Origin of the sequence: Paenibacillus sp. MAHUQ-63, assembly GCF_028765165.1 — a bacterium.
Lineage (GTDB): Bacteria > Bacillota > Bacilli > Paenibacillales > NBRC-103111 > Paenibacillus_E.
Map to the genome: position 1 here is coordinate 998,253 of NZ_JARADB010000003.1, position 57,671 is coordinate 1,055,923.

Below are 57,671 nucleotides of genomic sequence, written 5' to 3' on the forward strand. Positions count from 1 at the left end.
AACGTCATCTATACGTTCGAATTGTGCCAAGACAGATACATACAGAAAACGGCTGCTGCGAAGAAGATACTAGATGTTTGCTTGCTTCTTCGGAATTTGATGCCATATGTGAAGAAAAAAATGGCCGCAGCTAATTTTGCGACGCTTTGGTAATAAGCATGATCAGAAAGAAATGTACTGCTGCATACAATCGTTACAAGCAGAGTTAATGAAATTAGAATCTTAAACCATAGAGGTTCACTTTACAAAACGAAAGCAAAAAGCAGTATTTAGCCACAAATACTGCTTTTTGCTTTCCATTGATGTCGTTATTTAAGATCGAAACGATCCGCGTTCATAACCTTGACCCATGCGGCAACGAAGTCCCGCACGAACTTCTCTTTGTTATCGTCTTGAGCATAAACCTCTGCAATGGCGCGCAGAACAGAATTTGAACCAAATACGAGGTCAACTGTAGTTGCCGTACGCACGACTTGGCCTGTCTTGCGATCGCGTCCTTCATATACGCCTCCGTCCGCAGGCTTCCATTGAACGCCCATATCCAGCAAGTTAACAAAAAAGTCGTTCGTGAGGATGCCTACGCGATCCGTGAATACGCCGTGCTTGGTACCGCCGACATTTGTTCCCAATACACGCAGGCCGCCAATGAGCACGGTCATTTCCGGTGCTGTAAGGTTAAGCAGATGCGCCTTGTCTACTAGCAGCTCTGCAGCGCTTACAGCATATTGTTTCTTTTGATAGTTGCGGAAACCATCAGCGACCGGCTCCAGCACTGCGAAGCTCTCAACATCGGTTTGCTCTTGAGTTGCATCGCCGCGTCCGGCAGCAAAAGAAACCGTTACCGGGAACCCTGCATCTCGTGCCGCTTTTTCCACTGCCGCGCTGCCGCCTAATACAATCAAATCAGCCATGCTTATTTTTTTATCCAGGTCTTCTTGAATCCCCTCTAAAATGGTAAGCACTTTGGTAAGTTGTTCCGGCTGATTCACTTCCCAGTCCTTCTGCGGTGCAAGCCGGATGCGGGCACCGTTCGCGCCGCCACGCATATCAGAGCCGCGGAAAGTGCTGGCGGAAGCCCAAGCTGTCGTTACCAGCTCACTGACTGTAAGTCCGGAAGCCAGAATTTTCGATTTCAAATCTTCAATTTCCGCATCCGTTAAAGCATAATGAACGGCAGGTACGGGATCTTGCCAGATCAAGACTTCTTCAGGCACTTCCGGGCCCAGATATCTTGCACGAGGCCCCATGTCACGGTGCGTGAGCTTGAACCAGGCACGGGCAAATGCATCTGCAAACTCTTCCGGGTTCTCATAGAAACGGCGAGAAATCTTTTCGTATGTAGGATCCATTCTCAATGCCATATCCGCAGTGGTCATGATGGTCGAAACACGGACGGATGAATCTTCCGCGTCCGGTGCCAGGTGCTCCTTGGCCGGAGCTGTCGGAGCCCACTGATAGGCGCCTGCCGGGCTCTTCGTAAGCTCCCATTGGTATCCGAACAGCATCTCAAAGAAACCATTATCCCACTGGGTCGGATTCGGAGTCCAAGCACCCTCTATACCGCTGGTGATGGTATCACGACCTTTGCCGGAGCCATGCGTGCTTAACCAACCCAAGCCTTGCGCTTCAATTGCCGCACCCTCCGGCTCTGCCCCAACGAGCGCAGCATCCCCTGCACCATGTGCCTTGCCAAACGTATGTCCACCGGCCACGAGTGCGACGGTTTCCTCATCGTCCATTCCCATCCGTTTGAACGTTTCGCGGATGTCTCGCCCGCTCGCAACCGGATCCGGTTTGCCGTTCGGACCTTCCGGGTTCACATAGATAAGACCCATCTGAACGGCGGCAAGCGGATTATCAAGATCGCGGTCGCCAGAGTAACGCTTATCCCCCAGCCATTCCGTTTCAGCGCCCCAGTAGATATCTTCTTCCGGATGCCAAACATCCGCGCGTCCTCCGCCGAAACCGAATGTTTTGCCGCCCATCGATTCGATCGCGACATTACCTGTTAGAATGAACAAGTCCGCCCAAGAAATCTTGTTGCCGTATTTTTGCTTAATCGGCCACAGCAAGCGTCGGGCTTTATCCAGGTTACCGTTGTCAGGCCAACTGTTAAGTGGAGCAAACCGCTGTGTCCCGGTTCCAGCTCCGCCGCGTCCATCCCCCGTACGGTAAGTGCCCGCGGAGTGCCAAGCCATACGTATAAAGAATGGACCATAATGTCCATAGTCAGCCGGCCACCAATCTTGACTGTTTGTCATTAATTCGCGCAGATCCTGTTTAAGAGCCTGGTAATCTAACTTTTTAAATTCCTCTGCGTAATCAAAGCTTTCACCCATAGGATTCGATTTGCGGTCATGCTGATGAAGGATGTTCACGTTCAACTGATTTGGCCACCAGTCCCTATTCGACGTACCGCTAGCTTTGTGACTAGTAGCACTGCCGTGTGAGAACGGGCATTTTCCAGAGTTAGGAGTAAGCATAGAGTCCATTTCATTATCTCTCCCATCGATTTGAATTAAATTGGGTGTTTACATCATTTTATGTACGAATCGTCAAAGCTAGAAGAGCACCCGCTTTACAAGGTTTACATGACATGAATGAGTGGATTTTCTCTACTAAAATATGGCTGTAGTAAGGACATTTCTCATTTGGGTAAAACAAAAAGACCTGATATCTCAGGTCTATGAAATCTCCCAATCGGCGGCACACCGGAATCCCATATTCCCGGTTGAACTATCCGGTGTATTGGCCGATCTTGCCGCTACACGGTAGCGGTTGCAATACGATTTATGACATAGGTAGGAGCCGCCACGCATAACCTTGGCTTTCCCGGCTGGCGGACCCTTCGGGTCCACCGGATTCGCTCGCAGATGATCATCTCGGCTGAACCAATCCGAGCACCACTCCCAGACATTCCCGGAAACTTGATATAGGCCATAACCGTTGGGATGATAAGCATGCACCGGCGCCGTTCCGATGTAGCCGTCGCCCGCATTATTTTTCACAGGGAACTTCCCCTGCCAAATATTGCACATGTGCTGACCTTCCGGCTTCAGAAGATCTCCCCAGGGATATTTCTTCTGTACGAGACCGCCGCGCGCTGCAAACTCCCATTCCGCCTCCGTCAGAAGTCGCTTGCCGGCCCATCTGCAGTATGCTTCCGCATCGGTCCAAGAGATGTGTACAACCGGATGATCCATCCGCTCGTCAATCGAGGAATCCGGACCTTCCGGCTGCCTCCAAAAGGCTCCTTCCACATTCCACCACCATGGAGTTGCTTGCGCCGCCTGGGCGAATTTAGCTGCCGTTTCCGCAGAAACCAACAGATGGAAAACATAGGACCAGCCAAACTTCTCCGCATCCGTTCGATATCCCGTTGCATCAACGAATCGTTCATATTCTGCGTTGGTGACCGTATAGGGTGATACATAAAAGGGACTGACGGTTACATGGCGGATCGGCCCCTCCCCATCAGAGGGAAAGCCTTCCTGGTCATCCGTCCCCATGAGGAAGGTACCGCCTTCCAGCAGAATCATTCCTTCCTTCGGGTCGGAGGGCTGCCTTGCTATGGGAGAGGTTGGCGACGCAAGCGCAGCAGAAACCTCTAAGGAGGCTTGGCGTGAAGCTGAGCAGCATGATGGTTTATTTGCCATATAGAAAAAACCTCCAGAAAGAAAGTCATGCCATGTTTACAGTTGTTACTCCAATTCAGGAGTTGTGCCAAACCGTTTAATGATTTGGTCTGTATCTTCTTGGGAGTAACCTAAGGATGACAGGAAGCCCAGAATCGTCTTGATTGGCATGCCAAGAAAGATCGGATAAAGCGGATTATGCTCATCCACCTTCATCTGCAGCAAGATGTGCTTCACTTTATCTGCATGACGATCGTCTTTCAACCAGGTCTGCAGCGAGTGGAGCATTGTCAAGGGTTCCTTGACGTCTTCTGCAGCATACGACACTTTCACGAAGTCGAATATCACGGGAGGAGGATCCGACAAGAATCTGAAACTCGCCCGACTCTACGGCGAACTTACCCAGATGCTCGACGTAATGGGAGAAGTCGCTATCCTTCAATTCAATTTCAACGGACTTCGTTTTGCCGGGGGCAAGCTCGATCTTCGAGAATCCTTTCAGTTCTTTAACCGCTTTGGGGATGGAAGCCAAGATGTCGCTCACATACACTTGCACGACTTCTTTCCCGGTACGCTTGCCTACATTTCGTATGTCCACTGATACTGTCAGCAGATCGCCCTCTTTTATATTCTGGCTGGACAGCCGTAGAATATCGACCGTATCGCCGCAAGAGGAGTCCGTTTCGAGCAAGCCAGCTGCAACAGTCCTGTATGCGGGCCAAGCCGCTGTTCCTTAGCCGCAGGCTTATATCCTCATCGCTTAGGGAACCTTGAGAATTTCGTCAACTATCCGATAGAACAGCCAACCTATTACCAAGCCCTTCGACAAGCAGGGTATCGTGTTGCGATTATAGGCAAAAGCGATCTTCACAAAGGAGATCATTTCTATGGCATGAACGGTGACCTTCCCATCATGTATCAGCTTGGGTTTACAGATCCGCATGAAACCGAAGGGAAGATGAATGCAGCTTTTCGCAGAAACGGTTTAATGTCATTTGACATTAAACCTGATCAGGACGACCATATCGCCGGCTCATTCCAAAGCTACTTACGGGATCAGGGACGTTTATCCGATTTCGTTGAAGATTACCGCAAACGCTTCGCTGAGTGGAAATATTATCATGCTTGGCCATCCCCACTTCCAGCGGAGCATTTTCATGATAGTTACATAGGACGTAAATCTTGCGAGTTTCTGGAGCAGGTTTCCGGAGAAGCTCCTTGGCATTTATTCGTGAGCTTCGTTGGACCGCACGATCCGTGGGATGCTCCGGCCTCGTATGTGGATGCATTTCCCGACCAGACGTTTCCCCCTTCCATTGAGGACGATCATGCCAATAAGCCGGAATGGATCAAGAAGAAAGCCAAGAAGCACACAGCCGGAATGACGGAAAGCGAGCTGCATCAAGTTAAGCGGCACTATGGCGCTGCCATCAAGTTGATCGACGATTGGGTGGGGAACATCTTAGACACCTTGGAGCAAAAGGGATTGTCCGATCAAACGGTTATCATTTTTTGCGCGGACCACGGAGAGATGATGGGAGATCACGGGTTATTCCAGAAAAGCACGATGTACGAGGGTGCCTTGCGAATTCCGCTCATCATTGCGGACCCGAGGGCGACGAAAGTGGAGACAAGCAGCGCGCTGGCCGAATTGATGGATTTGCATCCAACCATTTTGGACTTCGCCGGTGTCGAGTACAAGAAGAGCAGCTTGGATGGCGTATCGTTAGTTCCGTTATTAAAAGGAGAGGCCGTTCAGCATAAACCTTTCCAATTTAGCGAGTTAACGAATACCCGCATGATTTTCGACGGAAGATATAAGTTGATTCAAAATCATAACGATATCGACGAATTGTACGATCTTCAGGAGGATCCGCATGAGCTGATGAACATCATCAGGGAGAACGCCGCTCTATCGCAGCAGCTCTTGAAGCAGATGGCGAATGTAAGGAAATAGCCGGGTGTTAAAGCTTCATGAGCTTTAAGCGGATTATTGTTGAAGACGGGGTGTGCCGAAGCGCTCCCCGTCTTTAGATGTGCCGCTTCGCTGCATCTTATTCTATACGACTTGTACTACGAAAATATTTTTTGACCACCTCGAAGGCCAGCTTCGGTCTGCGGTACCTGTCCACGATGCCTTTACTATTCTGTGTCCCTGCACGGGACAGCAGCCAGCCCGTGTCCTCCACAACACGGCAATCGCAGAACTGCCAGATGAACATGCCTGAAACATAAGGCTTCTGCATATACGCCGCCAGGTTACTTTCTATGATATCGGCATGCCGCTCTTCCGTCCCTCTGACCCTGGTGGAATCGCGAAGCCCATAGTAACCGTCGCCTCCGAATTCACTCATGATCATCGGCTTGCCAAGCCCTCCCCCAGCATCTGCCCAACTTCTTGCCTGGTCGCAGAGCACAGAGGGATCCTCGTTCGTATACCACTGAGGGTACAAGTTGTACGAAACAATATCAACCAGATCCAGGCACAGGTCCTTCTCCCGATGGTGTGTCGCATAGGTGAGAGGGCGCGAGCCGTCCATCTCCCGTATTTGTGTAAGCTGTTCTTTATAAAGCTCCCGTCCTTCAGGCGTGTGACTCGCGCATTCGTTCAGAATCCCCCAGATGATAATGCTCGGATGATTGTAATGGCTGAGCACCATCTCCTCGTTGCAGGCAAGGCACTGTTCCTGACAACCCGGGCTCAGCATATGCTCCAATTGGAAGCCGCGGGCATGATTTTCCTCCCAGACCATCATTCCCCTTTCGTCGCATAAATCCAGGAAACGCTCGTCATTCGGATAATGACTTGTACGCACCGCGTTCGACCCTGCTGCCATCATGAGTTCCATATCCTGAACAATTAATGGGTAAGGAAAAGCCGCTCCGACCATCGGATGATCCTCATGACGATTAAAGCCCTTGAGTACGATATCTTTGTCATTGAGTTGAATTTTTCCGTTCAACGCGGTTACTTTGCGGAAGCCTACCCTTTCGATTAAATCATCGGAAGGAACGATCTCTCCATCGATATATAATTCCGCATCCAGGAGATACAAGACGGGGTTCGTGTTAGACCATGGCTCCGCATTCGGACAAACGACGGTACCATGAATAGCAGCTGTTGCACCGGCTTCGATGCAGGTCTTGCCCAGGACGAATTGGATTCCTGCTAGTCCCCCGCGAATTACGGCCTCGGCATCGCGTGTCCCGCTATTCTTGACGGTGACGGTGATTGCCCCTCCCCATACGCCATCTTGAAACCGTGGTGTGAATTGGATGCGCTCTATGAACACAGGAGATACAACTTCCAGTCCAACCGGACGAATAATCCCCCCATACGTGTAGTAATCATTCGCAAAATGAAGCTTAGACTGCTCGTGAAATGAATTGTCAACGATGACGATAAGCTCATGGCGGCCTGGTTCCACATCATGAATCACATCGGTGTAAAATGGTGTATACGCATTGTAATGCGAGCCTACCTCCATACCGTTAAACAGAATCGTTGCCGTATGACTGACTCCTTTAAAATTGAACCGGATCGATGACTTCTCTGCAATGTCCACATATCTCCGGTAGATGCCTTTTCCCCGATAAGTTTGAAATGCCGGATGCATCTCCCAACATCCCGGAACGGGGAGCCGATAGCTATAGGTTTGCGGAACAGCTTCCTCCGCCAGCCATGGCTGGAAATCCCAATCCCCTTCCATTTCAATCACCTTGCGAATCTTATTGGTCTTGAATAAACGCAGCATATCTGTTCCTCCTCCAAATTTGCCTTACTCCTTAATCGCTCCGATCATGACGCCTTTTACGAAATATTTTTGCAGGAACGGATATAGAAATAAAATCGGTACGGTTGCTATGATAATAGTCGCGTATTTGATGGTCTCTCCAATTGCCATCTGATCGGAGGTTCCGACGCCGACAGACATGGCGTTCGTATCGTTACTAATTAAAATTTCCCTTAGGATCACCTGCAGCGGAAAATAGTCTCTTGTCTGCAGAAATATCGTCGCATAAAACCATGAATTCCAATGGGACACGCCGTAGAACAAAATCATAACGGCAACGACCGGCATGGACAGCGGGAGCACGATACGGAACAGAATGGTCCAGTCGCCGGCTCCGTCCATTCTCGCCGATTCCTCAAGACTTTCCGGGACAGATTGAAAGGCGGTGCGCATAATAATCAAATTAAAGGCACTAACCGCTGACGGCAGTATGATGGCCAAGCGAGTGTCCAGCAGGTCGAGATTTCTCATCAATAGATAAAGCGGAATTAATCCTCCTTCGAAAAACATGGTGAACACGATGAGAAACATAACCGGATTCTTCAGCATGACCTGTTTGCGGGATAACGCGTAAGCCCCCAATGACGTCAACAAAATATTCAGGCCTGTACCTACGATTACGTAAAAAAATGTATTGCCAAACCCGGTCAATATATTCGGATTTCGAAAAACCATCCGGTAAGCATCAAGATTCCAACCATGCGGGTACAGCAGCAAGCCGCGGTTCTGTACGACATACTGCGGGTCGCTTAAGGATGAAAAAAGCACGTAGATCAAGGGATACAAGGTCATTAAAGAAATGAGGACCATTACAACAGTATTGCTCAGATCAAAGACATGTTCCCCTAAGGAACGCTTCATAAGCATTTCGATTCCCCCTTACCACAATTTGGTATCCCCAAGCCTTTTGGCCGTCATGTTCGCTACAATTAGCAAAGTAAAGCTGATCGCTGCATTGAATAAACCTACAGCAGCGCTATAGCTGTAGTTCGCTTCCAGGATCCCTTTCCGGTACACAAAGGTTTGAATCACATCGGCCGTTTCATAGATGACCGGATTATACATGAGGATGATCTTCTCGAAACCGACCGTCATGAACTTACCGATGAATAAGATGAACATAATGGTAACCGTTGGCATGATGCCAGGAAGAGTAACATGCCATATTTGCCTCCACCTGCTGGCACCATCCATTCGCGCAGCCTCATACAGTGAGGGGTTGATGCTGCTGATGGCTGCCAGATATACGATGGAGCTCCACCCGATATTTTGCCAAATATCCGAGGAGATGTATGTCGTTCTGAACCAGCCAGGGGTACGCATAAAGGAGATGGGCTCCAATCCAATCAGCTCCAAGAGGTGGTTGATCATGCCGTCCCGTGCCAGAAAGTCGAACATCATGCCTACAATGACCACCATGGAGATAAAATGCGGCATGTACGAAATGGTTTGAACTGCTCTTCGAAACACATGGCCCTTAATTTCATTTAGCAGCAAGGCGAAGATGATACCTGCCGGGAAGAAGAAGACCAGGCTGTATAAGCTAAGCAGCAGTGTATTTTTGAGTATCCGTCCAAAATATACGCTTCCGAAGAATTCTTCGAAATGTTTGAAGCCTACCCAAGGACTCCCGATGAATCCCTTGGCCGGAATAAAATCCTTGAATGCGATCTGCAGGCCATACATAGGGCCATATTGGAAAATAAGATAATACGCCAATACAGGCAGCAGCATGAAGTAAATCGTTCTATTCGTTCGGAGATCCTTGAGCAGCTTGATAACGAATATTTGCAAGTGACATCCTCCTTCTGGCAATCGTTATTTGAAAAAATGGGATGACAAAGAAAGCCGGAATCGATCCGTTCCGGCTCGTTGTTTCTTATCGCTTGGAATAGCGTTCGAATGCGCTCTGCTGGATTCGAATTGCCTCTTCAATGTCGAACTTCTTCAGCTTCTCTACATATTGAGGGAAATTATCAATGGGCTCTTCCCCCATAATAAACTTCACAATCATTTCATCGGAGAAGGTATTGATGTCATTCATAATGGAGGCGAGCTTCTTGCTTTCATCTGCCGTCAACGTCATTAGCGGCAGCTGCAGCTGATTCTTCGCTTTGGACCATATCTCCAGAGAGTCCAGCTGCTCCGGGTACTTCATTTGCTGGAGGAAGGACTCTACATCCTGAATGAAGGGTCCGCCATACTGAGAACGCATGAATTGCGCCTGCGCTTGCTTGAAGGTGAGCTTATTCGGGTTCGCCTTAATCGTATCCGTGAACACCGGCTTCCCGTTGACCACCTCATAGCTTTGCCCTTTAATCCCGAAGTTGAAGAGCATATTCCCGTCTTGTCCATAGGCATAATCCAGCCACTTGACGATCTTCTCCGGTTCCTTCGCTGCTGTTGTTATAGCAACCGAGTGTTCGCCAGGGTACGTCGGACTAATCATGCCCGCAGCCGGCGTATCTCCCTGTTTGAGGGTAGGATGCGGCAGCGCCGCCATTTTGAACCCGGGAACGGTATCTTTCATCAAGTCTGTAAATTTACCGATTGTACCGCTGGAATAGCCGTATAGGATACCCAATTGGTTGTTGGATGTTTTGGCATCCTTGAGCTTGCCGTCGACAGCGGCGAAATCTTTATCAATGAGTCCGTCCTTATACCACCTGCGCATGGTTGTCAGGAAATCCTTGAATTCAGGCTGCATTTCGCCATAATAAATCTTTCCATCCTTCTGATAAAACTTATCTAGAATCCCCCAAGCCCCGATCACAGCGTTCAGCAGCTCATTCCGTACCGTCGATACCTCCAGCAGGAAAGGGATTTCGTCCTTCTTGCCGTTCCCGTTCGGGTCTTTGTCGCGGAAGGCGATCATCACCTTTTCCCACTCGTCAATCGTTGTTGGCATTCCTAGCCCTACTTTATCCAGCCAATCCTTGCGGATGACAGGACCGTAATAAACCTTAATCTTGTCATCTCCGCGAATGAACGGGAAGGCATAAATATCGCCTTTATCGGTTTTAATCATGCTGGCGACATCCGGATGCTCCGACAAGTATTTCTTGAAGTTCGGTGCATGTCGGTCAATCAAATCGTTCAATCGAATAATCGTTCCATCATCAATTGCACTTTGCGGACCGCGAGCCACATTGAACCAGTTCGTTTGAATGACGTCCGTCAAATTCCTGGATGCCACCATGAGATTAAATTGCTCCTGAATTTGCGTACCGCCTCCAGTCGGATGTTTGAAATCGACCTTAGTGCCGGTGATTTTCTCCATCTCCTTATATGCCGCATTCTCGTTGAAATTCTTCAATGAGATCGCGGAATCTCCATCCAGCTCCACCCAGTAGCTGAATGCTTTCGGGTACTCGGATGAGGCGGAGGATGTATTGGGTTTCGGAGAAGCCCCTCCTTCTGTCGACGGGTTCGACGTACAACCTGCCACGATTGCTGCCGTCAAGATCGTTGTTAGTGCAATCCTTGTCGCTTTCTTGCCATCTGCTTTGTTCACCTGCTAAGCCCTCCTTGATTGTCTACGTTAGGAGCCTGCCGATCTGAAGGATGTTCTGGCCCTTGCTGCTACAATAACCGAACCGGCTTGACGGTTAAAGAATATGGATTTTATATAAGTTATCTCTCCTTAACATCTCGACTTATCCATTCTCAATATGGCTTAACTCATCTTCGCATTTTCCAATTGCTCACGGTATTTCCCTGGCGTAATGCCCTCGACTTTCTTAAATACCTTGGTCAAAACAATGTTGCTGGCATACCCGACTTGTAAGGCAACCTCTTGTACCGTTAAGCCCTCAGCCAACAGCCGCTTGGCATGTTCAACACGCATTTGAGTGATGGTATCGGTGATGTTCTCACCGCAATGTTTCTTATAGAAGGAGGAAATGTAGATAGGGCTAAGGTGCAGATAATCCGCGATCATAGCCAAGCCCAGATTGTTGTTGCCATACTCTTCTTCAATAAAAGCAATGATTTTACGGTATAAAAGCTCACCATGATCGCTTCTATCCTCTTTAACCAGCCCGCATACTTCCAAGTAAGTGGACTTTATCTTCTCAAATGCTTGATCCATCGTGCCGGACTCTGCCCACACTTGATTCGGATCCATGTGCCAATGGGAGATTTGACTGTAGTCAATACGCAGGGCTTCCATAAGCTTGAACAGAATGCTTTGCAAATCAAGGAAAAACCACCGCCCCATCTCCGGTGACAATTGGTTATGGTTAACATTCAATTCATACAGACTGTTCAGCAGCCTCTCTGTATTCTGATGGTCACCATGTTTGGTGTAATTGGTTAATTGAACCTCCAGATCCTTGGGGAAACGATAGAATATCGAATCCTTAGTTTTGACTTCATCATAATAGAGGATATCTTGTGACCCCCTAATTATCTTATAACTCAGGGCTAACATGGCCTCGTCGTAGCACTTCGTCACCGAGCCGATCCCCTCGTGTCTCCCGCTAATGCCCAAAGAGATCCGGACTTTAAAACGTTCCCGCATCACATTCAACAGTCGTGACCCGAACTCATCGATACGCTGCCGGGTTTCAGCTGATTCATGATTGAAATTGAACAACACGACGATTCGATTCTTCTCCTCCTCGAATTCATAGCCGTTACCGTCTAAGAGTTCGTTACTTAAATTAATCACAATAAAACGAAGCAAAATCCACTCCCGCTCCGTATCTTCCTTCATGAATCGGGCGCTGTCCTCAATATCGATAATCATCGTAGCAAACCATTCATATTGAAATTGCAGATTCAGCAAATCCAAATCATGAACCGTAATCGTTGAGGTATCGACCTGTCCACGAATCAGTCTGGATAAGAAATGTGAGCGGATCATCGGCAGCTGATGGGCCAGCTTATCCTCCAGCTCATTCTCTTTGCCGAATAAAGACTCTACAGTTTCACGTATGAGCTTGAGCTCATTATCCGGTTCAACCGATGGCTCTGTACGGCCTCGAGATATCATGGTGACCAACTCTCGGATGGGGGAGTAATGTCTTCGTGTTAAATAAACACAAAGAAATATGCCCAGCAGGAGACAGATCGCTACCGCAACAAGACTCCAGGCTTTGACTTGATCGACTTGCTTCAACACGAGGCTTTTGGGGAAGGCCGACAGGTAGATCCAATCATTCTCAGAGGATGTTGTATACGATATATACATCTCTTCCTTGTTTACGGTAGTAAGAAGCTCTCCCTTCTCGCCAGTAATCATCTCCTTGAATTGATCGTAGGGCACCTTGCCGTCAGAGGGCCCAATCAGCAGCTCTTTCTCCTTATTCAGTACATAGACCGCGCCTTGATGCAGTCCCTCCACCTCCTTCAGGAGATTCCTTATCTCATCTTCGTTAATTAGAATAACCAGGCTGCCTGCGCGCCGGTTATATTCTCCGAATGGAAGCGATTGGACAAACGTAATCATGTTTTCCGACTTCAGATTGCTCGTAGATAGGACAGTATGCATGTACGTTTTGTTGTGGTTGCCCAAAAGAATCTTACTGCGGTAGTCGTCAAAGGTCATATCATTGTATTTGTATATGTTATCGAACAATGTGAAGGCATCCGTCTTCATTGAAGCCGTTAGAACCGTATCCGTATTGCCGAAATACACGTACATGTCTTCGATAAATGTGTTATAGGCTTTATAACGAGTCAGTTCTTTCATAAATTCAATGAAGGCATAAACATCGCTGGATGAAGATTCCTCTCCCTGCTGCATCAACAGCTGCTGCTTCGGGTGAAAAGCGATCTGCCTCATTAGAAAGTCCACTTCCTGTGTTTTGCTGTTCACCACATACTTCAATTGTTCCAGCATGACAGAGTTGGCTCTGTAGGCATTGCGCACCATGATATCTTCTATTTTCAAATAAACCACACTGCCGATCATAACCGGAATCATAAAAACGAAGATAAATGAAAGGAGGAGGGTAACAAACACGCTCTTTCTCTTCATCCATTTGCCAAATAAACCTTGATCTTTACTCATTCAAGATCTCCCTCTCAAAGGTCGTTGCTTAGAAAGCTCGAATGTCATTATACCACAGCCCTAATTGCTTCCCATTAACCGTTTTCAAGATCGATTAACCGGATTCAAGATTCACTTTAACCCTACATCAAAAAACCGGAACCCCATCGGAGTCCCGGCCCTCATCTAGCGCTGTATCAAACCTGCAAAGCTTTGCGCAGTAACCCGTTCAATGTCGCCACATCCATGCAGAGCCCCGGACCTGTCGGCGCATAGATGACGCCGTTCTTGGACTCCTTCGGCGGAGAGAACAGAAACCCGGTCGTCTTGACGCCTGACTTGTCTTCCTGGAACTTGGCAGGTTCGCGGATAAGAGAGAGGCCCGTTTTACGCAGGCATCCACCGTCGATGCAATGAAACTGCAATGAGGGTCTTTTTCATATCCGGTCAACAAATACACTTCAATTTTGCTTGCTTTAATATAAATTTTTGATATAGCAAAATGTATCTATCCAAAAGCTGACTTACCGAAACTACTTTCTCATGTGTAAGACTCCCGTTTATTAAAACTTGATTTATCATTTCAGTTCTTAAGGTTTCAATTTTTTCTTGAAGAATAGATTCCATAATATCATTCTCCGTTCTATATCTTATTTCGAAAGTTAATTAAGTAACTACTTGTAATAAGATATTAGCCTAAGTCCATTAGGAAAATATTAGGAATCTATTGAAGAAGTATTTATCTCCGGACGATTCTGACCGATCGTGCCGATCGAGATCGGATCCTGGGGATCCATTTTCTTTTGTAACTTGCAGTATTCTGAAAAATATTGTTCTCACAAATAAAAAGAAACGGGCTAACACAATGCGTGATAGCCCGTTTCTTAATCGATAGATTTCACAATTCGAATCACGCTACCGCCATCCACCCTCGATTTCGATACTGTCGACTAGGTGACTAAATAGCTTGATCCGGCAATGCCGGCATCACCATCGTCATCTTCGTTCCTCGTTCAAACTTGCTTTCAATTCTAAGACCGTACTGCTCGCCATAAACCATTTGAATTCTGCGGTGGACGTTCAAAACACCGATTCCGCCTTTTTTCCCCGCCTCATCCGCTTCGCCGTCCGCCAGCCTGTTGGCGTTCAGTTTCTCTTGCAGCTGCGCTAGCTGCACCTCTGACATGCCCGCTCCGTTATCCTCAACGGAAATCCAGAAAATCCCTTCGCTGACACCTCCGTCAATCCGCACAAAATGGTAATCCTCCAAGCCGTCCGGGAATGCATGCTGGAAAACGTTCTCAACGAGCGGCTGCAGCGTCAGGCGAACCATAACATGCAGCAGATATTCCGGGCGGATAGCGACATCGATTTCGAAATCCCGGCCGATGCGATGCTTCAACACGACCAAATAATACAGGACATGCTTTAACTCGTTGGCCACAGTAATTTCTTCGAGATTTGTCTGGACGGAATATCGCAGCATATAAGCAAGCGCCTTTACAATTTCAGAGATTTCCTCGGAGTCTTGAATGGTGGCGTAACATACGATTGTCTCCAACGTGTTGTACATAAAATGCGGATTGATTTGCAGCTGCAGCGATTGAAACTCGGCTTTTTGGCGCTCCATCTTGATTTCAGTATTGCTCAGCTCCACTTGGACGACGCGGTCCACAGCATCAGAGAGCCTCTTCACCATCTGGTTGTATCGGACCATGAGCTCAACAATCTCATCCCGATGAGGCGGGAGAGGTATGGTAGCCCAATTCCCTTTCTCCGTCTCACGCATGCCTGTTTTCAGGGTTTGAATCGGCTTGGCAATAGATTTACCGAACCTGTAAGCCAGCAGGATCGCCAAGACCAATGTAAAAAGACCAACGACCAGCGTGGTCGAACGAATGTTCGAAAGCGGCTTGCGCAGCTCGCGTACCGGCATGGAAACGACAAGCTGCCAATCGGAATAATCCGATTGGCGGGCCACATATCTTCGTTCATCTCCCTCGCTGTTATCCGTAAAGGAACTTGAGCCGGCTTGGTTGAGCTTCTGGAAGAACGCCTGCGGCACATCCGAGCCGACTTTACGCCCGTCAGGGTGATAAATGAAGCGTCCTTTATCATCAATGATAAACAGATACCCGTACTTTCCTAGATCAATGCCTTTCCACAGCGCGGACAGATCCGCTGAACGCATCTCAATCGCGAGCAAGCCGGATAGCTCCGGGGAAGTATAGCCGCGAATACGTCGGACCAGCGTCAGCATTTGATTATCCTGACCTTCAATAATCGTGTGGTTGAGAATGCTTAACTTCCCATCCGCAGTCGTGTTCGCAAGGAAATATTCCCGTTGTCTTTGAACATCCTCGGCACCGAAGGACATCTCAGTGACATTGTTATAATAGTAAACGGCATTCTTCTTATCGCTAATTAAGTAGACGGCTGCCAATTTGGGATTCCGTATGAATAACGGGTCGACACTAAATTCCCGGATCGTTTTCCGATAGGTGTAATAATCGTACTCTTCTCTTGTGGCGGGCAGGTCAATGAACTCCATGATCTGCCTGTTCGTCAGCAGCGAAACGATGGAACGTTCATAGTCATTCAAATATAGATCCGTATGATGAACCGCGTTTCCGACAATCTGATTCATCTGGTTCTCGACCATGTCTTCCAGCTCACCCGACGTAATAATGTACGAAAAAAAACCGACGCAGCTCAGTGAAACGATAATCACGATTAGGAAATATACGAATATTTTCTTCGTAAAGCCTCTGATTTTCATTTAATACCCAATCTGGCGCGGTACTCGGACGGGGAGACGCCGACTATTTTCTTGAACGTTTTCGTGAAATGCGGATAGTCGTCATACCCGACCTCGGCGGCAACGTCAACAATTCGCACATGCGGAATCTCCAGCATTTCTTTCGCTTTTCCCATCCGCTTGTTAATCCGGTATTGAACAAAGGTCTCTTGGGTAATTTTTTTGAAAAGCGAGCTGAAATACGTCGGCGTCAGTCCCACCATAGCCGCCACTTCGTCCAGCGAGATATCCTCGGACAGCCTGCTGTCGATATACGCTTTAGCCTCCTCCATCGGATCCTTGAAATTGCCGCTCCGGACGGCATGAAGCTCGTTAATCATGTGCAGAAGACTTTTCTCGAACGCATCCAGCGCTTCTTTCACCGTACCTGCCTGCTGATGAGCGGAGAAGCCGGCTGGTGAGTAATTACGGGAATGGAAGCGTTTCACAAGCATCGCATGACAATCGTTGAACAGCTCTTTGAGCTGAGCTAACGACAATTTCGCAGACAAGCAGTATTCGCGCCAACGCACGATCAGGCCGGCGATCTCCTCCGTTTGCAGAGCCCAGATCTGCTCCTCCATCTGATCGATCCACTCGATGTACCGCGAGGGCGGCATATAGCTGCTGGCAGGCTTCTTGATCAACTGGTCCAGCATGTCGTGCAGATCGGATTTCGTAGCCGGTTTCAGCAGATAATGTCTGACACCGTAATTCATACTCTTCTGCGCATATTCAAAATCATTGTAGCCGGATATAACCACCGTCTTGATATGAGGAAAGTCCTCATGAATAATTCGGCATAACTCGAGTCCATCCATTTTGGGCATCCGAACATCGGTCAGCACGAGGTCCGGCTCCGATACCCGAATAAGCTCCAAAGCCGCTTCGCCGTTCTCAGCCGTCTGAACTTTGGTGAAGGCGGGGGTGTACAGCTCCGCCATCTTCACCATGCCTCTGCGAATAACCGGTTCATCGTCTACGATCAGTACATGCATGTCCAGACCCCCTTATGCTGCTAAGTGCTCTAGTCCAATTATGATAACTCAGTGCATCAGGTTCATCAACCAATAAATCCGCATGGTTTCCTTAGTCTTCCAAACGAGTTTGCGCGAATCTCCATCCGATAGCCGGCAACGAAGCCGGCAACGCCCCGTTCCCCTCGATTGTACCGGCATAATGGCCTTCTTCATCATGCGTAACCGACGCTTGCCACCAGGTGCAGATCCCCTTCTCATAATCAAAGGTGTCGCCATCATCCTCGTAGAGCAGTCCCGTACCCGGCTCGTCTCCGAAATGCACGAATTCGATCTCGCCGAAAGCCCCTGAAGCCGGAACGTGCGGCAGAGGAGCCATCGTAGGAATAACGGAGCCGCTTCTCACAAAAATAGGCATGGTTTCCAAGCCGGCCCGAACGCGGATGACGCTGCCACCGGTGTACCGCTCCCCGGTCTCCAGTCCGTACCAGATGCCGGCTGGCAGCAGCACTTCGCGCTCCGTCTCGCCTTCCACCAGCGGAGCCGCCAGCAGCAGGTCGCCGATCATGTACTGATCGTCCCATTCCTTCACGACCTTCTTCCCGTAGGCTGCATCCGTAGTGTTCAGCTGCTGAGTCTCGTCGTTGGCGCCGCTTGCCTCAGCCGCAGCAATTTCCGCCGGCGACATGACGAAAGGCATCGCCCGGAACGGCGGAATCCCCTTCTCTCGGTAGACGGCGAACGCCGTGTACAAATAAGGCAGCAGCCTCATCCGCAGCTTGATGTAATGCCGGACAATCGCTTCCACTTCGGGGAACGACCACGGCTTAGTACCGTCTCCCCAGGCATTCAGCATGGCCAGCGGGGAGAAGCATACCGTCTGCATGCGCCTTACCCAATCTTCAGCATTCCTCGCCCGGCGAACCTCCGGCGTCCACAGCAAGCCGCTGAAAGAAGAGCTGCACAGAGCGCGGATGAATTGCTTGTGATCATACAAATCGGAGTACAGCACATACGGCATTGTAGATGCCGCTGCATTCGAAGCCCGAACCAGCCCGTACGTCCGGCGGTTTCGGCTGCGGAAGAGATCCGCCGTCATTTTCTGAAACATCAAGCCATACATCTGCCTCATCTGCTCCCCGTCCATGCCGGAGGGGAATTGGGCGTGTGCCGGGAACATCCAGGAATTATTGGTTAATTCACTGCCGTCGCATTCATCCAGCTTATATCCGGACACACCGATATTCACATGCTGATCGCCGTGCTGGTTCTTGTATAAGTCCGCTGCCTCCGGCAGCGAATAATCCGGGGCAAGCCCTCCCCATACCGTATGGCTGCCGGAGAGCGGCTGCAGCGCCGCATACAACTCGCTCTCCGGCGAGACGTACGGATGCTCCCAGAGATTGACGCGGAAGCCTTGATCCCCCAGCTGTTTCACAAAGCCCGCAGGGTCGGGAAACCGCGCCTTCTCCCATTCGTAGCTGACCGGATAGCTGCGGCTGTGCCACCCCGGTTCCAGTCCGATCACATCGCAGGGGATATCGTGAAGCCGGAACCGAGCGGCCTCTTCCAGCACTAACTTATCGGTGTACAGCGTCGGGACGCGATGCCAGAAGCCAAGCCCCCACTTAGGCGGCAGGACACCGCCACCGCATAACAAATTATATCTGGCCACCACATCGGCCAGCGTCGGACCTCCGATCACATAGACAGCTGCGCCTTCAGCCGGCAGGCGGATTTCCACCCGGGAGGCAACCGGCGTCGCCTTCCAGCCGCGATCCGTATTCCGGTCGCGAATGTGTTCGTGATGCGTATCCTTCTGCTTCAAGGTGGAGCCGCAATACATCGTCACGATGCGGGACGTATCCACCCAGACACCATACCCCTGATCGCTTACATAGAAGGGAACGGGCGCATGCGTTTCGCCGGTATCCTGTTTCGGATCGCTGTTGACACGCAAATACCGCGTTCTGCCCCGCTGGTTCATCCGCAGAAGCTGAAGGCCCGTGCCATAGAGCTTCTCCGTAGGGTTCAGCGGGAAGGAAAGGATGATACTTCCGTTTGCTTCCTCCAGATGGACACAGTCCCAGCCGAAAGGCGGTTGAACCTGAGGCATTAGCTGCAAAGCTTCGTTGTTAGGCGAGACGCCCATCCAAGATAGGGGAGTGATCCCCTGAGGCTGTTGTATCGTCAAGCGCCAAACACCCGGCGCATTCTGTTCCCAATTTGCACTTGTCATGCTTCAATCTCCATTTCGCTATAGTGTCGGAACCTGAATCATTTGAGCTTGACCGGATTCGCTTGCCAGCTTGGCATAATGCACAAGGGCCTGCGTCTTCAAATAATCTCTGCCGCTTGTTTCGGCTTCGCGTCCCTCCTGAAGAGAACGCAGAAACTCCGCCAAAGTATCCGTTTCATCCACACCGCTATAATCGTTGACTAGCTTCGTCTCTCCGTTCCGAATGACACGGATTTCCTTATCCACAACCTCAATGGCCCCTTCAGTACCCTCAATTCTCCAGTTGCCGCTCCATGGCGTTTCCGTTCCTCTTGATGAAATCGATGCTTGATAGGACGCTGTGATGCCGTTCTCCATTTCAAGGAACGCATAAGCATTAATTACTGCCCCTTCTTCGAGCCAAGCGTTGTTCGGATTGTATAACTTGGCCTGAACGGATACGCCTTCATATCCGCTGAAATAACGCAATAAATCAAAATGATGAACACCGATGTCGTCTAAAATGCTAACCGTATACTTCCGGCTTACGTGATGGTATCTGTAAAACTGCACGTCCATGGAAGACAAGGTGCCGATAACCCCTTCGTCCAGAAGCTGCTTCACTTTACGGATATACGGCATTCTCCGGTAGTTCTCGGCAATCATGAAAGGGATCTTCTCCCGCTGTGCCCTCGCTACGACCTCTACCGATTCCCGATAGTCGAAGGAAATCGGCTTCTCGCACAAGACCGCCAGTTGATGGTCAAATGCCGCTTGATTCACCGCCGTGTGCATCATCGGAGAGGTCACATTGACCAGGAAATCCGCAGGTACCTGCTCCAAGGCCTCCTTCAGCGATGTATAGAAGGGATACGGATCATCCTGCATTTTCTCCTTCATGGCCGGGTCCACCTCCACAACGGCCGCTAACAACCCTTGAGCACGAAGCCTTTTATACCAGCTATACCCTGCGGAACCCAACCCAACCAATATGGCTTTCACGTGCAAACTACCTCCTTGTAAATCTTGTATATTTATCAAAAGAAGAGAGTATCCAGCAGCAGATTGATCTGCAAAAAGGGTACTCTCCCAATAAAATGACCTTCTTATTTGATATCGATCATGATGGCGCCCTGCTTTTTGTTCCAACGATCGGTTGCTTCTTTAATAATTTCGTTGCCGCCTTTGGCTTTATATTCTTCGATGACTTTCGGCCAATCGGAAATCGGCTCTTTGCCATAGATCATTTTGATCATGTGATCGATGATGATTTTCGGACCTACGTCGGGCTGCGGTGCCGCTAGATCCGGGAATTTAGAGAACGTGCTCAGATCCGGATAGAACCCGATTCCTGGCAGCCCTTCCTTCGTCAGCACCGTATCAAATGCTTTCAACGTAGCTTTGCCGTCTTCATTGAGCATTAATCTCGGTTTGTTGTAAGTGGAATCATGCACAGCCCATAAGGTTCCGCTGCGGAAGCCTTCCTCATCCGTCTCTTCCTTCGTCGTCGGGAACTTATAGTTAATATTACCGGAGCTGTCTTTCGTGTACGTGTCTCCTTCGATACCGAAGGTGAAGAAGTTTTCGGCCTCCGGCGAAATCATCCACTCGAACATTTTCACGATGCCGGCTGCCGTTTCCTGCTTCACATTCTTGTTAATGAAGAACGTCCGGATCACCGGTGCGTAATAGAAGTATCCGCCTTTGCCCTCAGGTCCCTTCGGCGAGTCGATAATATCGACCTTCGAGCCGGGAACGGCTTGCTGAATCTTCGTGCGGTAGCCCGGCAGCCCCGAAGCGTTCTGCGACCAAATGCCCGCCTTGCCTGATTCAATACTTTTGGTGAAATCGGTGGAAGAGACCGTCGCGAACTCTTTCGGAATCAGACCCTCGTCGTACATCGTTTTGAACGTTGTGAGTGCTTTCTGTACATTTTCCACATCGAAAAATTTCGGAACAACCTGGCCGTTCACCAGCTCAAACTGGTCCTTATACGGCAACACATCGTATGCCCCGAGAACAACGTCAGCGTACTTGAAGTTTTCACGCATTTGATACGGACTCTCGACGCCCAGCTTCTTGAACGCCCGCAGCACATTCAGGAATTCATCCACCGTTTTCGGAGGCTGAAGGCCGGCTTTCTCCAGAAGGTCGGTGCGTATGTACGTAGAGCGGCGCGATGGATTGCTCAAATATTCCGGAATACCATATATTTTTCCGTTATATGAAACGCTGTCCCAAGCTGCTTTCGGAACGCTCTTAAGCAAATTTGGGGCATACTGCTTCAGCAGATCATCGAGCGGCATGAAAACACCGTTCTCGACGGAACCGGACATCGATTTGCTGCCAGGACCGCCAATGCTGCCGACCACATCCGGAATATCGTTGCTTGCGAACATGACGCCGAACTTGGCATCCTCCATCACCTTGACATCCAAATCCGTGTTGGTCAATTCCTCAAGCTTCAGCACCCATTTGTCCTTGTTCAAATCCGGCACACGGGTATGATAGCCTGTACTTACCGTCGTCGGGAACAGGATTGAGAACTTGACCGGTTCTTTCTTGGCGCCGGCGGACGGCTGCGAGGAAGCTTGTTCCGCTACCTTTCCTTCGGACGAACAGGCGGTGAGTGCGGAGGCCGCCATGATGACAGCCAGAGTGAGAGAGATCGTTTTTTTCATATAACCCCTTCTTTCCACATTGATTGCAAGCGATTTCATCCTTATCATAGCGACTGTCATATTTTTTCTGAATGTATAAATTTAAGGAGGTATGTCATTTTATACGATTGGTACACCGATAGGTTAAGACTTGACAGATCCGACCATCATACCTTGAATAAAATGCTTCTGCAAGAACGGATATACGAGCAGGATCGGTACCGTAGCAACAACAATGACCGCCATTTTAATTCCTTCCGGTGACAGGAAGAGCATCAGCTCCGACGATACGTCCGATTGGCCAAACTGATCGGTAAATACAATTTCCCGCAGACGAACCTGGAGCGGAATCCAATTCCGGTTGTCAATATAGAAGACGGCTTCCGCATAGCGATTCCAATGTCCGACTGCGTACATAATGCCCATGGTGGCAAGTGCCGGTTTGGAAAGCGGAAGGACAATATTCCACAAGATGCGAAACTCACCGCAGCCATCCATTCTGGCTGAATCCAGCAGCTCAATAGGCAGGTTCAGGAAAAACGACCGCATGACGAATAAATTAAACGCGCTGATGGCCATTGGGAGCATTAAGGCCCACAGCGTATTAAGAAGTCCAAGCTGTTTCACTAGCAAATAGTTCGGAATCAACGGTGCACTGAAAATGAGCGTGAATAGCACCATGATCAGAATCGTTTTACGGAACAAATATTCAGGTCTGGATAACGGATAAGCCAGCGTCGTCGTCATAAATAAATTGATGAGCGTACCGAAAACGGTAAGGACGATGCTGTTCCGGAACCCCAGCCAAATCGTCGGATCCTGCAGGATCAGCTTATAGCTGCCAAGTGTGAAGCCAACCGGCCACAACGATACTTGCCCTGCGTTAATGGCGACGTTGTTGCTCAAGGATTGAGCTATGATATGGATGAGCGGTAGTACCATACTTAAACCGAGTGCTGCGAGCAGTATAATATTGAAAATATTAAATATTTTATGGCCTCTAGTCATGATCATCGCGAGCTGCCTCCTTTCTTTCAGGCTACTAATACAAGCCTTCACCGGTCATCTTTTTACTGAACGTGTTGCTAATCATGATTAAAGCTAAACCTACCACCGATTTGAACAACCCAATAGCGGTCGTATAGCTGTACTGTCGATCGACGAGTCCCGCGCGGTAGACGAACGTATCGATAATTTCCCCATTCTCGTTGTTAAGCGGGTTCAGGAAGACGAAGACGCGTTCGAAGCCAAAGTCGAGAAAGTTTCCGATGTGAAGCAAGAACAGAATCACAATCGTAGGCAGAATCGTTGGTATGGTGATGGCAAACACCTGCCGAATTCGGCTGGCCCCATCGATTTGGGCGGCTTCGTACAGATCGGGGTTAATGCCTGCAATAGCAGCCAAGTAAATGATCGTGCCCCAACCGCTGTCCTTCCAAATGCCGGAGGAGATCAGAATCGTACGAATGTACTCGTTCTCTCCCAGGAAGTAAATCGGGTCAATTCCGAATAATCCGAGGAGATGATTGACGATCCCGGTAGACGGCGACAACACGCCGACGACAACCCCGCCAACGATAACCCATGATAGAAAGTGCGGCATATAGACGACGGTTTGCACAATTCTTTTGTAGGTCAGCATCCGCAGCTCGTTAATGAGCAGGGCCAAAATAATGGGCACCGGAAAGGCAAAGACCAAATCATAGATGCCGATCAAGATCGTATTTTTTAAAATCTGCAAAAACTCCGTGTACTGGAACATGCGATGGAAATTTTCGAGACCGACCCAAGGGCTTCCCTTGATCCCTCTGAAAATGTTGTAGTTTTGAAAAGCAATAACGGATCCGAATAACGGGATATATTTAAAAAGCAAGAAATATATAATTCCCGGCAACGAAATCACGTAAATCGGCCAATGCTTTCGCATAAAAGCCCATTTCTGACTCTGCGATGAGAATTCGTAAACCGTTCGATCGGATGGCTGAATTTTACTTGCCATGTTCTCCTCCCCTTCATGCCTGCAGCAGTTTGTGTACTTCTCTATCTTACAAGAGTTATAAGCACTCAGGGATGGTGTAACTTATCGAGATATGTGTTTTTTTACGATCGACAGCCATGGAGAGAGCCTCTGTCAGGACTCTACACCATAGCGCTTCGCTGCACTTCGATACAACCAATCTTCAGCAATACGCAGTGCCAGGGCATGATCAATCCAGCCTGCTTCAATTTGATTCCACAGAAATTCGCTAACGAGCCGTTTTATGACGGTAATTTTGCCATAGCTCCACTCGATGCAGCGGGCATCGGAAACGATAAGCGAGCTTTTCATCGCAGGAAGCGCCTCCAAACGATACTGCATGCTGTCACGGTAGGTGCTCGCGCGGAAGTTGAACCACCAATGCCCTCCGACGTGCACATTCGGGAAATTCCATGCCGCCTGCACGATATCCAGATTGTTCATTTCGGAAGCTACAACGAGTTCGAACGGACAGCCATAGGCTTCGAACAAGGCGGACAACTTTAGGATGCGTGCGGGATCGTTAGCAGGAACAGCGGTTCCGCACCAGGAGCGTTCCACGCCGAGAAACAGCTGCACAAGCAGCCCCCTCTTCTCGGCTGCCGCTCCTACTTCGTGAAGCATCATCATCAGGATGTCATCTTTGGTGCTGCCCTGGCCGATGACGACCTTGCGGTGGGCGCTGGCCTCGTATCTCGGCAGAGTCGTCATGATGCCTTGAATGCCATCCGCTTGATAGCTGTCGAACAGGTGCGCCAGGTTCCGGCATGTTTGTGCAAAAGCAGAGGCCGGGTCAGGCGAGGATTCGATCTCCTTGACCCATGCACCCAGCTTGCCGTCGATACGCGGGATGAGAATGGCATTCCGTTTCATGCCTTGAAACTCCGCATGCTCAGCAATGTTCACGACAAACTGCTGCGCTTGCATCCGGTCGGCTACTTCCTGTGCCCAGCCGGCATTAAGGTTGGACTGCCTTACGGCAGCATCCGCCTCCCGCACCGAGTCCTCGTCGCTGATCGTGATACCATAAAGATCACTGAAAATATGGGTAAACGCCATGTTCATGAGCGTATTCCGCGTTCCATGGTAAGCCTCGAGGAACGCCGCAATGCGTTCATCCTCCGGGAGTTCCATGGGGGCTGCCGAATAGCCTGCCGCCTGCATCTCACGGTGCAGCCAGAAATAATGGGCGACCTCCCAGAAATCCCTGGCAGCCAGACGGTCACCTACAAGGTGGGTGTGCGTATCCAGTACGGACATTTGCATAATCCGCTTGGCAAACGTTTCCTTGCTAGCTTGCAGCTCCATACCTTCAAGCCTCCTTACCGGCGAGAATTTGATCGATGAGCGCCAGCTCTTCTTCCGAGAAATAGGTTTGCTGCAATGCGGCCACATTGTCATCCAATTGCTTCACTTTACTTGCCCCGATCAATGCTGAGGTAACTTGCCCGTTGCGCAGCACCCATGCCAGAGCCATCTGAGCCAGACTTTGACCGCGTTCCTGCGCCAGAACATGTAATCTTCTTGACTTGGCGATCTTCTCCTCAGTAATATCTTCCGGTTTAAGAAAAACGCTGCCTCCGGCAGCGCGCGAATCAGCCGGAATATGTTCCAAATAACGGTCTGTAAGCAGCCCCCTGGCTAACGGGCTATACGCGATCGACCCGATGCCTTCACGGGCCAGGAGCTCTTGCAGTCCCTGCTCCAAGCGTCTCTCGAACATGGAATAATGCACTTGGTGGATGACAAAGGGGGTCCCCAAGCTTTTCAATATGCGAGTGGCTTGCTCCGTTTGCTCCACGTTATAATTCGAAACGCCGACATATAGCGCTTTCCCCTGCCGGACAGCTTGATCCAAAGCACCCATCGTTTCTTCAAGCGGCGTTTCGGCATCGAAGCGATGGGAGTAGAAAATATCCACGTAATCCAACCCCATCCGTCTCAAGCTTTGGTCGAGACTGGCTAGCATGCTTTTCCGGGAACCCCGTTCACCGTAGGGTCCTTCCCACATCCGGTACCCCGCTTTGGAGGCGATGATCAACTCGTCGCGGTACGGATGCAAATCCTTGCTCATAATTTGCCCGAACGTTTCTTCTGCAGAGCCTGCAGGAGGTCCGTAGTTGTTCGCCAAATCGTAATGCGTAATCCCCAAATCAAACGCATGGCGCGCCAGAGCTCTGCTGTTCTCGAAGGTATCTCTGCCTCCGAAATTGTGCCATAATCCTAGCGAGATCGGGGGAAGCTTAAGCCCGCTTTGCCCCGTTCGGGAGTAAGACATCTTCGAATACCGATGTTCATTTGCCATATAATTCATGCTTACAGCCTCCTAATGAAGTAAGAAATATGAGCTATAAAAGGTAAAGGGTGGCCATGCCTGAGGCGGGAACGTCAAGCTTATGCAGTCCTGCTGCCAGTTGAACGGACGAATCTTCCACAATATCTCCCGTGCATGTTTGGACGATCACTCTGCATGCCGCGGTCGGCTTGCCGGATACGTCTAAAATCATTCCATTTTGCCTTCTTCCGTTGACCACGATCCACTTCCGCACGGAGCCGGTCGTTGGAAGAGGAACCACGCTGTCATAATACGTGACGACAATCCCCTGATCTCCTTTCACAGACCGGACAAGCGGGTACAAAAGCTCAGGGTTCATCGGTTCCATTGAGCCGTCCAGCAGCAATGCGCGATGCTCCTTCCAGAAAACAAGGTAGTGGGCAAGCATCGCCAAATGATCGTCCGGCAGCTTATCCAGCAGGACCGACACTTGCGGAACGGAGAACAAACAGTTGATGAGCTGCAGCGCCGCACTTTCCACCGGTTCTTCCGGATGCCACATGATCATATCGGCATGAGCGGCCGTATCCCCGCAAATGAGCCGGATATCGATCGTCCGCACCCGGTTCTGGGTGCTATCGTTCGGGCAATCCGACGCCCGGAACATATTTCCGTACTTCCGCATGGCCGGGCCGACATACATTTGGCGGAATTCAATCATGATGTCCGGGTTGAGTTCCCGCAGCCTGCCGATGGAGTCCGTCAGGAGACGGTCGACCGCCGCCGGGATCGATTCATAATCTTTGCCTTCTGCTTGTGAGGGGAGCTGCTGCTCCGGCGAATAGAATGTATCGATGAAATCAAGCTTAAAGCCGTCCAAGCCCCATGCGGTCACGGCCTCTTCATATTTCTGAATGATGTATTCTCTGACATCCGGGAATCTCGGATCGAGCACGGCAGCGCCGTGATTGTCGTTATACCGCAGGATCTTATCTTTGAAACGGTCCCACGCCTTACTGTATTTACCGATGAAGGGCACGGAATACCACAAAATAAATTTCATACCCAAGGTGTGAACAGCATCCACATGCCGTTTCATATCGGGGAATTTCCCGTCATAAGCTTCCCAATCGCCGCAGTAGGCATATCCCCTGCGATGATCTTCCGTCTGCCACCCGTCGTCGACGATAACGGCCTCCATCCCAAGCTTTTTCGCGAGGAGGCACTGCTGCTCAATGTGCTCATCCGTCACGCGCTGGTGCATGCTGTACCACGTGGAATACATCGGTTCTTTGGCAGAGTGAGGGACGAACGCCGGTGTATATTCCGGCATCCGGCTCCACCATTCCCCTACACCGCGCAAGCTTTCATAATAGGGAACATCTCTGGTATCCACGAGAAGCTTGGCTTCATAGGTCTGAAAAGGCGCCGTCTCTTCAACAAACAATTGAACCTTGCAGTGGAATTCAGCCGTCTCTTCGCTGATCGCTCCCGCATAGTGAACGGTATTGAGCGCATCGGAATAGGCAAAAGTGAGCCGGTTGCTGCCCTGGCTGTTGAATAACGCGTGAACCGGCGCGGATGCCGCCGCATTCGAACGGAAACCGCGCATCCAGTCGGCTTTGAAGCTTTTGTTCCGGTCATGTGCCGGATGCCAGCTGCCTTGAATGTCACAGGCGGGATGCGACCAGCGCAGTGTCAGCGAAGAAGGCGTTAGCGCTTCATCCGCTTCCAAGCGAAGCAGGATCAGATCGCGGCCGTCCCCGAGCTTATCTGCGGAAAGTGAAACTCGGAAGCCCTGCTCCTCTACGGTCAAGTGAAACGTGTGCGTCTCCGTAGCTATGACCTTGTTCATACAGTATCCCCCTGCTGCTGTTGGTTTTTATGACGCAGAGGACCTGCATGGCACCATACCGTTACAATGGGATCTTCTTCACTTGAGTTCATATGATGGTCCTCTCCCGGCTCAACGATCACAATGTCCCCTGTAGCGATTGGGATATGCTCCCCGTTAATCTCCATCGTCCCGGTTCCCTGCATAATGATGAAGGCTTCGCAATCCCCGTGAATATGGTAGTCTCTGCCGTCCGGCCCGTCATTCGTATGGCTCCGTTCTCCTTGCTTGGCGAAGGCAAGACCGCCGGAAGACAAATATTGCCCAGGCAATACATCCTTTAAAATATGACCGCTAGTGACATTGCTCAACTCGCTCAAACGCAGCTTCCTCATGCTCATTCCTCCATTTGTATTCGATATAGTCGGCTCCGGAAATCACCTTTCCAAACCGGTAACTGCAGTCCGATATGCATAAGCTCGTCGCCGCCGAAGCAGAACGCTGCTTCATCCGGCGCATCCGCATCGTATACACGATAATCGGCGGCTGCCTCCAGCCCCTTCAATCTCAGCTTCTTCAGAGGTGCATTAGGTTCCCCCAGCACTTGGAAATAGGCAACCAGCGCCTGCTTCTTATCCTCCGAAACGAACATCCAGGCTGCCTTTGTATCTTGGAACGGACTCATCAGGCGGTAAAAGTCTCCGAACTGAATGAGCGGGCGCAGCTGTTTGTACAGAGCAACCTGGCGTTTGACAGCCTCTTTCTCTGCCTCTGTCAAAACGGTCAAATCCAGCTCATAGCCCAAATTGCCCGACATGGCCACATGTCCCCGTATATCTATAGGGGTCGTACGGTGCACTTGATGATTAGGGACAGCGGAGACATGGGCACCCATGGTGCTGATCGGATAGACCATGCTTGTTCCGTATTGAATCTTTAATCGTTCCACAGCATCTGTATTGTCGCTGGTCCACGTTTGGGGCATGTAGTACAGCATGCCCGGATCGAACCTTCCGCCGCCGCCGGAGCAGCTCTCGAACAGCACGCCCGGGAATGCGGAGGTGATCCGCTCCATGACTTCATACACACCCAGCATATAGCGGTGTGCCGTCTCACGCTGCCGCTCCGGAGGAATATGCGCCGAGCCGATTTCCGTCAGATTGCGGTTCATGTCCCATTTGACATAAGCGATCGGACAGCCTGCCAATAGATCTGTCATGACCTTGACGATGTACGCCCTCACATCTTGCCGGGAATAATCGAGCACCAACTGATGTCTCGCTTCCGTTCTGCGGCGTCCCGCCACATGGAGACACCAGTCGGGATGGGCGCGGTACAATTCGCTGTCCGGGGATATCATCTCCGGCTCGAACCACAGCCCGAAGGCCAGCGCTTGCCGATTCACCCGGGCGGCCAAATCAGGCATGCCTGCAGGCAGTTTGCCGCGGTCGACGAACCAGTCGCCCAGCGAGCTGCGGTCATTGTCTCGCTTGCCGAACCAGCCGTCGTCGAGCACAAGGAGCTCTATCCCCAGCTCCTTCCCTACCTTGGCCAGCGCCTCTATTGTATCCGCGTCGAAGTTGAAATAAGTGGCTTCCCAGTTGTTAATGAGAATCGGGCGGTCACGATCGCGGTATATGCCACGGCAAAGCCTCGTGCGATACAGCTTGTGATAGGTGCGCGACATGCCGCCGAGACCTTCTGACGAATAGACGAGAACAGCCTCCGGCGTTTGGAATGGCTGCCCCGCCTCCAGCAGCCAGGTGAAATCAAACGGGTTGATCCCCATCACGACACGGGTCGTTCCGTAAGGATCGACCTCCGCATGGGCGGCGAAGCTGCCGCTGTATACAAGGCTGAAGCCATAAGCCTCACCCGTGTCTTCGTCCGCCTGCTTCGATAGCAGCGCCATGAACGGGTTGAGCGAATGACTGCTGCTCCCCCTGCGGCTCTCAATGACCGAACCGCCGGCTGTAATCGGGCGTCTAACGATATGGCGCTCGCGGGCCCAAGTACCGGATAAGTGAAGCATATCGAAGTCCGCATGCGGGAAATCAATCCCGAAGCTGAACGCACGGAGCAGCTTCAAGGGCCGCTCACTTGTGTTGATGAAACGAACGGACCGGGAAATCGCATCGAAATCACGGAAAACCGTATAAGTAAGTACGGCCGTTAGCCCGATTGCCGCATCGGTCAGCAAGATATCAAGGCTTTCCGCTTCGTCGGCATGCTCCGTGTATGTCGCAGGCAAGCCTTCCAGCTGCGGTTTGCCGTCGTAAATCCGGTGGGACTCATAGACCAGTTCGCTGACCGTTGAACCGTCTTCCAGCTGAACCTGATAGGCGGGAACGCGGAAATCGCTTCCGCCGTACGCAGGAAATTCTTGCGGCAGCGTATCGAGCGACAGCGTCAGATCGTCAGGATCAGTGGACGGCGAGAACGAGCACCGGCGTCTCATCGCAAGATGAGCACCAAGGCGGCTTCCCCGTACCCGACTTCCCCAATGGACATGAGCGAGGTATTTGGATTTAACGAGCTGCATGATATAGCTGCTTGACTTCCCCTGTAAATGGAAGATTTGTGAATCCGGATCATAAACAATTCCCATTGCCGCACCTCTTTGTCGTTAGGGTCTATACTTTGCCTCCGTCAGATGTTCCATCCCGGCAAATAGTCTTTCGTGTTATGCAGCATGAGGTCGAACAGTTCCTCAGCCTGCCGCACATCGATAGTCATAAGCGGATCGTTCACAAACGCATGGAACGCTAACGCTTTGTCTTTTTGAAGTGCCGCTTGCAGAATGAGCTCCTGATTCACCGTATGCCCCAGCACCAGATTGTTCACTGCCGCCGGAAGCGCACCCGCATGAACCGGGCGCAAGCTGTTCGCAGAGAACACGGCGTTCGTCTCCACGACCGCTCCTATCGGAATATTTTGCATTTGCCCCTGATTCGGAACATTGACGTTCGTAATGAATGTCTGCAACCCGATCAGCCCTTTGAGCTGCCGGACCTCTTCCTCTCCCGACGGCTTCAATTGCAGCTTCTCTGCCCCGCTTAGAAGCTTACCGTAGTAAAGCTCTGTTGCCTTATGCTTCTCTACGCGGCTGTGAACCGTCGTAAGTCCGAACTTCCAGGTTCGGACTGTCTCCGGATCCTTCAAATACCAGGGCGGCATGAATTCGGCCAGATGCCGGTCACCCGCTGCCGCAATAACGCCAAAGCGCCGGAACAAGTCGAATTTCACCCGGTTGGCACCTGTATACGGATTCGACATCCAAGCGTCTTTGTTATGCTCAAAGCCCGATTCGTAATACTTGTCTGCGAATTGCCGGTACATCGGCATCAAGTCCAAATTTTGATATGTCGCTTGATTGATCCATGTAAAATGATTAATGCCAAGCACATTAACCTTCACATCATCCCGGTGCACGCCTTCGATCCCTTCCATATCGCGCAGCATGCGAATCAGCAAGCCCTGCGTGCCGAAGATTTCATGGCAGCAGCCCAACGCTTTGATCTTCGGGAACACTTCATAGAGGGTCCTGGTACAGAGCGTCATCGGATTCGTGTAATTGAACACCCAGGCATCCGGAGAATAACGTTCAATGGCCTGGGCAATTTCCACATACATCGGGATCGTACGCAGCGCTCTAACTAGACCTCCGGGTCCGGTTGTATCGCCAACAGCTTGATAGATGCCGTATCTCTCTGGCTCATGAACATCCGATGCCATTTCCCGGAACGTTCCAGGAAGAATCGAAATAAATACAAAATCGCAACCGGTAAGCGACTCTCTGAGCGTCGGGTACGCTTGATATGTCCATTTGGATTTCGCTTCCGCATAGTCCGAAACCGAGTTACCCAGCTTTTCATTATTTCGAGCTTTGTCATAATCGAGGTCATACAACCTGACCGTACCAGACAGCTGATCGTCCAGAGCCAGATCGGCAATCAGATTTTTCGCCCAGTACATGGAGCCTCCGCCGATATAAGCGATTTGGATCCCGCTAACTTTCCCGTTACTAAATTTCATTCCTGCTCCTCCTCCCCGTCATGCACACGCTACAAGTATAGAAAACTAACGCCATTTGTGGGATGGCAAAACTTTAGAGGGGTTGTGATTTTTTACACTTTTATGGAATCCAAAAACCGCCCTCCGGAAACCCGGGGGCGGTCGTTGGTCAATCAGTTGATAAATTGCAGCGACTGCAGCGCACGTCTCAACATCACAGCAGCTTGTGCGCGAGTAGCAGGCTCAAGCGCCGCGAATTCCGTGTCTGGCATGCCTTGGATAAGGCCGGCTTTCAGGGCTTGAGAAACGGCATCCTTCGACCATTCTCCTATTACCGTATGATCAGCAAATCTACTCAATGCCGAGCGGTCTGCCTGAATGTCCTTACCTCCGGCTTTCATCGCACGCATCATCATCGTAATCATTTGTTCGCGCGTAATAAGTGCGTTGGGTTGGAAGGTACCGTCTTCATAGCCATTAATCAATCCAGCTTTATACGCTGCGCCTACGGCTCCAGCGAACCAATCGGCGGCTGGGACATCCTGGAACGTGTTATCCTTTGTTTCCGCCAAGCCAAGCGAACGAACCAGCATAGCCGCAAACTCAGCACGCGTTACGTTAGCTTCCGGAACAAATTGACGATCGGTCATACCGTTAAGTATCCATTTATTCGCAAGCAGCTCGATATCCGCTTGGGCCCAATGCCCTTGCAGATCGCTGAACGACTTCTCCGATTGGATGACGGTATATACGCTGTTGTGCGGCGAACGAATCGTTATTTCGGTGGAACCGTCCTTTGTCATTATGACAGCCGGTACAAAATGCAGCTGGTTGTGCGAATCTACCCATACGGCGGTTAGATAGGCAGGATTAATAGCTGCTTGGTCCAACATCATGGTGCGGTCAACATAAACGCCGCCGAAATCCAGCATTTCTGAACCGTTAACGGTGATTGTAAATTCGATCGGATCCGCAATCACCTGCTTCGCATTCTGGCTCTTCACCGCTCCGTTCACATCGGCTGCAGCCTTGCCGGTTACTTTCTTTATCGAGACGTTTACGACGGAGTCCTTCTGAATATCCGCGAACAGAGTAACAGGAAGCTCGTAGCGGATCCCGTTCATTTGAATAATCAAATGGCTTTGTTTATCGATCGCTTGGAGAAGGGCATTGCCTGACAATTCCACATGAACGGCCGGGTCGGTACCCTTCACCTCGATAAGAACAGCGGGATTAGCTAATGCTTTCTCCAGTTTTTGCGGATCCACGACGACTTTGATGACCGTACTTCCATCGGCTGCTGTCTCTTTCGTTACTATGGCGTCCTTAGCAAGATCGATACGGCCCGGATTCGTATTGGTGCTATTCGACGGTGCAGGTGCCGTTGCCGATCCCGGTGAAGCCGGGGTATCCTTGGAATCGCCCGATCCAGGATTGACTGCCGAAAGCACCGGGAAAGCTGGAGCCGATATCATAAATTTGCGGGAATACGGGTCCGTCCCCTTGGATCTCACCGAGATAGAGGTTGCGCCGGATAATTCAGCCGGTAAGACAAAGCCAGTCGAGCCTGCCGGCAATTCAGCCACGATTGCTTGGCCGTTATACACCGTGTAGCCTTCGCTCTGGTCGTTGGCATCCCACTTTAGAACGGCGGACGAACCGTCGCCTGCTATTTTCAGATTCTGCGGAGGCATCGGCGCGTTGAACACTTGAACCTGGGTTAGCCGTGGAGGTCCTGTTAGATCCGTGCCTGTATGGCCGCCCGATGCGTTCTCTACCGTAATCTTGATATATCGGGAATGATAGGTTCTTCCAAGATTAATCGGATAGGATGCATCCGTCGTCTCATTTCCGCCATCCAGATTGCCTGTTGCATAGGTATAGCCTTCTGTAGTCCGGAGATCTGTTTGTTTGAACGTCATGGCATCCAATTCGGCAGCCGAGTTATGGTCGCTGAAATCATCGGATACAGAGACGATGGCGCCTTTCAGCCTGGTGGATTTGGCGAACAGTCTGATTTGGCTGAAATCCATGGCTTGGCCGAGATCAAGCACAAAGCTGCCCTTTCTAGCTCCGTCCGTACCGAGCCAAACGTAATTTCCAAGTTGATCCAGGCTGGTAATGTTCGTAACATCCCTTACAATCGGGTCTTCCAGGACACCGTTGGTCAGTTTATTTGCATTGCCGTAGACATTGGCATGAACGGATGCAAGCTGAAGCGCGTTGGCACCTTCCGTCGAACCTACGTTGTACGCTTTTTTATTCCGCGCGAGGTTGGCGGACGATACACCCGATGCCAGCTTGGATATCGTGATATCGGCAAGCTGAAGCTCGGCGTCATAGGCAGAGTTGGTCGTTCCGTTAGAACTGCGGTAAATCCCCCACTTCGGACGCAAATATTGATCGAAGGCGGCTGGATATTCAGTCTCGAAATTGACATTCGAACTGCCGACCTTGACAGTTCTTTCCGGTCTTCTCCATAGGTCTTTGACACCATCGCCTTCCCCTTGTTTCGGAAACACTTGATACACGTCCGGACTGTCGAAGGTATAGACCTTCCCGGTAACCGTATCCGTAATTTTAATCGTCAACCATCCGGAATCGGAAATCAATGCGTTAAGCTCGACCTTAATCCAGTGGCTGCCGATTTCTTTTAACGGAATTCTCAACAGCGTCTTATCGCCATCATACCGGTTATGATTTATGATAAGCTCTCTAGTGTCTTTGCCTGTAATCGACATGGCCAGAATATAAGCCCCGTTCTCACCGGCACTGTTACCGCCCGCCAATGTATCGGCAGCTTGGGCATTCGTAGCTTTGAGTTGGAAAATATGTCTGAAGTTAGGCTGGTTCCACTGGTTTCCATCAGGAATATTCCACAGCCATTGATAAGCAACGATGTCGCCCTCATAGGCCGTAAAATCCTTGGTCGAATCTTCGCTTGGACGAATTTCGATTCTTTGTCTGTCGTTGATGGCCGCGCCTCCGACCACATAGCCCTTTTCCCAGTCAAAGACACCTTTGTGAGCGTATTCGCCGTCACGCACTTTATCCTCGAATTCATTATTCAAGCCTCTGCCTTGGGCCATGACCTTGAACACATTTCTCTGCAGGGTGCTGTCCCAAACGTTCTGAATATGATCATCCGCCAGTGTCGCCTCAGGACGATCGCCATAATATGCGTGATAAGCATCTCGAATCCTCTTGGTCACGCCTTCCACCGGTTCGTCGGTGCCCATGGCTCCGCCTAGAACATTATAAGGCGAAACTCCGCCAATGGCGTTCATCTTGATGGTCTTGCTGTTCTCTCCGTGCCCGCGTGCCGTCACATCCAGTGCAAAGACAGACGGGGAGCCGTTATTGAAATGAATTATCAGCTCATTCGTACCCAGCGGCAGCTTGGCAAGGAATGAAGGCTCGAGACTAACTGTATTGCCTGTTAGCCTGTAATCCGTATTTAAAATAAGCTTTTTGCCTTGGCTATCGGTTATTTCCTTAACCGTCTGCCCGCCGGCTAGGCTTACCGTAGTGCTAATTGGCTCGGTTTGATCCCATGTGCTATAGACAGCTTTGGACGGTGTAAGCGTCGTTGCGTTCGAAATTGGATCTTTTCCATAAATAGCCAATCCGGACAGCCCCATGGCCGAAAGATTCTCGTCGGCTCGGCGGTCACGGGGACCGACCAATACCGTGTTGATCATCACATACCGGGCTGTGAACGGGTATAAGAATGATTTGGTATCGAACCCCCACTGCCGACCGTTGTAAGTTACATTGGACCACATGCCTTCGGTTTCTGTTCCTCCTGCCAACCTCCAGCCGTTGCCTTCCCAGTCGTAATGGTTGGCCGTATCCGAAGCTGTTGGCGCGCTAGCCCAAGACTGAGGATCATTGGAGTAATAGACTTCGAATCTGGTCGCATTCTTTTGAATATTGGCTATGGCATTAGGAATCTCCAGATACAGCTTATCCACCGTCTTGGGAGTCCCCAAGTCAAGGCTTAACGCCAAGGAAGAAGGCGCATAGTTCTCCTTGTACACGTTGGAACTGGAATTCCGCCAATAACCGGCTCCACCCGATTTCAAAGCGTCTGTACCCGGATGCTCCGGATGCTCCGAGCTTACCTTAAGGTTCACGCCTGCTTGCGGTGTAAAGCGTGATGGATCCAATAGATTTATCGGACCAGGCGCCGTAGGAATAGTAACCGGCGTCCCGATAATGTTAAACACATTGCTTTTAATGCCGCCGGCATTATTATCTAGCGTAAGATCGGCAACAAGCAGCACGTATTGGGCATCCACCGATTCGTTCAGCGTAAGATCGGCCTTTTCGTTATTGCTCAAATCCGTCGCTTTCCCGGCACCGGGAATCATCGTCCAAGCGGACCCGTGCTCGGTTAACAGCGGCTTCCTGGTAGCTGACGAGGTGGCCGACAACGTGGTGCCTTCCATCAGCTCGTCATATGCCGCAGCATCATTGGTATAATATAGCTGGTAATTCTTTAGGAACTTGCTGTTGCTGGTCCATTCGAGCTGAATTTGGCTAATCTTGATTTTCTTTTCCAGTTTGACGGCAGCCCAGTACTGGTACCCTTCCGTCTTTGCCAATGAGCTATGCGCCTGCCAAGACGTATCCGGCTGACCATCGATAAAATTATTCTTTGAGCCTCCGCTTTGGGAAACTACCTTGATTTCCGCGCCGGGAGCTACCGCCCAGTTTTTGATTCCGGAAATATTGACATCGACATATGGCCGAATGTTTGCGGTATTCATGATGCCTGTACCGTTAAATTCTCCATAGATTCTGTAGTTCCCCGTTCCCTCTGAACTATAGCCCTCAGGACTCCATATAACATTCACCTTTTCGATTTTGCCCGTGCTCAGCGTCACATCCAGCTGTGCAGGCAAATCCAAGTTGTCGAACACGGTGCCCGGCACCCCGGAAACAACGTTAGGCCTTGCCCATGCTACGATATCCTTAGGCTGGCTGTTCGGGTTCCAGCCGTCAGGGAACACATACGTCGATGCATCCCTTTTAATTAAGTAAATATCGGACAAATACATCGTGGCGGCCTGAAATTCATCGGCATAAACCGATTCGTTCACCGTGTTGTACATACCGCGGTATAGCCCCCATTTGGAACGGTTCTGCTGGCCTGCTACGGCAGGCAAATCGGCGCGTTCCTTTTTACCCGTAACCGGGTTCAGAACCTCGGGGCGTCTCAACGTTTCAGCCGTCATGCCCCCGCTCGAAAGCACGGCATTCGTCGCCACATCGACAAGCTTGCCATATACATAGCCTTTATCGGCGCTTAGAATCGTAACCTCCATATCCAGCCAGCGGTCCACGACCTGTTCCAGCGGGATTGTGAACAGCGGCTTGATCCGGTCTGCCGCTTCCCCGTCGGGATTGTTTCTAAATTCCAAGTATCCTTTGCCATCAACCGAAACCACAGTAAGGGTCGTCACCGGCTGCCCGGCCTCATTCCCTTCAATAGCCTTCAATTGGAAGATGTGGAAGAACCGACGCGGCGCGATAAAGTCACCAGCTTCCTTCTGCGCGGCATCCATCTGATACTTGATCGTTTCCGAAGGGAGCATCAGCTTCCAATGATGGGTCATGATGTCCCCCCCCACACTGTTGGCGTCGATATTCGATGAGCTGGTGTTGCTCTTAATTTCGAGCCGCTGACGGTCGCTGTTTACCGCACCGCGGTCACCGTCGTCCCGGCTCACCCCTTCCGGAGTTTTGAAAGGCGCAAATTCATGGAAGCGTAATATATCCGAGCCAAGCTTATCCAGACCGGCGGTATTTTCAATTCCGTACTTCGTTAGCGCATTCATATCCGTTTTGCCGATTGGCTGCAGGTACATATTATCCCCCAGCCAGGAGTCAGGAACCGTCTGTGCCGCCGGATAGTCGCCTGAGCGGTCGTAAACCGATTCGAACCAATCTTTCCCGCTGTAAGATGAGGCTTTTCCAGGGCCCTCAATAGAACCTGTCGTACTGCCGAATCCGATTTTGGAAGCACCCAGCACGTCCCATGCATGCTCGCCTGCTTTGATATTCAGCGGAGAATATTTGTCATTAGGTCCCATAGCGTTTGCAATTGACGTCGGCAGCTCCATATCTACAGTAACCGTAATGGTATACTTCCGGCTGCTGCTGCTGTCATTTATATCGGTTAGCACCAAATAGTACAACGATGTTCCATTCGGCGAGAATTGATCCAGTTTGGCATCACCTGGATTGATATTGCTTACGGCAAAAGGAATGACTGTCGTTTCATCACTTCTGTAAACAGCGGCCGTAACGCCCGGATTTGTTGTTACGTTTAGCATTTGATAAGAAGCACCATAGGGCAATGAGATCCCAATGGCTGCATTCGGTACGTCAACTATCGCATTTACCGGCTTATTTACGTTCACTTCGAATAAACCTAACTCGTCTCCCGGCATGGCGTAAGCTTTGGTTACAGTGAGACCGAGAGGATTCAATAGCGTAAGCATAATAGCAATTGCAAGTATAGAGCTAACAACTTTCTTCAGAACCTGCTGTGTGAGCATCCTAGAGAGAGCCTCCTTGTAATAGCTTCTAAAACCTAATTCCAGCGGATTGTACGAATAAGCGGCATCTCCCCTTCATGAGCGTTATCTATCCCTCGGGATACCTCCACTCTATTCCTGATATTGGAAACGCACCATGGAGTTTATTACGGTGGTATGTGTTTTTTTCGGTTTGTTCAAGCTGCAGTCCCTTGCCCACAGCCTGCTGCATAAGCAAGCTCGGCTCCTCCTAGAGAGCCAAGCCTCTACCGAGAGTCCCGCCCATAGCGGGAATTTCTCCTGTTACATGCAGCCTGGCGGATCCTCGAATGCTGAATAACAGGAATTCCTCCCGTTATTCAGCGCGTACTCTCAGCCTTTACGCGAAATAGGGATGAATTAACGGGAGGAGTTCCCTTTATTCGTACGACTGGGCTAATTTTCTCGCGAATAACGGGAGAAATTCCAGTTACGCTTTGCGGCTGACCAAGCAAGCTCGGCTCCCTCAACGAGAGAGCCACGCCACGCCGCAGATCAAGAAAAAACCGCCAGGGAATATCGCCCTGACGGTCCGATCTTATGCTTCTTCTCAAAATGTTCTTTAATCATCCGTACGGCCTCGTCCATGAACTCTTTCAACATTTTTCTATGAAATAAAAGAACATTCCACAGCCCTTCATCGATCGTAAATACCACATGTCGATGATTCACCTGGAATACATCCTCTGTTAGTAATCGGCTCCATTCTTCTTAAAAAAGGAGCTAAGCGCAAACAAGCCGCTTAGCTCCTTATTCATTCAATTCCCGTCTTCCTTAGCCGACCCTGCGCGCCTTCAGCGCTTGAAGCTGCGCCTCGGTCATCCCGATGGTGCACAAATAGTGCTCGGTGTTCGTGGATTCTTCCGCGAGGTGCTTCTTCTGATCGGATCATTCCCGGAATCATTTATGTCAATGATGGAAAAAATACTGCCTTCAATGTCGTTCAGAAAAAATCAATTTAAATGATCCGCCCTTCAATCATCGTCCATTGAACCTCATACTTCTCGTTCAATAGAACCAAATTAGCGAAATATCCCGGCTTGATTGATCCAATTTGGCATAAGCCTAGAATTTCAGCTGGTGAGGCAGCAGCCATTTGCACAGCATCAACAAGCGGAATACCTGTCTGAACGGTATGGTGTAATGCTTCATTCATCGTCACCGTGCTTGAGGCCAACGTTCCGTCTTTCAGGCGAGCGACGCCTTCCGATACCATGACCTCATGACCGCCAAAACGGTATGTCCCATCCCCGAGTCCCATCGCTTGAAGTGCATCGGTGATCAATACCATCCCCGACGGTCCCTTGATACGATGCATAAGCCGGATAATCGCGGGATGCAGGTGCACCCTATCTACGATGGCTTGAAGACTGACATGCTGCTCTTCGAAGGCAGCCACGATCAATCCCGGATCGCGGTGATGAATCGGGCGCATTCCGTTGAAACAATGCGTCACATGACTGGCTCCCGCAGCAAAGGCCGACTTGGCCTCTTCATAGGTAGCGTCGGAATGAGCCAAGGCAATAACGATTCCTTGATCCTTCAGAAAGGAGATAAGCTCCATGCCGCCCGGCAGCTCGGGTGCGAGCGTAACCATTTTAATAAGACCGTCCGCTTCATCCAAGATTTTGCGCATTTCCTCTAGATCCGGATGTCGGAGATACTTCTCATTCTGCATGCCTTTCCGTTTCGGATTCAGGTAGGGTCCCTCCAAATGAATACCAGCGATTTTGGCTCCGGCTTCATGCCCTATTACCTTCTTCACGCTGCGAATCATCGCATACAAATCCTCTAATGTTGATGTTACAGACGTTACTAAGAATGACGTGCATCCCGTTGAAGCGCAAGCGCGTGAAACCGCTTGAATACTCTCCTCCGTTCCATCCATCATGTCAAATCCGTTAGCTCCATGAATATGCACGTCTATCATTCCGGGGATTAACAGGTGTCCTTTTCCATCCAACTGCTCATAATCCGACTTAAAGGGGTCTTCCGGATAATCACTTGCTTCCTTTATCATTTGGATGTACCCATCTTGGATCCAAACTTCAGCCTCGCGTACAATCCGATTCTCCGCAACTAGCTGAACATTGCTAATGATTACGTTTTTCATTCTGGTCCTCCCTTGGAATTCCAACTAGATTATTTTCTTGCACACTCTAAGAGGTTAGACTATGGCAGCCGGGAATTAGTTGGGTCTATCGGTGCTCAGATTGAAGACTACTTACTCTGTGAGCTGATAGCGATAGAGCACAAACGAGAAGGGCGCCGAAAGAACGAAAGGATATTTACCGCTCGCGTCCGCCTGTACCTGCACAATTTCTTCACTTTGGTTCGCCATGACGACATCCTTCTCCTCCATGCGAATGATCTCCTTAAGGCTAAGCGTGGCACTACGCTCTACGCCCCAAAGCTCCATCGCATCCTGCGAGGCCTGATGTTTCTCCCGAATGATAAGCAAATATCCGCTATACGGATCTGTTATACTTTGAAGCCCCGTCCAGGAAGTCCCCGACGGCTCCTCGCCTAGGGGTAGAACATGCCCTCCCAATATGGCGGGATGATGAGGCTTGACGGCTTCAATCACTTTGGCTAACGAAGCCGACTGCAAGGCATCCAACCCTGATGTCTCCATCCAGGCCAAAGCATTGGTAAAGGCGGCAACCATAAAAGCATATGCCTGTCCGCTATGATAAGGAGCTAAGGGATCCTCCATATACTTATCTCTATTCCGCGAGACATTCAAGTACTCCATTTGCAATCTGTCTGCAGAGATGTACGGCATTAGCAACCACAAATTGCGCAGCGTCCAATGCGGATAATAATTGCCCCAATCCGTATAACGATTTTCCAGGAATATCGTTCCATAATGGGTTTGTCCGAAATACCCCAACCGTTGTTGCGCCGTCGCATCAATATTAAGTACCACCTCGCCTCCCGTGGCTTTTACGACCTGACGCATCATATTCAGCAGTCTCGTTTCTCCAAGCTTGGATCGAATGTCTATGCCATCTAATTTAAAGGCCGCGATCCCATACTTGTCATGCAGCTGGAGCAAAGTGGCAACGTCCTTCTCCCAATTGACGTAATGATCGGAAGAGTCCGGTGAAAACCATAATCCGAGCTTAACCCCCCGTTCATCAGCCGCTGCCACAATCGGTGACAATCCATTAGGAAAACGTTCAGGATGGACTTGCCAGAATTCCCCATCGCCACTGTAATAATCGCTCCAAAGCCCGCCTCCAGACACGGCATTCACGGAATTGCAGGTGATCCCTTTTTGCCAGCCGTCATCGATTTGCATCATGGTAAGACCGAGATTAGAAGCTGCCTGCAGTTCTTTCAATAGGAAGCCTTCATGCAATGCGCTGTCTTTGGAACGGTCGCCCCATGTATTGCTCATCAGAAAGCTGTCTCTCTCCGGCCTATACTGTCGAAGATTTCTGTGGTAATCATTCAAGAGCCGTAGGCTGTTATAACCATTGCCATCATAAACCCCGACCATGGTTCCGTAACTCGTTACAGGTTCCCCTGACGCCACATCCTCCTGCGTGATGCCTGAGCCTTGGACGGAAAGGCTTTTACCGTGAAAATAAAAATCCATACACGCCGGCTGTAAATCCCCTAACGGAGTAGGACCTTCCTTCATCATCAGTAATCCGCCGTCGTGAAGCGTCGATTGGAGCCTAAGCAGGTTGCCGCGTAAACCGAGCTGTTCATTCACATACATCAAGCCATTATCTTTGCTAATCAGATTATTATGGGTATCGGTTTGATCACGGAAGCTTACCGTTTCCCACCGACAATGCAAATGCTGAAGGGGCAGCAAGTCGCAATAGTCTCCCCCGGCTCTCCCACGGTCTTGATTATTGTCATCTAATTGAAGCTCATCTCCTGCAGCATCCTCATTCGGCTTGCGATCCGGCTGTATCCAGGCTATGAATGAAGGAGCGGCTTCAATCTCGCGAACGGATGCCCGATAACCGGATCGTACCGTAAATTCGTGACGAATAAAAGAGGCCCCCGGGTATATTTTAATCGTTAGACGGACAACCAAACCTCCGTCGCCATGATCCAAGTTCATGTCCACATCCGCCCGCAAATACGGCTTGGAGATGCCATGATCATCGTCTTCATAAGCATTAACCCGAGCGTCCGTTACTTTTGCAGCAGATGATAGCCATGGGAATTGAAACATCGGTTTTCTGCCGGCAGGAGACAACCATTCGATTTGATTCTTTTTATCATAGATAGACCTGCTTAGCAGTCCTCCATCTTCAAAAGCCCATACGCGTTCAATAGCTGCGTTACCGGCTTTTACTTGCGACCCCTCGATTACGACGTAGCCATCCTTCAACCACTTCGATTTCAACATAGAGAAACACACCCCAATGTGGTAAAATATTTTCCAATAAATCGAGTATATCTCCTTTACAAGGAACGAAAAATAGGAACATTTTGAAAAGGAGTGGTAAAAAATTGTGGATAGATCATTTGGGTTTCGATATACGTCCACCGAAGATAACAACCTATTTAAACTCGTGTCCATCGGTCATGAAATCACACACGATGAGAATTATCAGTGGGATGGAATGAAACGCGAAGGAGCCGGCTTCATTTTTCAATATACGCTTAAAGGTGCTGGTATGCTGCGAATCGGCGAGGAACAAATGGAGGTAGGCAGGCATCAGGCTCTATGGGTCCAAATCCCCAGTGACCACGCCTACTGGTTTAACCCGGCGGCAGCGGAGCAATGGGAATTTATATGGATTCGTTTCGAGGGCATCAAGGGGGAGAACCTGCGTCAAGAGGTGATGGGGCTGGACAGCAGCATCCTCGCTATCCATCCGGAAGCTGCGCCGATTACATTGCTCTGGCAATTATACGAGGATGTAAACCGTAAACAAATAGGTGACCGGTTCGATCTTTCACTGCGCATCTATGAATGGCTGCTGTCTCTTCAGCGATTTCTTCACAGCAGAGAGGCCGTTGCCTTTCAGGACATACCGGCTGCTTACCGTACGGTTGCAGGACATATCGATCATCATTACGGTTCGGACCTTTCCTTAGATCAATTGGCTGAGGTTGCCGGACTCAACAAATACTATTTATGCAAAATGTTTCCCCTGTATTATCATGTCAGTACCATGGATTATCTGCGTAATCGACGAATAGAAAAAGCCGCCGAGCTGCTGCAAAATCCCCATCTTACGATTAAGGAAATCGCGTCTCGTTGCGGCTTTCACGATGCCGGCTATTTCGGCAAGGTGTTTCACAAAATGATGGGCATGTCTCCCCGCACGTACAGGGAAACAGCGAGTAAGCATGAAGATTATATAAGGCTGCTTGAATAGCTATAAGCCGTCTTATCAACATCAAAGGGCTGTACCTCTTGTAGGCACATACAGCCCCGACATATCGGCACCCTCCAACTCAAGCAATTTCACCTTTTTATGAACACCCCCGGCGTACCCCGTCAAGCTGCCGTTTGAACCTACAACCCGATGGCAGGGAATGAGGATTGAAATTGGGTTATGCCCAACAGCTCCTCCAACCGCTTGGCTTGACATGCTTTCCTTGTTCATCCTTTCCGCCATTTTTTTTGCAATGTCGCCGTAGGTGATCACCTCGCCGTATGGGATTTCACATAGAATGCTCCATACCTCTTGACGGAACCCGCTGCCAATGGGACGGAGCGGCAATGCTGAAATGTCGGGCTTCTCGCCCGCAAAGTATTGGTTCAGCCATTTTTTTACGGTATCGAATATCGGCAGGTCACCACACACGATCGCCCCTTCAGGTATAGTTGCCCCGTGATACTTTTGCCCCTCAATCCATGTCCCAACAAGGCCGCTTCCATCCGATGCGAGTGTAATGATTCCTAGTGGTGACGGGTAGGTTGTCTGATAATACATCTTCCTGCCTCCTTATTGCGCGTTCCAAAGGTTGATAGTGGCATAACTGCGCCACGGCCGCCATGCTTCCGCCATTTTCAGTAATTCCTCTGAGGTGTAGGGACCCGCATCTGTCTCAAGGAATGCGTCCGGCCATTCCATTGCACGCATAGCGATGTACTGCGCTGTCCAGCTTCCGATTCCGCGAATCGCCATCAGCTTCGTCATCTCTTCCTCCGGCTGGGCTGGGAGGTCAAAATCAATTTCCCCCTGTACGAATGCTCGTGCCAGTTCATAAATCGTGTTTGACCGTACAGCGGTAACACCTAATACGCCGAAGCGATCTTCAATCGCTCCTTCTAAAGACAATAGATCTTCGGGTAAAGGAAAAATGTGGGTCAATTCCTCAATCGAGGTTTGGATCGGCATGCCGTAAGTTTGGACAATTCTGGATGCCAATGTGCTTGCCGCTTTCACGGTAATTTGCTGTCCCAGCACCGCCTGCACTGCCATTTCAAACGCATTGAAGCACCCCGGCACGCGGGCTCCCAGAACACAAAGACCGGGTTGTATATCGTTCATTACCCGAAGTGTTTCGTGCACCGCACCCGGGTCGCAATACAAGTCAAACAGATGTCGGATCCGTGCAAGTACTTGCGGCAGTACAGGCAGTAAAGTATCGCTTACGGTTACGCTCAATGCATGCCTTTTAGGATCATGCCCCACCCGCACCCAACCATAGATAGGCTTTCCATCAGCGTTTACCATATGAACGGTACGCATGTATTCGCCGTTTTTTACTGCTTCAATTCCAGCTATTGTGCGTCCGGCCAGAAGATGCAGCATTTCGTCCCAAAGATAAGGCGGACGGTAGCTTAATGATAAAGTTATGTTGTCTTTATGCTTTTTTTCTTCTGCATTCCGTTTTCGTAAGGCCGTGGGCGAAAGCTTATACTGTTTTTTAAAAAGGCCGTTGAAACGGCGCAAGCTGCCAAAGCCCGCCGCCATCGCAACTTCCAGTACCGACAAATCTGTGTCTGTGAGCAGGTTTTTGGCAAGGAGCAATCTGCAGGTTTGCAAATACTGAATCGGCGACACGTGATACTCTGCTGCAAAAACGCGCCGCAAATGTCGGTCCGTACAACCAAGTCGCCCGGCTAATTCCGCTAAACTTTGCCCGCTGCCGCTGCTTTCTTCCAACATTCTTGCTGCCCGATAAACTAAATTAGCGGTAGCGTCGGTGATTGAAGTGCCGGGAGCAAGCTCCGGCCTGCATAATAGGCATGGGCGGTATCCCGCCTGCTCCGCTGCCGCTGCAGTTCCATAAAACGTGCAGTTTTCCGGCTTCGGTTGCTTGGCCTTGCATACAGGGCGGCAATAAATTCCCGTTGACGATACGCCTACAAAAAAACGTCCGTCGAAACGTGCGTCTTTTGCCTTGAACGCTGCATACAGAGCATCTTTGTTATCCGTCATCTAATCACCCCTTTCCTGACCTGGTTTTATTATACCATGCTGCGCGAAAAGGTCTGGCCATTTTCGGACATGGTTTTTGAAAGCGACACTTAGAGTCCTAGGAATAAAATGGATAATATAGGGGATTATAACACGAATAATATCCAATTGAGGACGATTCCCCGATGACACAGCCCTTGTCCGATTCAATTACAGAAAACTTGAGCTATATTCTCGAGTCAACAGGAAATAGCGATGATATTGTCTCCAGAACATTTCGTGCAGGCCCTGACGGACAAATCCAGGTATGCCTTCTTTATACGGATGGCTTAACGGATAAGAATTCGGTTCAAGAATTCGTCATTACGCCTCTAATGAATCATATTGGCCCACGGGAAGTGGACCTGCTTTGCTATTCGGATGACACTTTATTCTCTGGACTCAAGGAACAGGTCCTCACGGTGGGAGCGATTAAGGATGTTCAGGATCATGAAGCGTTAATCCATTTTCTCCTGTCCGGCCAGGTCATCTTGCTTATTGAAGGCATATCCCAGGCCTTATCGATCAACATGAGCCAGTGGGAGGATCGAGGCGTCAGTGAGTCAAGCGCACAATCCGTCGTACGCGGGCCGAAAGAAGCCTTCACGGAGAATCTGCGGACCAATACCTCTTTACTTCGCCGAAAGATCAAAGACCGGAACCTCTGGCTGGAAAGCATATCGCTCGGTCAATATACCAAAACAAACGTTGCGATCATGTATATTCATGGTTTAGCTAATGACAAAATTGTGGAAGAGGTTCGCTCCCGTCTCGGAAGGATTCAGATAGACGGCATTCTTGAGAGCAGTTATATCGAGGAAATGATCGAAGATAAGAAGTGGACGCCATTTCCGACTGTATTCAATTCGGAGCGGCCGGATGTGATCGCTGCAGGACTTCTGGAAGGACGCGTCGCGATCTTGGTGGACGGCACTCCTTTCGTTCTTCTGGTCCCCGCATTATTCGTCCAATTCTATCAAGCAGCGGAGGATCATTATCAGCGGGCAGATATCAGCACCTTAATCCGTTTCATTCGAATCTTCGCTCTTTTTATTGCTCTTAGTGCTCCTTCACTCTATATCGCCATCACAACATTTCATCAGGAAATGCTGCCAACCAGGCTGCTTATGAGCTTGGCAGCACAGCGGGAGGGGGTCCCATTCCCCGCTTTTATTGAAGCCTTAATGATGGAAATAACATTTGAGATATTGCGGGAAGCCGGTATCCGCATGCCCAAAACCGTTGGACAAGCGATCTCCATCGTAGGTTCCCTGGTTATCGGGCAAGCGGCAGTGGAAGCAGGAATTGTTTCAGCAGCTATGGTCATCGTTGTTGCAATTACGGCAATTTCCAGCTTCGTCCTTCCTTCTTATAACATATCCATTACGATACGTATGCTGCGGTTTATCCTGATGGGTTTAGCCGCATCCTTCGGCCTGTACGGCGTTACGATCGGTACCTTAACCTTGCTTTTGCATATGTGCAGCTTGCGTTCCTTTGGTGTTCCCTATATGAGTCCATTTGCTCCGTTCATTCCAAGTGATCAGGATGACGCTCTCTTCAGGCTGCCTCGTTGGATGCAGCGCAAGCGACCGCGTTTAATCAACCAAACAAATACGATCCGGGAAGAACCGGCTCCTCATCCGAAATCCAGAGGTTCCGTCTGACGTTAAGGAGGAAATCGTATGCTCAAACGTAAGCTGTTATTTATTTCGCTGACTGCATGCTTCGCGGTGATGCTCTCAGGCTGCTGGAATCGCAGAGAAATGAATGAACTTGCTATCAATATGGGGCTGGGGATCGATAAACTCGGTGACGGTTACCGTATTACCGCTCAAGTTGTCGTGCCCCGAGAAGTTGCCTCCAAACAGGGAAGCGGCGGCCAGGCTCCCGTGACCGTATATCAGTCCTCAGGCAAAACCACTTATGAAGCTTTAAGAAGAATTACCGAAGAAAGTCCCCGGAGGCTCTACTTATCCCATCTCCGTGTTCTCATTCTGGGAGAAAACTTGGCGAAAGAAGGTTTTGCTCCGGTTCTGGACTTTCTATCTAGGAATCATGAGATGAGGACGGATTTTTTCATCGTTGTCGCCATGGGTTCGCCGGCTGAAGACATCTTGAAGGTGCTGACACCTATCGAAGAAGTCCCGTCCAATAAGTTGTTCACTTCGTTAACTGAATCCGGAAAAGTATGGGCCCCTACAACGACTATTACACTTGATAAAGTCCTTAACGATCTGGTCCGAGAGGGGAGAAATCCCGTGCTTACCACAGTCAGAATGGTCGGAACCATGACGAAAACCGTTAAAAACATCGCTATTACAGAACCTAATGCAAGAATCAGGTATGCCGGTTTGGCTGTTTTCAAGAAGGATAAATTGATCGGATGGTTAGATGAAACAGACAGCAAGGGATATTCCTACATAACCGATAAGGTGGACTCGACCGTTGGTCCGATTACCTGTCCCGAAGGAGGTGTAATGAATTTGGAGACCATTCGATCCAAAACCAAAATGACAGGCAGGGTTGTGGAAGGTCATCCGGAAATTACAATCGAGATCCACAGTGAAGGAAATATCGGTGAGGTACAATGTGCAGCTGATCTTAAGAAGCCAGAAACAATTGATCAATTAGAGAAAATAGCCAATGAACGAATACAGAAAATCGTGAAACATACCCTTGCCGTGGCTCAGACAACCTACAAATCCGATATTTTCGGGTTCGGGGATACAATAAGACGATCAAACCCTAAAGATTGGGATCTGGTCAAGAAAAATTGGGAAGATGAATTCCCGAAAACGGCTGTACAGGTGAAATCGGACTTCCAAATTCGCAGAGTGGGAACCGTGACGAACTCCATCTTTCAGCAAATGAAGGAGTGAGCCAATTTGTGGATCATAGTAGCTGGGATATGCACCGCATCGTTAGCCTGCCTGGTTGTTGAAGCACCGGCATTGAGAAGAACGCAGCAGAAGAAAGACCTTATTGTCTTCTATCTGATGCTGCTTGCCGGCACCGCTTTAAGCATCATTGAGTTTGCAACGAATTTCAAGCTGCCGAACCCTTCTCGATTGATTATCATCGTTTACAAACCTGTTTATGAAGTGGTTAAAACCTTGCTCGAACAATAACAAAGGAGAAAGGAGCGGAACGTTTGGATAAGGTGAAAATCAATGGTGCGGAACTCGTTGCGCTGATGCTGTTATTCGAAATGGGCAGTGCCGTTGTCGTGGGATTGGGCATGCAAGCCAAACAAGACGCATGGCTGGCTATTCTCATCGGGATGTTGGCAGGCCTAATCCTGTTTCTCATATACGAGCACTTATTCCGGGTTCATGCTCATCACTCTCTGGTCGGTTATTTACAGATCCTTTTAGGCAAAAAAATAGGAACAGCGGTCGCTTGCTTGTATTTGGGTTATTTTCTCTACATTGCTTCACGAGTATTGAGGGATTTCGGTGATTTGCTGCTAAGCTCCATTCTACCTCTGACGCCAATGCCTATCGCCCTTTTGACGATGGTCATCCCTGTCGTGTACGCTTGCTTACTCGGGATCGAAACAATCGGGAGGGTTGGAGAACTGCTCCTTACATTTATTTCCATGTTGGGCTTGCTGGCGGCTGTTCTTCTTGCCGCATCGGACGTCATTCATTGGGAGAATCTGAAGCCCTCTTTGGAGAACGGCTGGAAACCAGTGCTTGCAACGGCGTTCCCACTTACCTTGACTTTTCCTTTCGGGGAAACCATCGTCTTTTCGATGCTCCTTCCTCACTTGAACAATACTTTATTGGCTCGAAAGATCGGACTTGTTTCCATTGTGATAAGCGGTCTGATTCTGAGCTTCATCATTGCAGTCAATATCAGTGTTTTATCGGTATTCGGTGCGGAGAACTCTACGTTTCCCTTGCTGAAAACATTAGGCAAGATTAGATTAGGAGGATTTATCGAAAGACTGGAAGTGATAGCAATCATCACGTTGATCATAGGGGTATTTTTTAAAATTACAACCTTCCTGTATGCCTGTTTCGCAGGGTTGATTGAGCTATTCCAACTCGAAAGAAGAAAAGAGCTCGCATGGTCCCTGGGGCTGCAAATGTTTATTTGCTCCATCACAATGGCGGACAACTTCGTCGAGCATATCGAAATAGGATTAAAAACCGTTCCGACCTATCTCCATCTCCCTTTCCAGGTCGGTCTCCCCTTATTCCTCCTCGCACTCACGTGGATTCGCAATAAATATAGAACGATTGGCAGGTGATGATGATGCAGGACCAAGTAAAAATCAATAATCGGCAGCTGGCCGTTCTCGTAACGCTCTATACGATTGGCGATTCCATTCTGGTTCTGCCGTCGATCCCAGCTATGATCGCCAAAGAAGATGCGTGGATTTCCGGTTTGGCGGGCTTACTGATTGGCCTGCTCTTCGCAATGATGTTTGCCTGGTTAGGCAAGCAGAATCCTGGATTAAACGTGTATCAATACAGTTCTAAGCTGCTTGGCAAATGGGGTGGGATGTGCATCGCTCTGCTGCTTACCTACTATTTCTTTATAATGGTTTCTGCTCAGATAAGGGAGATGGGCGATTTTATGACGGTACAAATCATGCCCGAAACCCCCATTCACTCGATAATCCTTTTATTTCTTGGAGTCGTTATCTTAGGAGCTCGTCTTGGGATCGAGACTATCGCTCGTTTGGGGGAACTTCTTTTTCCCTATTTCCTTCTTATGTATTGTGTTCTGGCTCTCTGTTTAATGCCGGCCATCGACTGGGAAAATCTCTACCCTGTCTTGCATACGAAATGGAAAACGATCGTCTACGGCTCGATTACGACCACTACGTTTCCATTCGTTGAACTCGTCAGTTTCCTAGTTATCCTGCCTTCTGTTAATAATGTCAAGCGGATTCAGAAAAGTATGTTGGTGGGGACGCTTATCGGAGGGATTACACTAGAAATTATGATCGTGCTGACGATTGCCGTGCTCGGAGCCCCCGTTACGGCTAACCAGATTTACCCTGCATATTCGCTGGCGAAAAAAATCAGCATCGGCAATTTTTTGGAACGGATCGAGGCCATGCTTGCGATTATGTGGATTGTTACAACCTATTTCAAGACGGTTCTTAATTATTATGCCCTGATGTATGGGATTGCCAATTTGACAAAACTGAGCGACCCGAAAGTGGCAAGCCTGCCGATCGGCATGATCCTAGTCGTCTCATCCCTTGTCTCTTTCCCAGATATTACCTACTTCAGCGACTTGGTGACCAATTACTGGCCATACCTCGATTTCACCATTTGTTTGGCGCTTCCATTGTTATTGATCGGTTTCCATTACAAAGTAAAAAAGTCCTGATTAGATCGTTCTCAACAGGCCTATAGAGGGACTCCATCCACCCTTGTATATCGAAAAAAATCAAAGTCAGCATGCCCGCCAACATATCTGGAAGCGTAATTAAACAACCCCATCCGGTATCCCATAAAATGGTCCAGCGTATACTTCATTTTAAGCGGGCTTCCGATTTGTTTCCATGCTTCACCGTTTGCTGAATAGTAAAAGCTGGCCGTATCCATGCTATTTTCAAAAGCGAAGTGAATTTTCAAATAAATAAGGTTATCATCATAGGGAAGCCGCTCGACCGTTTCTTCTAGGCCGTCGCCTTGGTTGATACACATCTCAACATAGCGGCTGCCGTTCGCATCTACTTGAATGCCGACGGTTCCAAAGTGGTTTTGGAGCGCAACCATCCCCGCGTGGTCTCCCGGCCTCATGTGGGTTACATCCATCACCGTCATTCCGATACACCCGGGTCCTTCCGTCCGCTGCGTCAATGTATTGCGGGCTAATAAGACACTGCGGGTTATATTCCCCGCCACTAAACGCAACCAGCCTCGCCGCGCGGTCACCGACCATAGCAGGTTATCCGGATTATGATTCCACTGCCAATTTAGCGCCAATTGATTGGACGCATAGTCGAACTCATCGCTTATGACCATAGTAGATGGGACTGAACTTGGCAATTGCGCTTCAAATGTCATTGGCGCCTTTCCATTCATCCCAATGACAGGCCAATCGTCCACCCAAGAAACCGGCATTACAACAGGAACTCTTCCTACCGCATCATGATCTTGGAATAATACGGCATACCACTCATGAGCCGGCGTGTCGACAATCCCTCCTTGTGCAATACCATGATTGCGATAGCCCATGTCGTCATCGAGAATGACTTTATGTTCATAAGGACCCAGAAGCTCTCGTGACCGATAACAAAGCTGTCTGCGTCGCCGTTTGCCGGTATTAGGCCACTCAATGAAGAACAAGTAATAATAACCGTTCAGCTTATACGCATGGCATCCCTCGCACCGCAGCCCGATCCCCTCTCGCTCCGTCTCGAAGAGCCGTTGATGGATGCCGTCAGCTTTTACCGTCCTCACATCCGACATTAACTCTGTAATACGAATACTCCCGTTGCCGTGAATGACATAAACGCGGCCTTCATCAAATAGCAGACTCGGATCATGATGGACCCCTGCGATTACAGAGCGTTCCCACTCCCCGTTCTCGATATCTGCCGTCCTGTAAATGTAAAACCGGTTCATATCATTACTCGAGAAGCACACATAGAACATGCCACTATGATGACGTAAACTTACAGCCCACGCCCCTTTGCCATAAATGCCTTTCCCGTCCAGCAAATTGTGCGCATCGTTATCCTCTAAAGTATCATAAACGTAATTGACGATTCTCCAATCCATCAAATTCTCGGACTTCATAATCGGGCATCCGGGCATCGCATGCATGCTTGTGCTCACCATATAGTAAGCGGTTCCCACTCTAATCACACATGGGTCCGGAACATCCGCCCAGATGACCGGATTCGTTATCGTCACATTCCCCATCGCCGCATTCTCTCCTTATGAGCCCAAAGCAGCCCAAGTGATTGCTCTTATTTCCTGGCAGTCTCCCGATATTCCACAGGTGTCACGCCGGTAGATTTCTTGAAAAAACGAGTAAACGAGTGCGGGGTTTCATATCCGACCTGCGCACCTACCTCCGCAATCTTCAGCTCGTCCCTCTTGAGCAGCATTTTGGCTTTCTCTATTCTAATTTCATCAATATACTCGGATAAATTGACTCCACTTTCCTGTTTAAAAAGCCGCGATAAATAGGATGGATTGAAGTGAATCACGCTGGCCAAACGGACGAGAGACAAGTCCTCGCCAAGGTGCTCCTCAATATACGAGCGTACCTTCTCTATCACCTCAGCTGCTCTGTTACGTTCTACACTCAGTCGGAGATCGAACAAGGACACCGCGGTCTGTTTTAAAAAGTCGAAACTATCTTGCCAGGACGAATGTCTATCTCTTTGCATGAGCCCGGTTGTGCCAACTCGATCATGCAGCTCCCAACGATTAACGTAGGACAAGAAGAAGAGAGCAATCGTATAATACAACTCCAAGGCAAACGGTCCCCCGTTTCCGCGTTCGTCAAAGGCCGTTTCCGTAAGTTCCTTGAACAATTGGAGAAATCCCTCTCTATTTCCATTTTCAAGATAAATCGCCAATGAATCCGCCTTATCTCTCAGCGTCCTAGAATTGGCCGATGTTTCAATCGTGTCCAAGTTGACCGTTTGTATCATCTGGGAGCCGTCCCCCGCTCGCCAATGCTGCTCACCTCTCATTCGATCGTATATCTCGGAAAGCCGCTTCCAATCACATGGATCTGAGCTGAGCGTAATGGCAAACGTGATTCCCAGAGATTCATGACAAGCACGCTGTAAAAGCTCGAACTGTCCTTCCAGAAAGGATACCGTCCGCGTATACGCCTCAATCGCTCCACCGGCATGCTTCGGTTGAACGAGCCAGACGAGGCTGCCGTAATGATCGATGATGCCAAGACTATCGGTGCGTTCAGCCAGAAATTTCTCTGCAAGGAACTTGACTGCCAGCGCCGCTTCCTGATTTTCGGCAAAGGAGTTGTGCATGTTCGTACGCTGCAAGTCACCAACCGCTACGAGGACGGGCATAACGGGGTCAAGAGCAATACCTAATTTACGGAAGTCAGTTTCCAAAGCCTCCGCTTCTCGCGTCCCCTGAAGCAAATAACGGAAATAGTTCCCTTGAGCAAGCGTCTCGAGTGTGCTAAGTTTCTCACTCGATCGCTTGATGAGATCATGAAACTTTAAACTATTCTCCAATTCATATATGGCATCGGTTACCGCTTGGATAATCACATCGTATTCTTCACTTTTCAGGAGATAGCTGACTCCGGGAGTTTGAATCGCCTGGTAGACATAATCAAAGTCATTATAGCCGGTCAAAAAGATGATTTTGCAATGCTGCCAGCTGCTTCGTATGTTTCTCATTAGCTCTAGACCGTCCATGCCGGGCATGCGGATATCGGATAACACAATGTCCACTCTCGTCGTATTCATCCAATCCAGCGCTTCTTCACCGGAATAGGCTTTATACAAATCAAGATTCAGATTCAGTTGGCTAAAGACATCGAACAGCCCGTCTGTAATAACTTCCTCATCATCAACGATCAACATTCTAATCATGAACGTCACCCCCCTTTAAGGGAATGCAGATGGTTGCTTGCAATCCCCCGAGATCGCTTCGGCTTATTCGCAGACCGTATTTCTCACCGTATGTGATCTTCACCCGGCGATGAATATTCACCAAACCTGTCGTCTCCGTTTGTTCATTATCGTTATCCAAGGTATCCGATATATGCTGCAAAGCTTCGTCCGTCAAACTTTCACCGTTATCTTCCACCACTATGCGGATTTCAGACTCTGCCACTTCGAATCGTATGACAACACATCCGCTGCGTTTCATTCTTTCCAAGCTGTGTTCAAACGCATTTTCAATGATGGGCTGCACAATTAAACGCGGCACTGACTTCTGTTCGATTTCCGGCGGGAGAGCGTCGAATTGCACACGGATACGCCGCGAGAAGCGTAATTCCTGAATCTCCGTGTACATCCTCGCATGGTGAATTTCTTGTCTCAACAATACTTCGTCAGAAGCATTCCGCGTCACGAACTGGAAATACTCGCCTAATTGCGTTGCGAACTGTCCGATTCGTTCAACGTCTCCAATCTTTGCCATCGTCCTCAGAATAAAGAAGCTGTTATATAGAAAATGTGGATTAATTTGCGACTGGAGCTGCTTCAGCTCCGCCCGTTGCGTCATAATTTTCTGCTTGTAGACTTGATCGATCAAAGAACGAAGATTGGTGACCATCTGGTTAAACCTGCCATACAAGTACCCAAGCTCATCCTTAGACTCATGGTGAATGTTAACGTCAAGATCCCCATTCTCCATACGCCGAAAGCTTTTTACAAGTGTTAACAATGGTTTGTGAATAAATTTATACGTGGAGAACGCATAAATCGCAATGATGACAAAAGCAACGAGAATAAATAACCAGGCCCATATATAAAATTTGTCCAACGGCTTCTTAATCATCTGTTCGGGAATAAGCCGGTAGATAGACATATTCAAATAACCAGAGCTTGCAATTGCGGTATAATAGCGGTTCCCCGAAATGGTGAACGTTTCCGTGCTTTGATGGGGGGCTTCTCTCATTTGCTCAATGGTTGCCGTGACATCCGGCTCTAAGTGCTTTAATGATCCGCTCGAGAGTATGACACCGGATTTGTTCGTTGTCAGCAGAGTTCCGCTGCCGGGATATGTATTGAATTGGCTTAGCGCCTCCTGTAATCTCTCTTGATCCAGTTCGATTTCAATAATAAACAGCGGTTGGTTCCCCATGGTCACACTTGGCTTTGCCGCACTTAGAAATAATCCGCCCTTCCATTCAACAATCTGGTTATTCCTGCTGCTTAATTCCGAACGTAAGCCATTATACCGTTCAGTATTAAATTCACTTGGGCCATTTGCGGAAGAAATCGTTTTGGATAACGGATAAATATGAGCACTTACATTTTTAATATATGGACTGCTATTTTGAATCGCGTAGAGCCGTTTTCGAAGCGAGTTTATTTTCTCCGTACGTTTAAAAACATCCATCGTATCCCAAGTCAACGTCAGTTCGTTGAGATCCTCATCCTCAATTACGCTATACTGCAGCAGCTTCATCCGTTCAACCTCTTTTTCAAGATCGGTTATATAGAAGGTTAGCTGGGATACCGCCGTTTTGGAGATGTCTTCGCTTGCCGTTTGCACAATCCAGTGATAAAGATAGACACCAAAGATCAGGATCGGCAGCATAATAAGCAAAAAAGTACTGAGAAGCCGAAGGAAAATCGTATTTCGTATAGAGAACGGTTGACGGTTGATCAAGGCACGAGCCCCCAACTTTTTTCTTCCATTATAGCCTGAACCCTATAAGCTTCGTAAACATTTTCGTTAGGAACAAGCCCCCCTTCAACCTTTGACACTGCCAAGTACAATCCCCTTAACAAAATACTTTTGCAGGAATGGGTACGCCAAAATAATAGGAAGGGATCCTAGGAATATCTGCGATGCTTTCAGCGTCCGATCGGAAATGAGCGCCAAATTCATCGCCTCGTCGCGAGACAGGTTCGTTAAATTTTGTTGAATCACAATCGTCTGAATATAGCTTTGCAGCGGGTAATGACTAGGGTCCCCCATAAGGAGAAGTCCGTCAAACCAACTGTTCCAATGCTCCACCATTGAGAATAAAGCTAGCGTCGCAAGAGCGGGTTTGGATATCGGCACGTAGATTTTCCACAGCGTTGTCCAGTAGCTGGCACCGTCCATGACAGCCGCCTCCTCGAGCTCCTTCGGCACCTCGCGAAAAAAGTTCAGCAATAAGACAATACTGAAAACAGGAACGGCCCCCGGCAGGACTAGCGCCCAAATCGTATCGAGAAGATGGTACTCTTTAAGTGTAGAGTACCAAGGAATCAAGCCCCCATGGAAAAGCATCGTTAAAAAGAAAACCCAAGCGTAAACCATACGCAGGCGAAACGCCTTCGTTTCTTTGGATAACGGAAAGGCAACCAGAATGGTTAAAATCAAATTCAGTGGTGTACCGATTGCAATACGCTCCAAAGACACCAGCATGGATTGCCAGAACGCTTCCCGGCTGGCTGTATACGTATAGGAGGCCAATGTAAAATCAACCGGCCACAATTTCACATAACCTGCTGCTGCAGCAGTACTTGAACTAAACGAAACGGCGACAATATGGACTAACGGCAGTACACATATTAACGATACCAGTATGAGAAAGGTCGTATTCAGAACGGAAAACCATTCGAGCCGCTTACGACTCGCAGATACCCGCATATATGCGTCGGACGCAGATCTTGTTGATGGCTGTATCATCGTTTTCCCTCCTCTTAGAAAATTCGATATTTCGCAAATCGATAAGCGACAAAATAAGAGCCCGATATCAGGATAAGCGATACCAATGATTTAAATAATCCAACAGCAGTTGCAACACCGTATTGAGCATCTAATAGACCGATCCGATACACAAAAGTATCCAGA

The 57,671-nt window shown here is 49.4% G+C and carries 42 protein-coding genes and 1 pseudogene (2 of these 43 cut by a window edge); 8 read left to right on the forward strand and 35 right to left on the reverse strand.

Annotation, left to right across the window (positions count from 1 at the left end; genetic code table 11):
• Positions 1–2: a 2-nt sliver of a CBO0543 family protein gene (locus tag PUT07_RS20415; protein ID WP_274470240.1), read on the forward strand. The gene continues 625 nt to the left of window position 1, outside the view; just 2 of its 627 coding nucleotides fall inside the window; the start codon falls outside the window, past its left edge; the stop codon is cut by the window's left edge — 2 of its three bases fall inside, at positions 1–2.
• A 306-nt stretch (positions 3–308) separates the two neighbouring features.
• Here PUT07_RS20415 and katG read toward each other — a convergent pair whose 3' ends face one another.
• The 4 genes from katG to PUT07_RS20435 all read right to left on the reverse strand — a co-directional run bounded on the left by katG (position 309) and on the right by PUT07_RS20435 (position 4,326).
• Entirely contained in the window at positions 309–2,492 is a 2,184-nt protein-coding gene (gene katG, locus PUT07_RS20420) for a catalase/peroxidase HPI (RefSeq protein WP_274470241.1), read from the reverse strand.
• Between the two features lie 192 nt (positions 2,493–2,684).
• The gene (locus PUT07_RS20425) at positions 2,685–3,656 is read right to left on the reverse strand and encodes a formylglycine-generating enzyme family protein (protein WP_274470243.1); all 972 of its coding nucleotides are present in this window, start codon (positions 3,654–3,656) and stop codon (positions 2,685–2,687) included.
• A 45-nt stretch (positions 3,657–3,701) separates the two neighbouring features.
• Entirely contained in the window at positions 3,702–3,899 is a 198-nt protein-coding gene (locus tag PUT07_RS20430) for a hypothetical protein (protein WP_274470244.1), read from the reverse strand.
• Positions 3,874–4,326: a fibronectin type III-like domain-contianing protein gene (locus PUT07_RS20435; RefSeq protein ID WP_274470245.1), complete on the reverse strand. Its 453-nt coding sequence runs from the start codon at positions 4,324–4,326 to the stop codon at positions 3,874–3,876. The genes PUT07_RS20430 and PUT07_RS20435 overlap by 26 nt, the downstream gene beginning before the upstream one ends.
• Here PUT07_RS20435 and PUT07_RS20440 point away from each other — a divergent pair.
• Complete coding sequence (locus PUT07_RS20440) at positions 4,297–5,592, forward strand: sulfatase family protein (RefSeq protein WP_274470903.1); 1,296 nt, start codon at positions 4,297–4,299, stop codon at positions 5,590–5,592. The genes PUT07_RS20435 and PUT07_RS20440 overlap by 30 nt on opposite strands.
• 97 nt (positions 5,593–5,689) lie before the next feature.
• On the opposite strand, the gene PUT07_RS20445 is transcribed toward PUT07_RS20440, so the two are convergent.
• The 24 genes and pseudogenes from PUT07_RS20445 to PUT07_RS20560 all read right to left on the reverse strand — a co-directional run bounded on the left by PUT07_RS20445 (position 5,690) and on the right by PUT07_RS20560 (position 43,175).
• Entirely contained in the window at positions 5,690–7,390 is a 1,701-nt protein-coding gene (locus PUT07_RS20445) for a glycoside hydrolase family 2 protein (RefSeq protein ID WP_274470246.1), read from the reverse strand.
• 24 nt (positions 7,391–7,414) lie between these two features.
• Positions 7,415–8,296, reverse strand: coding sequence for a carbohydrate ABC transporter permease (locus tag PUT07_RS20450; protein ID WP_274470247.1), 882 nt, complete (start codon positions 8,294–8,296; stop codon positions 7,415–7,417).
• A 12-nt stretch (positions 8,297–8,308) separates the two neighbouring features.
• Complete coding sequence (locus tag PUT07_RS20455) at positions 8,309–9,163, reverse strand: ABC transporter permease (protein WP_379240379.1); 855 nt, start codon at positions 9,161–9,163, stop codon at positions 8,309–8,311.
• A 145-nt stretch (positions 9,164–9,308) separates the two neighbouring features.
• Positions 9,309–10,943 (reverse strand): extracellular solute-binding protein, encoded by a 1,635-nt coding sequence (locus tag PUT07_RS20460; RefSeq protein ID WP_274470250.1) that lies wholly within the window; start codon positions 10,941–10,943, stop codon positions 9,309–9,311.
• Positions 10,944–11,105: 162 nt separating this feature from the next.
• Positions 11,106–13,445, reverse strand: coding sequence for a helix-turn-helix domain-containing protein (locus PUT07_RS20465; protein ID WP_274470251.1), 2,340 nt, complete (start codon positions 13,443–13,445; stop codon positions 11,106–11,108).
• A 176-nt stretch (positions 13,446–13,621) separates the two neighbouring features.
• Positions 13,622–13,849 (reverse strand): hypothetical protein, encoded by a 228-nt coding sequence (locus PUT07_RS20470; protein ID WP_274470252.1) that lies wholly within the window; start codon positions 13,847–13,849, stop codon positions 13,622–13,624.
• A 22-nt stretch (positions 13,850–13,871) separates the two neighbouring features.
• Positions 13,872–14,051: an aspartyl-phosphate phosphatase Spo0E family protein gene (locus PUT07_RS20475; RefSeq protein WP_274470253.1), complete on the reverse strand. Its 180-nt coding sequence runs from the start codon at positions 14,049–14,051 to the stop codon at positions 13,872–13,874.
• A 331-nt stretch (positions 14,052–14,382) separates the two neighbouring features.
• Positions 14,383–16,203, reverse strand: coding sequence for a cache domain-containing sensor histidine kinase (locus PUT07_RS20480; RefSeq protein ID WP_274470254.1), 1,821 nt, complete (start codon positions 16,201–16,203; stop codon positions 14,383–14,385).
• Complete coding sequence (locus tag PUT07_RS20485; RefSeq protein WP_274470255.1) at positions 16,200–17,219, reverse strand: response regulator; 1,020 nt, start codon at positions 17,217–17,219, stop codon at positions 16,200–16,202. The genes PUT07_RS20480 and PUT07_RS20485 overlap by 4 nt, the downstream gene beginning before the upstream one ends.
• A 91-nt stretch (positions 17,220–17,310) precedes the next feature.
• Entirely contained in the window at positions 17,311–19,437 is a 2,127-nt protein-coding gene (locus PUT07_RS20490) for a TIM-barrel domain-containing protein (RefSeq protein WP_274470257.1), read from the reverse strand.
• An 18-nt stretch (positions 19,438–19,455) separates the two neighbouring features.
• A complete protein-coding gene (locus tag PUT07_RS20495) occupies positions 19,456–20,418 on the reverse strand; it encodes a Gfo/Idh/MocA family protein (RefSeq protein WP_274470258.1) in 963 nt (320 codons plus the stop codon).
• A gap of 104 nt (positions 20,419–20,522) precedes the next feature.
• Positions 20,523–22,097: an extracellular solute-binding protein gene (locus PUT07_RS20500; protein ID WP_274470259.1), complete on the reverse strand. Its 1,575-nt coding sequence runs from the start codon at positions 22,095–22,097 to the stop codon at positions 20,523–20,525.
• 123 nt (positions 22,098–22,220) lie between these two features.
• Positions 22,221–23,090 carry a carbohydrate ABC transporter permease gene (locus tag PUT07_RS20505; RefSeq protein ID WP_274470260.1) on the reverse strand — a complete coding sequence of 290 codons (870 nt, stop codon included), beginning with the start codon at positions 23,088–23,090 and terminating at the stop codon, positions 22,221–22,223.
• Positions 23,091–23,118: 28 nt separating this feature from the next.
• Complete coding sequence (locus PUT07_RS20510) at positions 23,119–24,075, reverse strand: ABC transporter permease (protein WP_274470261.1); 957 nt, start codon at positions 24,073–24,075, stop codon at positions 23,119–23,121.
• A 132-nt stretch (positions 24,076–24,207) separates the two neighbouring features.
• Positions 24,208–25,401, reverse strand: a complete 1,194-nt coding sequence (locus PUT07_RS20515) for a glucuronate isomerase (protein WP_274470262.1) — start codon at positions 25,399–25,401, stop codon at positions 24,208–24,210.
• A 4-nt stretch (positions 25,402–25,405) separates the two neighbouring features.
• Positions 25,406–26,407, reverse strand: coding sequence for an aldo/keto reductase (locus PUT07_RS20520; protein WP_274470264.1), 1,002 nt, complete (start codon positions 26,405–26,407; stop codon positions 25,406–25,408).
• A gap of 34 nt (positions 26,408–26,441) precedes the next feature.
• Entirely contained in the window at positions 26,442–28,223 is a 1,782-nt protein-coding gene (locus PUT07_RS20525) for a glycoside hydrolase family 36 protein (protein WP_274470265.1), read from the reverse strand.
• Entirely contained in the window at positions 28,220–28,597 is a 378-nt protein-coding gene (locus PUT07_RS20530; RefSeq protein WP_274470266.1) for a cupin domain-containing protein, read from the reverse strand. The genes PUT07_RS20525 and PUT07_RS20530 overlap by 4 nt, the downstream gene beginning before the upstream one ends.
• A 2-nt stretch (positions 28,598–28,599) precedes the next feature.
• Complete coding sequence (locus PUT07_RS20535; RefSeq protein WP_274470267.1) at positions 28,600–30,810, reverse strand: alpha-galactosidase; 2,211 nt, start codon at positions 30,808–30,810, stop codon at positions 28,600–28,602.
• Positions 30,811–30,851: 41 nt separating this feature from the next.
• Complete coding sequence (locus PUT07_RS20540) at positions 30,852–32,237, reverse strand: family 4 glycosyl hydrolase (RefSeq protein WP_274470268.1); 1,386 nt, start codon at positions 32,235–32,237, stop codon at positions 30,852–30,854.
• 152 nt (positions 32,238–32,389) lie between these two features.
• Positions 32,390–38,782 carry an S-layer homology domain-containing protein gene (locus tag PUT07_RS20545; RefSeq protein ID WP_274470269.1) on the reverse strand — a complete coding sequence of 2,131 codons (6,393 nt, stop codon included), beginning with the start codon at positions 38,780–38,782 and terminating at the stop codon, positions 32,390–32,392.
• 546 nt (positions 38,783–39,328) lie between these two features.
• Positions 39,329–39,511: pseudogene (locus tag PUT07_RS20550) on the reverse strand (IS91 family transposase); the annotation flags it as partial.
• A 247-nt stretch (positions 39,512–39,758) separates the two neighbouring features.
• Entirely contained in the window at positions 39,759–40,913 is a 1,155-nt protein-coding gene (gene nagA / locus PUT07_RS20555) for an N-acetylglucosamine-6-phosphate deacetylase (protein ID WP_274470271.1), read from the reverse strand.
• A gap of 111 nt (positions 40,914–41,024) precedes the next feature.
• Positions 41,025–43,175, reverse strand: coding sequence for an alpha-galactosidase (locus PUT07_RS20560; protein WP_274470272.1), 2,151 nt, complete (start codon positions 43,173–43,175; stop codon positions 41,025–41,027).
• A 106-nt stretch (positions 43,176–43,281) separates the two neighbouring features.
• On the opposite strand from PUT07_RS20560, the gene PUT07_RS20565 reads away from it, so the two are divergent.
• Positions 43,282–44,154, forward strand: coding sequence for an AraC family transcriptional regulator (locus PUT07_RS20565; RefSeq protein ID WP_274470274.1), 873 nt, complete (start codon positions 43,282–43,284; stop codon positions 44,152–44,154).
• Between the two features lie 21 nt (positions 44,155–44,175).
• Here PUT07_RS20565 and PUT07_RS20570 read toward each other — a convergent pair whose 3' ends face one another.
• A complete protein-coding gene (locus PUT07_RS20570; RefSeq protein ID WP_274470275.1) occupies positions 44,176–44,715 on the reverse strand; it encodes a methylated-DNA--[protein]-cysteine S-methyltransferase in 540 nt (179 codons plus the stop codon).
• A gap of 12 nt (positions 44,716–44,727) precedes the next feature.
• Positions 44,728–46,170 (reverse strand): DNA-3-methyladenine glycosylase 2 family protein, encoded by a 1,443-nt coding sequence (locus tag PUT07_RS20575; protein WP_274470276.1) that lies wholly within the window; start codon positions 46,168–46,170, stop codon positions 44,728–44,730.
• A gap of 164 nt (positions 46,171–46,334) precedes the next feature.
• On the opposite strand from PUT07_RS20575, the gene PUT07_RS20580 reads away from it, so the two are divergent.
• Genes PUT07_RS20580 through PUT07_RS20600 form a run of 5 tightly spaced genes read left to right on the forward strand, consistent with a single transcriptional unit; the run spans position 46,335 to position 51,540 of the window.
• Positions 46,335–47,855, forward strand: coding sequence for a spore germination protein (locus PUT07_RS20580; protein WP_274470277.1), 1,521 nt, complete (start codon positions 46,335–46,337; stop codon positions 47,853–47,855).
• 18 nt (positions 47,856–47,873) lie between these two features.
• Positions 47,874–49,070: a Ger(x)C family spore germination protein gene (locus PUT07_RS20585; protein ID WP_274470278.1), complete on the forward strand. Its 1,197-nt coding sequence runs from the start codon at positions 47,874–47,876 to the stop codon at positions 49,068–49,070.
• Positions 49,071–49,076: 6 nt separating this feature from the next.
• On the forward strand, positions 49,077–49,319 hold the full coding sequence (locus PUT07_RS20590; RefSeq protein WP_274470279.1) for a hypothetical protein: 243 nt from the start codon (positions 49,077–49,079) through the stop codon (positions 49,317–49,319).
• Positions 49,320–49,351: 32 nt separating this feature from the next.
• Positions 49,352–50,446: a GerAB/ArcD/ProY family transporter gene (locus tag PUT07_RS20595; protein ID WP_274470904.1), complete on the forward strand. Its 1,095-nt coding sequence runs from the start codon at positions 49,352–49,354 to the stop codon at positions 50,444–50,446.
• The gene (locus PUT07_RS20600) at positions 50,446–51,540 is read left to right on the forward strand and encodes a GerAB/ArcD/ProY family transporter (protein ID WP_274470906.1); all 1,095 of its coding nucleotides are present in this window, start codon (positions 50,446–50,448) and stop codon (positions 51,538–51,540) included. Before PUT07_RS20595 ends, PUT07_RS20600 begins: the two co-directional genes overlap by 1 nt.
• Before the next feature lie 20 nt (positions 51,541–51,560).
• On the opposite strand, the gene PUT07_RS20605 is transcribed toward PUT07_RS20600, so the two are convergent.
• The 5 genes from PUT07_RS20605 to PUT07_RS20625 form a co-directional block, all read right to left on the reverse strand.
• Complete coding sequence (locus tag PUT07_RS20605; protein WP_274470280.1) at positions 51,561–53,084, reverse strand: glycoside hydrolase family 43 protein; 1,524 nt, start codon at positions 53,082–53,084, stop codon at positions 51,561–51,563.
• Between the two features lie 47 nt (positions 53,085–53,131).
• Positions 53,132–54,745: a response regulator transcription factor gene (locus PUT07_RS20610; RefSeq protein WP_274470281.1), complete on the reverse strand. Its 1,614-nt coding sequence runs from the start codon at positions 54,743–54,745 to the stop codon at positions 53,132–53,134.
• The gene (locus PUT07_RS20615) at positions 54,738–56,495 is read right to left on the reverse strand and encodes a sensor histidine kinase (protein WP_274470282.1); all 1,758 of its coding nucleotides are present in this window, start codon (positions 56,493–56,495) and stop codon (positions 54,738–54,740) included. The genes PUT07_RS20610 and PUT07_RS20615 overlap by 8 nt, the downstream gene beginning before the upstream one ends.
• An 84-nt stretch (positions 56,496–56,579) precedes the next feature.
• Positions 56,580–57,506, reverse strand: a complete 927-nt coding sequence (locus PUT07_RS20620; protein WP_379240153.1) for a carbohydrate ABC transporter permease — start codon at positions 57,504–57,506, stop codon at positions 56,580–56,582.
• Positions 57,507–57,520: 14 nt separating this feature from the next.
• Positions 57,521–57,671: the end of an ABC transporter permease gene (locus PUT07_RS20625; protein ID WP_274470283.1), read on the reverse strand. 752 nt of this gene lie beyond the right edge of the window; 151 of the gene's 903 nt are visible here — the last part of the coding sequence; its start codon lies off the right edge, out of view; it ends in the stop codon at positions 57,521–57,523.

Bases quoted from the DNA above. Each gene is read 5' to 3' on its own strand.
- katG (WP_274470241.1), bottom strand. From the start codon at position 2,492: ATGGACTCTATGCTTACTCCTAACTCTGGAAAATGCCCGTTCTCACAC.
- PUT07_RS20600 (WP_274470906.1), top strand. From the start codon at position 50,446: ATGATGATGCAGGACCAAGTAAAAATCAATAATCGGCAGCTGGCCGTT.
- PUT07_RS20540 (WP_274470268.1), bottom strand. From the start codon at position 32,237: ATGAAATTTAGTAACGGGAAAGTTAGCGGGATCCAAATCGCTTATATC.
- PUT07_RS20485 (WP_274470255.1), bottom strand. From the start codon at position 17,219: ATGCATGTACTGATCGTAGACGATGAACCGGTTATTCGCAGAGGCATG.
- PUT07_RS20480 (WP_274470254.1), bottom strand. From the start codon at position 16,203: ATGAAAATCAGAGGCTTTACGAAGAAAATATTCGTATATTTCCTAATC.
- PUT07_RS20455 (WP_379240379.1), bottom strand. From the start codon at position 9,163: ATGCTGCTGCCTGTATTGGCGTATTATCTTATTTTCCAATATGGCCCT.
- PUT07_RS20525 (WP_274470265.1), bottom strand. From the start codon at position 28,223: ATGAACAAGGTCATAGCTACGGAGACGCACACGTTTCACTTGACCGTA.
- PUT07_RS20605 (WP_274470280.1), bottom strand. From the start codon at position 53,084: ATGGGGAATGTGACGATAACGAATCCGGTCATCTGGGCGGATGTTCCG.
- PUT07_RS20490 (WP_274470257.1), bottom strand. From the start codon at position 19,437: ATGACAAGTGCAAATTGGGAACAGAATGCGCCGGGTGTTTGGCGCTTG.
- PUT07_RS20425 (WP_274470243.1), bottom strand. From the start codon at position 3,656: ATGGCAAATAAACCATCATGCTGCTCAGCTTCACGCCAAGCCTCCTTA.
- PUT07_RS20475 (WP_274470253.1), bottom strand. From the start codon at position 14,051: ATGGAATCTATTCTTCAAGAAAAAATTGAAACCTTAAGAACTGAAATG.
- nagA (WP_274470271.1), bottom strand. From the start codon at position 40,913: ATGAAAAACGTAATCATTAGCAATGTTCAGCTAGTTGCGGAGAATCGG.
- PUT07_RS20535 (WP_274470267.1), bottom strand. From the start codon at position 30,810: ATGGGAATTGTTTATGATCCGGATTCACAAATCTTCCATTTACAGGGG.
- PUT07_RS20620 (WP_379240153.1), bottom strand. From the start codon at position 57,506: ATGATACAGCCATCAACAAGATCTGCGTCCGACGCATATATGCGGGTA.
- PUT07_RS20570 (WP_274470275.1), bottom strand. From the start codon at position 44,715: ATGTATTATCAGACAACCTACCCGTCACCACTAGGAATCATTACACTC.
- PUT07_RS20545 (WP_274470269.1), bottom strand. From the start codon at position 38,782: ATGCTCACACAGCAGGTTCTGAAGAAAGTTGTTAGCTCTATACTTGCA.
- PUT07_RS20465 (WP_274470251.1), bottom strand. From the start codon at position 13,445: ATGAGTAAAGATCAAGGTTTATTTGGCAAATGGATGAAGAGAAAGAGC.
- PUT07_RS20530 (WP_274470266.1), bottom strand. From the start codon at position 28,597: ATGAGGAAGCTGCGTTTGAGCGAGTTGAGCAATGTCACTAGCGGTCAT.
- PUT07_RS20575 (WP_274470276.1), bottom strand. From the start codon at position 46,170: ATGACGGATAACAAAGATGCTCTGTATGCAGCGTTCAAGGCAAAAGAC.
- PUT07_RS20445 (WP_274470246.1), bottom strand. From the start codon at position 7,390: ATGCTGCGTTTATTCAAGACCAATAAGATTCGCAAGGTGATTGAAATG.
- PUT07_RS20560 (WP_274470272.1), bottom strand. From the start codon at position 43,175: ATGTTGAAATCGAAGTGGTTGAAGGATGGCTACGTCGTAATCGAGGGG.
- PUT07_RS20500 (WP_274470259.1), bottom strand. From the start codon at position 22,097: ATGAAAAAAACGATCTCTCTCACTCTGGCTGTCATCATGGCGGCCTCC.
- PUT07_RS20585 (WP_274470278.1), top strand. From the start codon at position 47,874: ATGCTCAAACGTAAGCTGTTATTTATTTCGCTGACTGCATGCTTCGCG.
- PUT07_RS20510 (WP_274470261.1), bottom strand. From the start codon at position 24,075: ATGGCAAGTAAAATTCAGCCATCCGATCGAACGGTTTACGAATTCTCA.
- PUT07_RS20580 (WP_274470277.1), top strand. From the start codon at position 46,335: ATGACACAGCCCTTGTCCGATTCAATTACAGAAAACTTGAGCTATATT.
- PUT07_RS20515 (WP_274470262.1), bottom strand. From the start codon at position 25,401: ATGGAGCTGCAAGCTAGCAAGGAAACGTTTGCCAAGCGGATTATGCAA.
- PUT07_RS20610 (WP_274470281.1), bottom strand. From the start codon at position 54,745: ATGATTAGAATGTTGATCGTTGATGATGAGGAAGTTATTACAGACGGG.
- PUT07_RS20520 (WP_274470264.1), bottom strand. From the start codon at position 26,407: ATGAATTATATGGCAAATGAACATCGGTATTCGAAGATGTCTTACTCC.
- PUT07_RS20505 (WP_274470260.1), bottom strand. From the start codon at position 23,090: ATGATCATGACTAGAGGCCATAAAATATTTAATATTTTCAATATTATA.
- PUT07_RS20450 (WP_274470247.1), bottom strand. From the start codon at position 8,296: ATGCTTATGAAGCGTTCCTTAGGGGAACATGTCTTTGATCTGAGCAAT.